Here is a 54,339-nt window from a genome sequence, read left to right as displayed (position 1 = left end):
GCACGCGCACGCAGCGGCGGGTCCGCGCACGCTTCCGGGGTGTGCGGCCCGGTAGTGGACTGGGACCGGCCCCTCGCAAAGGCCGCGCAACCGGCCGCCGGCCCCGTTCCTCCCGCCCTCGGCCGGCGGCCCGCCCCGCCCGACCTGCCCCGGCCGGCGGCCCCGGCGGCTTCCCCCGCCGGCCGGGGCGGGACGGGCCCGCGCGGGCCTGCTCAGATCTGCCAGGACCGCAACCGGTCGGCCGCGCCGTACACGTCGGTCTTGCCGGAGATCAGATCGCGGGCGAGGTCGACGAGGGCGCCGTAGGGCGGGTCGATGCCGACGCCGCTGACGAACATGTAGGCCACGGCCGTCGCGCAGGCGAAGCGGGCGTTGGCCGCGGGCAGCGGCTTGAGCAGGGCGAGGGTGTGCAGCAGGGCGGCGGCCCGCCAGGCGGGGTCGGAGTCCACGCCGAGCCGGGGCGGATCCACGCGGTGCCGGGCGACGGCGGCGACCAGCGCGGAGAAGTCGTCGACCGCGGGCTGGTCGGGCAGGACCTCCTCGTGGCGCTGGAGCAGCCAGGGGACGTCGATGTGGATGACGGAGGGCATGCGTCAGGCGGCCTCGTCCTTCGCGGGGGACTCGTCGTCGGGGAAGGCCGCGGCGAACTCGTCGGCGTGCGCGGCGAAGAACGAGCGGAAGGCCTCGGCGCCCTCCTGCAGGGCCCGGTGCCGGGCGATGTCGGCGGCGGCGGCCTCGCGCACCAGGGCCTTCATCGACGTACCGCGCTCCTTGGCGATCTGCCGCAGGTCCTCGAGTTCCCGATCGCTGAACTCCACATTGAGAGCTGGCATGCCCCTCACGGTACCGCGCGGGTACTTACCCGTAAATATCACCAGGTCAGATGCCCTTCCCGCCGGTACCCGCGGGGTCCGAGGGCCATGTCCGGTTCCCGCCGGTCACACGGCGCGCGACGCAGCAGACTCGACAGCGCGGAAGAAGCCGGCAGCACGACCACAGGAGCCCTGCCATGAGCACAAGCACCGTTCACACCGTCCACCCGAGCCCGCTGGGCGACCTGCTGCTGACCGGCACGGTCTCGCCGGCCGGCCTGAGGCTCGGCTCGCTCGGCATGCCGGGGCAGCGCGGCGCACCCGCCGTGCGCGCCGAGGACCGCGACGACGGGCCTTTCGCCGGGGTGCACCGGCAGCTGGACGCCTACTTCGAGGGCCGCCGGAACCGCTTCGAGCTTCCGCTCGCCGCCACCGGCACCCCGTTCCAGCAGGCCGTGTGGCAGGCCCTCGAGGACATCCCCTACGGCACGACGACAACGTACGGCGAGCTGGCCGCCCGGCTGGGCGTGCCGCGGGCCGACCTGCGCGCGGTGGGCCGGGCGCTCGGCGCCAACCCCCTCCTGCTCGTCCGCCCCTGTCACCGGGTGATCGGCGCGGACGGCTCGATGCGCGGATACGCGGCGGGAGTCGAGCGCAAGCTGTGGCTGCTCACGCACGAGGGCGCGCTGCAGCCGGCCCTGCTGTGAGGGAGGTCGTCATGACGTTGACCCCGACCGAGGCCCGCCGCCGGGTGGCCCGCACGGACTGGGCCGCGCTCGCGGCCGAGCTGGACGAGCACGGCAGCGCGCCCACGGGCCCGTTGCTCTTCCCGGCCGAGTGCGCCGACCTGGCCGCGCTCTACGACAAGCCGGAACTGTTCCGGACGACGGTCGATCTGGCCCGGCACCGGTTCGGCTCCGGCGAGTACCGCTACTTCACCCACGGCCTGCCCGCCCCGGTGGCCTCGCTGCGCGCCGCGCTCTGGTCCCGGCTGCTGCCGGTGGCCCGGGACTGGGCGGCCCGCCTGGGACGGCCGGCGCCCTGGCCCGACTCCCTCGAGGAGTGGCTGGAGCGCTGTCATGCCGCGGGCCAGGACCGCTCGGCGCAGATCCTGCTCAGCTACGGTCCGGGCGACTGGAACGCCCTGCACCGGGACGTGTTCGGCGAGCTGGTCTTCCCGCTCCAGGTGGTGGTCGCGCTGGACACGTACGGCACCGACTACACCGGCGGCGAGTTCCTCATGGTCGAACAGCGCCCACGCGCCCAGTCCCGGGGCACGACGAGCATCCTGCGCCTGGGCCACGGCCTGGTCTTCACCACCCGGGACCGCCCCGTCCGCACCCGCCGAGGCTGGTCGGCCGGGGCGATGCGGCACGGGGTGAGCACCGTACGGTCGGGCCGACGGCGGACGCTCGGGCTGGTGTTCCACGACGCGGCGTGAGGGCACCGCGGCTTCGTCGGCGGACGGGCCGGTCACTCCGGATGAGCCACGGCGTCTTTCTGCAGTTGCACCGACGCCACCAGGCTGAGCTGTGGCTCCGCCTGGCGCAGCGCCTTCAGCGCCGCCACCGAGGCGATGTCCCCGGCGAAGCCGACGGCGGCCAGCCGGGAGCGGACCCAACGAGCCCGCAGCTCTCCCTCGGTGGCGGCGGCGGTGGACTCGACGAGTGCGGCGGCGCGCTCCAGGCCCGGGCGCTCCTCGGGCGGTGCCTCGGCCAGCGCCCGCCGCAACGCCGCCGCAACCATGTCCGCGTCCCGGATGACGAGCACGACGTTGTGTTTCCTGTTCAGTCCCGCGAGAGCTGCCATGGTGTCACCGTGGCCGTCACCCTGCTTGTCCGGCAAGACAATTGAGGATTCTCAGAGGATCACCGGGCTTTGCCCGCCGTCACACGTCCAGGCTGCTGATCCGCACCGCCCCCTTCCCCTCCCCCGGGTAGGCGCTCGTGAGCGTCAGGCGCAGCCGGGAACCCCGTACCGCGTCGAAGGTGATCACCGTCGGGCCGTCCGACGCGGTGGCCCACTCCGTCTTCGCGTCGGTGACCGGGACGTAGGCACGCCCGTTCCACACCGCCACGTCGGCCTTCGCGGGCAGCGCATGAGTGGCATCCACCGTGAAGGAGACCGCCACCCGGTCGAAGGTCCGGGTGCGCCCGAACTCGACCGAGACCCAGTCCCCGGCGCGAGCGCCGTTGAACGCGGGCAGCAGCGCGGTGGCCGACTTGGCGAAGGCGTTGGACCAGCCGGTGGCGGGGTCGCCGTCGAGCATCGCGGCGGGCAGGGTGTCCGGGCGGCCGGAGTAACTGGCGTCCGCACAGGGGTAGTCCGGGGGCGACGGGTGGTCGGGCTGGAAGCCGGCCGTCGGGGTGCCCGCGGTGTCGCGCGCCGGGGTGGTGGGCACGCTCGCCGTGCCGGTGCGCAGGCCGTCCGCCCGCGCGGTGACCGTCAGCGGGCCGGGCTGCGTGCCGGAGCGGACGATGGCGAGGGCCTTGCCGTGGAACGCGGTGCGGGTGCTCGCCTGGTAGCGCTCGGCGCTCTCCTCGCGGCCGTTGTCGACCCCGGCCAGGGAGCCGCCGGTGACGTCGAAGGTGATGAGGTGCCCGGCGTCGGGCACCACCACGCCGTGCGCGTCGACGATCTCGGCGGTGACGAAGGACAGCGAACGGCCGTCGGCGGCGAGCGACGAGCGGTCGGCGGTGAGGCGTACGGCGTGCGCGGCACCGGCCGTGCGGAGTACGTCGGTGGCGACCACTTTCCCGTCCCGCCGGGCCACGGCCTTCAACTCGCCCGGCCGGTAGGGCACCTTCCAGGTCAGGTGCAGCTTCCCCGCGCTGCCGTTGGGGCTGGTGTAACTGCCCGGGTAGGGGCCGTCGGTGAAGGTCTTGTCGTCGCCTGTCACCTCGGTGGTCTCCAGGTAGCCGCGGCCGTCGGTGGTCCGCTTGACGTCGAACTTCCGTACCCCGAGGGACTTTCCGTTGAGGAAGAGCTCGACCGACGGCACGTTCGCGTACGCCCAGACCTCGACCGTGTCGCCCTCCTCGTGGTTCCAGGTCATCGGCAGCAGATGGACCATCGGCTCGGTCGTCCACTGGCTCCTGAAGAGGTGGTACATGTCCTTCGGGAACCCGGCCGTGTCGACCGCGCCGAAGAAGGACGCCTTGACCGGGAAGACGTCGTACGGGGTGGGTTCGCCGATGTAGTCGATGCCGGACCACAGGAACTGGCCCGCGAACCACTTGCGGTCCCGGTCCTTCTTGTGGCCGTACTCGCCGCTCATCGTCCAGGAGGCGAGGTTGTTGTCGTAGGAGGAGGTCTCCCGCCTGCCCGGGGTGTGGTTCTCGCCGGTGTTGAGGTGTTCGGGCTCCTGGTACGTCCCCCTGGTCGAGGTCTCCGAGGACGACTCGGACTCGAAGAGGAACAGGTGCGGGTACCGGGCGTGCAGCGCGTCGACCGACTTGGCCGTGTTGTAGTTGAGGCCCAGGCCGTCGAGCTTGGCGAGCATCAGGTCGGCCGCCGAGCCCTGGGCGGGCACGCCGTGGTACTTGTTCGAGCCGATCACGACCGGGCGGGTGTCGTCGGCGGCCTTGATCGCGCCGATGATCCGGTCGGCCATCGCGAGCCCGGCGGTGGAGGTGGAGTCGGGGATCTCGTTGCCGATGGACCACAGGACGACGGCCGGTGAGTTCCGGGCGGCCAGCACCATCTCCGTGGCGTCCTTCTCGCACCACTCGTCGAAGAAGCGGCCGTAGTCGTACTTCGTCTTGCCGGTCTTCCAGCAGTCGAAGGCCTCCACCATCATCACGATGCCCAGCTCCTCGCAGACCTGGATCATCTGCGGTGAGGGCGGGTTGTGGGAGGTGCGGAAGGCGTTGACCCCCATCGACTTCATGATCCGCATCTGTCTGCGGACCGCGTCGATGCTGATCGCCGACCCCAGCGCGCCCTGGTCGTGGTGCAGGTCGACACCCTTGATCTTGGTGTGCGTGCCGTTGAGGGAGAAGCCCTCGTCGGGGTCGAAGCGGTAGGTGCGGATGCCGAAGGGTGTGCTGCAGGTGTCGGTGGTGCGGCCCGCGACGCGCAGCTCGGTGTGCAGGGTGTAGCGGTGCCGGGGGGTCGCGAAGTCCCACAACAGGGGCTTGTCGACGGTCAGTTCATGGGTTTCGGTGGTCCGGTCGGAGACGGCGGCCGTGGTGGACGCGCGGGCGACCGTGCGGCCGTCGGGGCCGGTGATCCGGGACAGGATCCGGACGTCCGTGCCGGTGCCGGACTCGTTCACCACCGCGGTGGCCACCCGGACCAGGGCGCTGCCCGCGGAGACCTCGGGGGTCGTGACGCAGGTGCCCCAGCGTGCCACGTGTACCGGTTCGGTGACGACGAGCCGGGCTTCGCGGTAGATGCCGCTGCCGGAGTACCAGCGGCTGCTCGGCAGCTGGTTCTGCACCTTCACCGCGAGCACGTTCGGCGTGCTGCCGTCGGTGTGCACGAGGCCGGTGAGGTCGAGGGCGAAGCCGGTGTAGCCGTAGGGGTGGCGGCCGGCTTCGGTGCCGTTGCAGTAGACGTACGAGTCCATGTAGACGCCGTCGAACTCCACCGAGATCCGCTTGCCGGCGCAGGCGGGCGGCAGGGTGAAGGCGAGCCGGTACCAGCCGAGGCCGCCCGGGAGGAAGCCGGTGCCGCTGGTGGTGCCGTGGTCGGTGGTGGGGGTCTGCTCGATGCTCCAGTCGTGCGGGACGGCGACCTCGCGCCAGGCCGAGTCGTCGTAACCGGGATCGGCGGCCCGCGCGTAGGCGCCGGCGGGATCGGTGATGCCGCCCGGATCGACCAGGGCGAAGCGCCAGCCGTCCCGCAGGGGCACGGTGTGGCGTCCGCCGGCATCGGCGGACGCCCCGGCGGCGGCCGGTGGCGCCGGGATGCTCAGCAGCGCACCGGCCGCGGGTGTCGCGGTGGCGGCGACCAGAACCGATCGGCGAGTGACCGTCATGGCGGCTCTCCCTCATCAGGGCCCAGAAGTACTCACAACTGCTCGTGAACAAACAGATTCTGACGGGTTGCCACACGCGACCGTCAAGGGTCCGGAGCACCGGGAGCGCCACCGCCGGCACATCGGCCGGATTTTCCCCTTGCCCGTGTTCGACCGACCGGCCAGGTGGAGGGCGGTTGCCGTTCACCGGAGTCCCCGAAGCACTACGCTGGAACGCGAGAGGTGCCACCTGTTCACTGTGAGTGTGCGCTTGGGAGCGGCGACGATGAGCCGGGTCTATCCGTTCGACGATGCGGCGACGGCCCGGGCTGTCATCGACGACGACGGCACGCTGGTCGAGTGGAACGAGGGCGCCAGGCGCCTGCTCGGCCACCCGGCGGAGTCCGTCCTGGGCCGCCCCGCCGCCCGGCTGCTGGCCGGGGAGGACGCCCCGGCCCCGCCCGCCGGCCCCCGCTGGGAGGGAACGCTCGGATTGCGCCACCGGGACGGCCGTACCGTCCCGGTCTGGCTGCTCGCCCACCGCCGGCCGGCGCGCGACGGACACGGCGGCAACTGGCTCGTGGTCACCCCGCTGGCCGGCCCGATACCGCCCGCCGAGGACGACCCGCTCGCCGCCGCGGGCCTGATCCAGTCGCCGTGCGCCGTCGCCGTGTACGACGCCGAACTGCGGCTGCGCCGGATGAACGACGCGATGGCCGATGTCGTCGGCCTGCCGGAGGAGCGCGTACGCGGGCTGCGGCTCACCGAGATCGGCGGCAAGCCGCAGAGCGAGGACCTGGAGCAGGGCATGCTCCAGGTGCTGACCACCGGCAGCCCCCTGGACCTGCAGACCTGTATGCGCACCGGCGGCGAGGACCGCGCCCACGCCTGGCTCGCCCGGATCGCCCCGGTCAGGGACGCTCAGGGCCGGGTGCGCGGGGTGTGTCTGGCCAAGCACGACGTCACCGACAACTACCGGGCCCGCCAGCGGCTGCAGCTGGTGAACGAGGCGAGCGTGCGGATCGGCAGCACGCTGGACGTCACCCGTACGGCACAGGAGCTGGCGGACGTGTGCGTGCCCGCGCTCGCCGACTTCGTCACCATCGACCTGCTGGATCCGCAGGACTACGGCGGCGAGCCCCCGGCCCGCCCCTCGGCGCCGCTCACCCTGCGCCGGGCCGCCCATCGGTCGGTCCTGGACGGCGTGCCGGAGGCGGTGGCGCAGGCCGGCTCGACCGAGGAGTACCCGGCCGGCTCTCCCCAGGCGGACTCGCTGACCGCGGGCCACACGATCATCGCCTCGGTGGCGGTGGGCGAGATGCGGTCGTGGCTGACCTGGAGCACCGCGCGGGGCGAACAGGTGCGCAGGTTCGGCATCCACTCCTCGATGTCGGTGCCCATCCAGGCCCGCGGGCTCACCCTGGGTGTCGCGGTGTTCGCACGGCACCGGCGGGCGGATTCGTTCACCGCGGACGACCGGCTGCTCGCCGAGGAGATCACCACAAGGGCCGCCGTCTGCATCGACAACGCCCGCCGCTACTCCCGTGAGCGGGAGACCGCGCTCGCGCTCCAGCGCAGCCTGCTGCCGCGCACACTGCCCCGCACGGCCGCGCTGGAGGCCTCCTCGCGCTATCTGCCGGCCGCGCGGGCCGGCGTGGGCGGCGACTGGTTCGACGTGATCCCGCTGTCCGGGATGCGGGTCGCGATGGTCGTCGGGGACGTCGTCGGGCACGGCGTCGAGGCCTCGGCCACCATGGGCCGGCTGCGGACCGCGGTGCGTACCCTCGCCGACATCGACCTCGCCCCCGACGAGCTGCTGACTCACCTGGACGACCTGGTGGTCCGGCTGTCGGACGAGTCCGGCGCCGGCGCCGACCCCGGGGAGGCCGGCAGCCCCGGCGAGGCCGGCGCGACGTGTGTGTACGCCGTCTACGACCCGGTTTCCAGGCGCTGCACGGTGGCCCGCGCCGGGCATCCGGCGCCGGTGGTCCTGCGGCCGGGCGGCGCGCCCCAGGCCCTGGAGGTGCCCGCCGGTCCCCCGCTGGGTCTGGGCGGGCTGCCCTTCGAGGCCACCGAGGTGGAACTGCCCGAGGGCACCGTCCTCGCGCTGTACACGGACGGTCTGGTGTGGTCACGGGAGCGGGACCCGGAGGCGAGCCGGGAGATGCTCTACGAAGCACTCGGCACGTACGCGGACTCCCTGGACGGGGCGTGCGACCGCGTCCTGCACACCCTCCTGCCGCCGGGGGGCTCCGCGGACGACGTGGCGCTGCTGCTCGCCCGCACCCAGGGCCTGCCCTCCACCCAGGTGGCGACCTGGGACATCCCGGCCGACCCGGCGCTGGTCGCGCCGATCCGCAAGCAGGTCGTGGAGCAGCTGGACGCCTGGGGGCTGAGCGAGGCCGCGTTCACGGCGGAGCTGGTGGTGAGCGAGCTGGTCACCAACGCCATCCGGTACGGCTCGCACCCCATCCGCCTGCGGCTGATCCACGACGCGACCACGCTGATCTGCGAGGTGTCCGACACCAGCCACACCGCCCCGCACCTGCGCCGGGCCAAGGTCTTCGACGAGGGCGGCCGCGGCCTGCTGCTGGTCGCCCAGCTCACCCAGCGCTGGGGCAGCCGGCACACCCCGGAGGGCAAGACGATCTGGGCGGAACTGCCACTGTTCGAGCAGGACCAGCAGGGCTTCTAGACGAGCCGGGCTTCCAGCGGGACCGGCGGCGCTCAGGAACCCGCCAGCCACGGACGTACCTGTTTGCGGGCCTCGTGCAGACGGGACTTCAGGGTGCCGAGGGGGATGCCCACGCGCTCCGCGACCTCCGCGTAGTCCAGCTGGCAGATGTCCCGGTAGACCAGCGGCGCGACCAGGTGCGGATGCGTCCGCTCCAGCCGCTCCAGCGCCTCCAGCAGGTCCACCCGGGAGCCGGCGATCACGCTGGTGGTGCGCGGGTCGACGGCGTGCGAGGGCTCGATGGCGGCCGGCTGCTCGGCGGCCCGCCGCTTCAGCTCGCGGTACTTCTGCCGGCAGCAGTTGGCGACCACCGTGTACAGCCAGGTGCCGAAGCGGCTGCGGCCCTCGAAGGCCGAGATGTGCCGGGCCACCTGGAGCAGCACGTCCTGGGCGGCCTCCTCGGCATCCTCCCGGCACGGCAGGAAGCGCCCACAGCGGCGCAGGACCTCCGGCCGGATCTCGGTGAGCAGCCGGTCCAGGGCCGCTCTGTCGCCGGCGGCAGCCCACCGGGCGAGGTCTTCCATCGGCGCCTGGTCCTGCACCGGGGTCCCCCTTCAAGTCGATCTCAGGCCAGGCATGATAGTCGTATGCAATCCCCAGGGCGGATCGGCCGCTACCGCCTCGCACGGCCGCTGGGCACCGGCGCCTTCGCCACGGTCTGGCTCGCCCACGACGACGAGCTCCAGGCCCCGGTCGCGGTGAAGGTCCTCGCCGAGAACTGGTCGCACCGGCTCGACATCAGGGACCGCTTCCTGTCCGAGGCACGGCTGCTGCGCCGGGCCGGCTCCAGCCGGGTGGTGCAGGTCTACGACATCGGTGAACTCCCCGACGGCAGGCCGTACTTCGTGATGGAGTACGCCGACGGCGGCACCCTCGCCGACCTGCTGGCGGGCGGGCCGCTGCCGGTGGGGCACGCGCTCGCGCTGACGGCGCAGGCCGCGCGGGCCGCCGCCGCGCTGCACGAGGCGGGGATCGTGCACCGGGACATCAAGCCGACCAACGTGCTGCTGCACACCGCCCCGGACGGCACCCGGCGGGTGCTGCTGGCCGATCTGGGGCTCGCCAAGAGCCTCGCGCAGGCCTCGGTGCTCACGCTGGCGGCGGGCTCGGCGGGCTATCAGCCGCCCGAGCAGGCCGAGCCCGGCGAGGGCATCGACGAGCGGGCCGACGTCTACAGCCTGGGCGCGGTCGGCTACGAGCTGGTCACCGGGACCGTGCCGGGCCCGCCGGGCCGGGTCGTACCGCCCCGGCGGCTGCGGCCGGACCTCGGCGAGGACGTGGAGCGGGCGCTGCTGCGCGCGCTGGAGCCGGACCGGGCACGCCGCTGGCCCGGCGCGCAGGCGTTCGCGGACGAGCTCGACCGGCTGGCGGCGGGGCCGCCCGCGCTCCGGCCCGCCCGGCGGCTGGACGGTGTGCGCGGCCGGCTGAACACGGTCACCCTGTCCCTGGCCGCGGTCCTCACCGCGGCGGCGGCCGCGGCCGCGGTGACCCTGGCGATCCACCACGGCGGCTCCTCGGACCAGGTGCAGGTCGCGGACGCGACCGGGCGGGTGGCCGTCAAGGTGCCGGCGGGCTTCGGCCGCGAACTGCGCGACTCCGGCTGGGACCCGGGCGCGCTGCGCCTCGGCAAGGGCCACGAACCGGGGCTGGTGGTGGCCGACGACCTGTCCCGGTGGCCCGATCTGGGCAGGGCGGTGGACGGCGTGTTCGTCGGGCTGAGCGAGCACGGCGACGTCACCGCGAAGGTTAAGGCCCTCGCGCACACGGGCTGCAGCTACTCCGGCAGCCGCACCTTCGCCGACGCCGACTGGCGCGGTCTGGTGCGGGCCTGGAGCGGCTGCCCGGACGGCGGCTCGGTCACGGAGACCGCGCTGATCCCGGCCCACGGTGCCGCGCAGCCCCAGGTGTACGTGCAGGTGCGTCAGCGGGGCACCGGGGACGCGACCGAAGGGATACTCCGTTCGCTGAGTGTGACCTGAGGCCTGCCGAAGGCCACAGCGGGGAAAAGATTCCTGCGTGTGCCGAACTTTTCCGGCGTTGCGCGCATCGGAACGTGAGGACGGCGCACCCGCGCCTCGAGGCACGCGTTCCGACGCGTGCCCTGACCCTCCAGGAGTGTTGAGCGACATGGTGTACACACCCCGGTCCGCGCGGCACGGGGCCCTGCTCGTGGGCACGGTCGCCGTGCTGGGCCTCCTGTCCGCCTGCGGCAACGGCAAGGACGTCCACAGCAACCCGCCCATCACGGCCTCCGGTACGGCCGCGCCGGCGACGGGCACCACGAAGAGCCCGGCGTCCGCCACGTCCGCCCCGTCCGGCACATCGACCGGCACCGGCCCGTCCTCCCCGTCGAAGGCGGCCCCGTCCGCGAGCGGCGGCGACACGGCCACGCCCGCGGCGAGCACCCGCTGCCACACCTCCGAGCTGCGCGCCTCGGTGGGCCGCAACGACCCGGGCGCCGGCCAGGAGAACTTCCCGGTCGTCCTCACCAACAGGTCCGGCCGGACCTGCACCGTGCACGGCTATCCGGGCGCGGCGTTCATGAGCGCCTCCGGCAGCCAGCTCGGATCGGACCCCAAGCGCGAGTCGGGCACCCCGACGACGATCGCCCTCAGGCCCGGGCAGAGCGCCTGGGCGGGGCTGACCTTCTCCAACCCCGGTATCAGCGGTGCCAAGACGGCCACCCCGGCCGCGCTGCTGGTGACACCGCCGGACGAACGTGACTCGCTGAAGGTCGCGTGGACGGGCGGAGCGGTGCCCGTCTCCGGGAACTCCTCGTCCGTCTTCCTGTCGGTGTTCAGCCCCGGCACGGCCCCCTGACCGGCCCCGGCGCCCCGAGAACCCCGCTGTCCCACTGCCTGGGCAGCGGGGTTCGTCATGCTCGCGCCACAACTGTCACAGGACGGCAACAGGCGCCGTAGGCCGCGATCTTCTCCACGACTCCCGTCATCGAACCCGTCGACCCACACCGGCGAGCAGGCCCCGCGAGGGGCCGTGACAAGGAAATCGGGGACAAGATGAGCGGGATCTCACGCAGGCGGGTGCTGACGGCGGGCGCGGCGGCGGGTGCCCTGGGCACGCTGGCCGCGTGCTCCTCCGGCACCGGCCTCCGGGTCGGCGGCCCGGGGGACGACAAGGGCACGGCCCAGGCCCGGCCGGTCAAGCCGATCGGCGACGGCTCCACCGCCGACACCGGGGCGCAGCCGCACCAGCCGACGCCCGAACGGCTGAAGCCGGGCCAGAAGCCCCCGCAGTTCGTGGTGTTCTCCTGGGACGGCGCGGGCGAGCTGAGCAACCAGCTGTTCTCCCGCTTCCGCAAGGTAGCCGCCGACCACGGCGCCAAGATGACGTTCTTCCTCAGCGGCATCTACACGCTGCCCGAGTCCAAGAAGAACCTGTACCGCCCGCCGCAGCACCCGGTCGGCGCCTCCGACATCGGTTACCTCGCCGACCGGCACATCCACGCCACCCTCCAGCAGGTCCGCGCGGCCTGGCTGGAGGGCCACGAGATCGGCACCCACTTCAACGGGCACTTCTGCGGCGCGACCGGCGTGCGCAACTGGTCCCCCGCCGAGTGGCGCAGCGAGATAGACCAGGCGGTCGACTTCGTGACCAAGTGGAAGACCAACACCGGCTTCACCGACCTGGAGCCGCTCCCCTTCGACTACCGCAAGGAGCTGACCGGCGGCCGCACCCCGTGTCTGGAGGGCCAGTCCAACCTGCTGCCCACGGCGGCCGCGCTCGGCTGGAAGTACGACGCCAGCTCCCCCGGCGGGCTGCAGATCTGGCCGGGCAAGGTGCAGGGCGGGAAGATCTGGGACTTCCCGCTGCAGTCCATACCCTTCCCCGGACACTCCTTCCAGGTACTGTCGATGGACTACAACATGATGTTCAACCAGTCCGGCGGCAACCCGAACGGCGACCGCGCCCAGTACGACGCCTGGCGCACCCAGGCCCGGGACGCCTATGTCGCCGGCTTCCAGCGGGCGTACACCTCCAATCGGGCGCCCTTCTTCATCGGCAACCACTTCGAGCGCTGGAACGGCGGCATCTACATGGACGCCGTCGAGGAGGCCATCGGGAAGATGGCCGCGTACGGCGACGACGTGCGGTTCGTGTCGTTCAAGCAGCTCGTGCACTGGCTGGAGGCGCAGGACCCGGCGGTGCTGCGGAAGCTGCGCACGCTGGTGCCGGGGCAGGCCCCGGCGGGCGGCTGGGCGGAGTTCCTGGGCGCGGCGGGCAGCCACAGCTCGTAACCCGCAACACGCGTCTGGTTTCAGTACGAGCACGAGGCGGGCCTCGGGGAGTTCACCCGGCTGGGCCTCATCGCCGTGCCGTCCTCGCTCGCCGTCGCGGTATGGCGCTGTGGGGGTCGCTCCAACTCCTCCGACAGGGGGTAGGTGCGCCGAGGGAGACCGACCGGAGGCGTGTGATCGCGTGGCTCGTCGAGGGCGCCTGGCCCGCCTGCGCGGACGCGGCGGCCATGCGCCGGACCCCGCCGAGGTGGTACTGCTGCACTTCGCCGAGGTGGTACTGCTGCACTTCAGCGGGCCCGAGGTGCCGGGTCAGGCGCACGGCGCGTTCGCGTTGCCGCTCGGCCGGGGCATCCGGAGAGGGATCGGGCGACCGGATGGCGCCGTTCGGCGGGAGTTCGGCGGCCGAACTGCTGGACGCGGTCGCCGAGCGGCTGGGTCGGCCCTGTGCGCGCGAGGAGCGGTCGGGCCGGGTCGAGCGGGAGGTGGTGACCGCCACCGAGGGCGCCGGTCTGCCGGTGCCGGCCCGGGACGGCGACCGGTCCCGGCTCGGGCCGAAGAGCCTCGGCCCGGCGGTCCGGTTCGCCGTCGGCCACGCGCCCGGTGCTGCTGGTGCGGCCGGAACCGGCCACCCCGGGGCTGGGCACGATCGCGCCGCCACCGCCGCACCGGCCCTGAGTCAGCGGCGGTGACGCCCGCCGCCGTAGCCCCCGCCGTCCCCGTATCCCCCGCTGCCCCAGCCGCAGTAGTACGGGTACGCGGAGCAGGGGTCGACCGTGGCGGACGGCGTGGCCGCCGGGCCCGATCCGCCCGCCGTCGGGGACGGCGTACGGGGGGCGGAGGTGGTCCTGGAGGCCTTGGGGGCGGGCATCGCGTCGGTCCTCGGGTGGGGAGTGGCGACCGGCGACGGGGTGGCGTCGCTGTCCCAGTCGACGTTCTGCATCTGCAGGTCCGGCTTGGCGGTGTCGAGGGTCCACCGCTGGGCGGCGCCGGGGGCACGGTTCTTGAGGACGAGGGCGCCGGAGCCGTCGGTTGCGGCCGGGGTGAGGGCCAGGTCCTGGTTCCAGCGGGGTATCAGGGCGCCCTGGAGGGTGAAGTCGTAGCGGATGTTCCTGGCGGCCTCGCCCGTGGCCGAGCAGGGGGCGAGGCGGACCGAGTAGCCGAGGTGGGAGTCCAGGCACAGGCCGGGCGCGGCGGAGTTGCGCAGCAGCCCGTCGGGCTCGTACGCCCACTGCTGGCTCAACGTCGCGGAGCAGGGGGCGAGTTCGGTCTCGGCGCCCTCGACGGCCTTCTTGCCGACGACGCCGACGCACAGTCCGGAGGCGAGGTTGTGCAGCCGGCCGTGCAGGGTGCCCTGTCCCGCCCTGTTCGTACCGGCCCAGGAGGCGCCGGGGCTCTGGGCGCCCTTGCCCGGTGCCGGGGAGGACGCGCCCTTGCCGGCCGGGGCCGGTCCGTCGCCGGACCCCAGCACCGACCAGAGCACCAGGGGCAGCACGACCAGCCCGCTGACGGTGACGACCGCCAGCGCCACATTCCGCCGCCGCGCCCTGCGCGCACGGGCGGCACGATGCGCCGACCGGCCGGAGGGGGTGGCGTCCCCGGGGCCACCGGACGCACGGGCGACGGCCGAGTGGCGGGAGGGGCGGGAGCCCACGGCGCCGGCGGGGAAGGCGAAGTCGGCGGAGGGGGAACCGGAGGCGAACGCGTCGGCGCCTGCGGACGCGAAGGGGAACTCGGCGGCGTCGGACGGGTGGACGGAGGCGTCGGCGGACGAGGAACGGGACGCAAACGCGTCGGCGGACGAGGAACGGGACGTGAACGCGAACGCGTCGGCGGACGAGGGGAGAGGGGCAAACGCGTCGGCATCCGCGGACGCGGCGGCGTCAAAGGAGCGGGCAGCGGAGGCAGAGCCGGCGGTGTCGGAGGCAAACGCGTCGGCCTCGGCAGAACCGGAGCCGAACAGGTCGCCGTCGGCAGCGGGGCCGGGACCACGGCGGGGCGGGGCTGCCGCAGTGCCGCTCCCGGTCGTCGCCCCGGGGAAACGACCCCGGCGCCTGCCCCCGGCGGAACCACCCGGAGGCGTGGGCTCGGCGGAGCCGTCGGAGCCCGTGGACCCGACTGAGCCGCTCCTACCCATGGACTCGGCGGAACCACCCCGACCCGCAGACTCGTCCGAACCACCCCGACCCGGTGGATCGGAGGGCAGGAAGGCCTCGCCGGACCGGGGCACGATGGTTTCGGGATGTGGGGCCGGTTCGGCCGGATCCTCGGGGCGGCTCGCCCGGGAGTCCACGTAGGCGTGGGCGCCCCAGCCGAGGACCGCTTCGGCGAGGGCGAGGCCGAGCCCCGTGTTGAACGCGGCCAGTTGGTCGGCGGTGCGACTGCAGTGGCCGCACCGGCCCAGGTGCTCACGCAGATCCGGGTCGACGTCGACGCCGCCGCGCCGGAACGTCACGTCCAGCATGCGCAGATAGCGCCGGCACTCGTTCTCGGGGGCGAGTTCGCGGTGGACCTGCAGACACTCCTCACGCAGCCGTTCCCGGCCCCGGCGCAGCTCGACGCCGGCGTCCTCCTGGTCCAGGCCGAGCAGGCCCGCCGGTACGGCGAGCGGTTCGGCCTCGACCTCCGTGTGCCACAGCACCGCACGGGAGATCTGCGGCACCCGCTGGAAAGCCCGGGACAGCAGTCGTCGGCCGGGCGGCGGCAGCAGCCGGGCGGCGGCACGCTCACCGGTGGCGCCGGACCGCAGCGCCGGGTGGAGGAGTTCCTGGCGGCCGTCGGAGTCCCACTCGGCCGCGATCCGCCGGACGGCGACCAGCACATGGGGCCGCCAGGCGGCGGTCGGTCCGGCCTGCCGCAGCGATTCCCCGAAGAGCCGGGTGAAGGCGGCGGTGGTGAGCATGCCCGCGGCCCGCGGCCCGTCCGTGCACAACCGCGCGTAGGCGAAGGCCGCTTCCCAGTGCCGGTCGAGCAGTTCACCGACGGGATGGAGCGCGGGCGTCCCGCCCGTCCACTTCTTCAGCTCGGCACTCAGTTGTTCGTCCGACCGGCCTGCCTCATTCACGACTGCATTCCTCCAGACGTGATACGGAAATTGGTCCATACCAAGCAGTATGGAAAGGTGGTGGGGCTGCTCGAACGTCCACCTGAGGAGGCTCTTTTGAAGCGTGGGGGGTGTACGGGGAGCGGCCTGGCGCAGACAGCGGGAAATGCGATGAGCCTGCGCGCCGACAGCGCACACTTTTGCACAGCCGCGCAGGTGCGAACAAGGGATCTCTCGATTATCGACAATAAACTGCGGCGGGCTCGCTTATTGACACATGTTCAGGCGATTCCCTTTCTGCCCATTACCGCCGTTCGCCCGCCCGGTAGACACCGGGCGGTACTCCGTACCGTTCCCGGAAAACCCGGCTGAAGTGGAAGGGGCTGCTGAATCCGCAGGCCGTCGCCACCCGTTCCACCGTGAGGTCGGTGGCCTCCAGCAGCCGGGCCGCGTGCCGCAGCCGCGCCTCGCGCAGCGCCCGCATCGGGGACCGCCCGGTGCGCAGGGTGAACAGATGGGCGAAACGGGACGGGGACAGCGCGACGCTCCCGGCGAGCGAGCGGACGGTGTGCGGGGCACCGGGGTCGGCGGCGATCAGCTCCTCGGCCCGGCGCACCCGGGCGTCGGCGTCCGGTGCGGGTGGCGGCGTCCGGGCTCCGCCGGCGGCGAGCAGGACCACCTCCTCCAGCGCGCACAGGGCCAGTTCCCGCGCCAGGCTGCCGTGGGCCACGGCCACCGGGTCCGGCTCGCGCGGGGCGTCCTCGCGCGGCACGTCCTCGGCCGGTCCGCGGGCGTCGGCGAGCATCCGGGCGAACGCCGCCTCGATCCGGCCGTGCGGGGCGCCGGGCACGGACGCCACGGCGTACAGACCGTCGGACACGGCGTACGGGGCGAGCCAGGTCGTCCAGGACGGGCGGGCCTGGCAGTGCGCCCACCAGAACCGCCAGCTCCCGGCGCCGGGTGCGACGGCGTAGCGGTGGCCGGTGCCCGGAGCGAGCACCACGAGATCCCCGGCGCCGGCGCGGGCCCGCGCCGCGCCCTGGCGGAGCAGTCCGCAGCCGCCCAGGGTGAAGGTGAACAGCCAACTGTCCGAGCCCCTGGGCCGGTTGACGCCGTAGCCCGGCCGCTGGTCGTAGCGGCCGGTGACCACGAGTCCCGGCGGCGGGGACGGGTCGGCGGCGGCAGCCGTCACAGGCAGGTCCTCAGCATGCACGGGCATCCTCCCGAGGGGCGCACCGGCCTAGCGTGGCCGGTGGGTGACCATCTGACCACCGGACTCGCAGGAGCGGGCACATGACAGCCACGGACGACGACGTCATCCTGCCGGAGGCGCAGCGGCAGCGGTTCGACGAGGACGGGTTCACCGTCGTACGAGGGCTGTTCGGCCCGGACGAGACCGAGCGGCTGTGCGCCGCGTTCACCGCGCTGCACGCGGCGGGTCCGGTGCCGGGCCGCTTCGAGCCCCGCCCGGCGGACGCCGACCCGCTGCGCCGGTATCCCCGGGTGATGCAGCCGCACGAATTCAGCGCGGTGGCACGGGAGTTCCTGCTGGACGCCCGGTTGCGGTCCGTGCTGGAGGTGTTGTTCGGCGAGGAGGTGCTGGCCGCGCAGAGCATGTTCTACTTCAAGCCGCCGGGTGCGCGCGGGCAGGCGCTGCACCAGGACAACTTCTATCTGCGGGTCGAGCCGGGGACGTGTGTGGCGGCCTGGGTGGCCTGCGAGCCGATCGACCGGGACAACGGCGGTCTCGAGGTCGTCCCGGGCACCCACCGGATGGACCTGTTCTGTCCCGAACTCGCCGACGAGGAGCTGTCGTTCGCCCGTGAGTACGTTCCGCCTCCGGCCGGGCTGACCCCGGTTCCCGTGGACCTGGCACCGGGTGACGTGCTGTTCTTCAACGGCAGCCTGGTGCACGGCTCCGGGCCCAACCGCACGGCCGGCCGGTTCCGGCGCTCGTTCATCGGGCACTACGTGGGCCGCTCGGCGGAACGGATCGGGGCGTACTACCGGACGCTCACGATGTCCGGCGAGCGGGTGCCGCTGCCGGAGAGCGAGGGCGCGGGTCCGTGCGGCACGGAGTTCACACCACACGGACCTCACTGATCCGTCAGAACCTCAGTGGCCGCTGATCGCCCGCGGCGTGTAGGGCTGCTGGAGCTCTTCGAGTTCCTTCTCGGTCAGCTCCAGCTCCACAGCGGCCACCGCGTCCTCGATGTGGTGCGACTTGGCGGCGCCGACGATCGGTGCCGCCACCGTGTCCTGGTGCAGGAGCCAGGCGAGGGCCACCCGGGCGCGGGGCACGCCGCGGTCGTCGGCGATCCGGGTGACGGCCTCGACGATCGAGCGGTCGCTCTCCAGGTACAGACGGCTGCCGAAGTTGTCGTTCGCGCTGCGCTCGGTGACCGTGCCCCAGTCACGGGTGAGCCGGCCGCGGGCGAGCGGGCTCCACGGCAGCACGCCGACGCCCTGGTCGGCGCAGAGCGGCAGCATCTCCCGCTCCTCCTCGCGGTAGAGCAGGTTGTAGTGGTTCTGCATGGAGACGAACTTCGTCCAGCCGTGCCGTTCCGCGGTGTACTGCAGTTTGGAGAACTCCCAGGCGTACATCGAACTCGCCCCGATGTAGCGGACCTTGCCCGCCTTGACCAGGTCGTGCAGCGCCTCCATCGTCTCCTCGACGGGGGTCGCGTGGTCGTAGCGGTGGATCTGGTACAGGTCGACGTAGTCGGTGCCGAGGCGGCGCAGGCTGTGGTCGATCTCGGCCATGATGTTCTTGCGGGACAGCCCGGCGCCGTTGGGGCCCGGCCGCATCCGGCCGTGCACCTTGGTGGCCAGCACGATCTCGTCGCGGTTCGCGAGGTCGCGCAGGGCCTTGCCGACGATCTCCTCGCTGGTGCCGTCGGAGTAGACGTTCGCGGTGTCGAAGAAGTTGACGCCCGCCTCCAGCGCCTGCCGGACGAGCGGGCGGGACGCCTCCTCGTCGAGGGTCCACTCGTGGACGCCGCGGTCGGGCAGGCCGTAGGTCATGCAGCCCAGACAGATCCGCGAGACGTCCAGGCCCGTCGAACCGAGCTTCACGTACTGCATCGTTGCTGCTCCTGCCTTCGGGACGATGGTCGCCCCCGAGCCTACGGCGTGGCCCGGCACCGGCTTGACGAGCACGGTGCGCGGGCGATTTGATCCTGCCACGTGCCGCGCCACCCGGCGTGGGCAGGACGGAGCGGACGTGCCCCCGGACTTGACCCCTGAGGGGGCTTGCCGCTCATCGCGCGCGCGTGCGGGTTCCCCGGGTTCCCGAAGAACCGCGGGAGCCTTGGCAGCGGCCCTGCTCGTCACCCTCGCGGCGCTGCCCGGCTGCGATGCCGGCACCTCCGACGACTCCGGCGGCAACAAGCGGCCGAGCTCGCCGAAGCCCGCCGCGTTACGGCTGCCCCCGCGCCACGCCGGGTTCGACTACCAGATCGGCGGCGCCTATCCCCCGCCGACGGGCGTGCGGATCGTCAGCCGCGACCGCTCCGACTCCCCCGCGCCCGGCCTGTACAACATCTGCTACGTCAACGCCTTCCAGGCCCAGCCCGAAGAGCGTTCCTCCTGGCCCGCCGACCTGCTGCTGCGCGACGCGCACGGCGAGGCCGTCATCGACGAGGACTGGAACGAGGCCCTGCTCGACATCCGCACCCCCGCCAAGCGGGAGCGGGTGGCCGAGCGGGTGAACGGGTGGATCGACGGCTGCGCGAGGAAGGGCTTCGACGCCGTCGAGCCGGACAACTACGACAGCTACACCCGTTCCCGCCGCCTGCTCACCGCGGCCGACGCGACCGCCTTCATGACCCTGCTGTCCCGGCACGCGCACGCCCGGCACCTGGCCATCGCGCAGAAGAACACCGCCGGGCTGGCCGGTGTGCGGGAGCGGGCCGGGCTGGACTTCGCGGTGACGGAGGAGTGCGGGCAGTACGACGAGTGCGGGGTGTTCGCCAAGGCGTTCGACGACCGGGTGGTGGACATCGAGTACACCGACGCCGGGCTGCGCTCGGCGCTCGCCCACTGGGGCGACCGGCTGAGCATCGTCCGGCGGGACCGGGACGTGTCCACTCCGGGGAGCAGGGGGTACGTACGGAAAGCGCAGTAGCCGGGCGCCGCATTGGTACCCCCAGGTGACCGTCCGGCGTGGGAGCGGCCGATCGTCGTACTGTCGGCTCATCCTCGGCGCAGACGACCGGCATCCGGCCGGTCTCGGCCGCCCCGGAGGAAACGCGGTGCCGACTCGTGCCACCACCCTGAGGATCCTTGCCGGAACAGCACTGCTGCCACTGGCCCTCGTCACCCCCGCCTGCGCACAATCCGTCGCCGCACCGGCGCCGGAGACCCCTGCCACGCTGTGCTCGCTCGCCGGCACGCTGCGCGGTGCGCACGGTGAGCAGGCCGATGTGAGCCTGTGCGCGGACACCGGCTCCCCGAGATTCAACATCACGGCCCCGGCCACCTGCCGGATCGGCCGCACCCGGGTCCGCTACGCCTGCCGTACCGAGGGCACCTGGAAGGTCGCCCGGTCCGGCAACACGCTGGGCACCGGAACACTGCCCGGTTCGGGCTTGTACCCGGGTCCGGGCACCTACGACGTCAGCGCCACCGTCCGCGTGCGCTCGACGCCGGCGGGTGTCGATCTGAAGGGCACGGTGCAGGCCACCGTGGCACTGACCGCGCCCAAGGCGAAGGCGACGCACACCGTCACCGTCGACAAGAGCGTGCTGCGCCGCAACGCCACGACCACCGTGACGTACACGATCCAGCGGGACAGTGCCGAGGGCGACGGCAACGCGCGGCTGGGGATGATCGGCCAGGAGGGGACCGGTCTGCGGATCAGCACGGCCGACCAGCGTTGCGTCAACCCGCTGGTGGGACGGTACCCGGGCAAGTCCCGGCTGGCGCACTCCCTGGACTGTACGGTGACCGAGCTGCAGCCCGGCCACCCGGAGACGCTGAAGGTCCGCTTCACGGTCGGGGCGAAGTGCTCCACGGTGGTGTCGAAGCTCGGCTACTGGGTGCCGAAGGGCCAGGACATGTTCACCGGGAACATGCTGGCCGGGCCGACGCTGACCTGCCGCTAGAGCAGATCCAGCGCCCGTTCCCAGGCGAAGTCCGGCCGTACGCCGTCCGGCCGGGCTTCGCCGGTGTACGGGTCGCCGAAACGGACGCCCATCGCGCGCAGCCGTGCCAGGCTGTCCCGGTAGGCGGGATGGGCGGCGAGTGCGTCGGCGACGCAGGGCAGGACGGCGATCGGTATGCCCAGGCCCGCGGCCTCGCACAGGGTGCCGAGCGCGAGGGTGTCGGCGATGCCGGCGGCCCACTTGTTGACGGTGTTGAAGGTCGCGGGTGCCACCACGACGGCGTCCGGCGGCGGGAAGGGGCGGGGGTCGGCCGGCGTGCGCCAGGCCGATCTGACGGGTCGCCCCGTCTGTGCCGCCACGGCCGCGCTGTCGAAGAAGCCGCCCATGGCGACCGGTGTGGCGATGACGCCGACCTCCCAGTCGCGCTCCTGGGCGGCGCCGATCAGTTTGCTGACGCCCGCGGCGATCCCGGCCGCGCAGACGACGACGTAGAGGAAGCGTTTCCCGGCCTGTTCGGTCATCCGGGAACCCTACTGAAGCGGGAACGACACCCCTCGCTCGGCCTCGGGGCGCGGGCCGTGGATACGGCGGTCCTTCTCCTCGATGCGTACGTCGTTGATGCTGGCCTCGCGCCGGGTCATCAGGCCGTGCTCGTCGAACTCCCACAGTTCGTTGCCGTAGGAGCGCCACCACTGGCCGCCGGTGTTCCGGGACTCGTACTGGAAGCGGACGGCGATGCGGTTGCCGTCGAAGGCCCACAGGTCCTTGCGCAGCGCGTAGTCCAGCTCGCGCTCCCACTTGGCGGTCAGGAACGCGACGATCCCGGCGCGGCCGGTGACGAAGGTGTCGCGGTTGCGCCAGACGGAGTCCTCGGAGTAGGCGAGCGCCACCTTGTGCGGGTCGCGGGTGTTCCAGGCGTCCTCGGCGGCCTGGACCTTCTGCGCGGCGGTCTCGCGGGTGAACGGCGGCAGGGGCGGGCGGTCCGTCATGGTCTCCTCCTGAGCTCGGACAGCACCGGAGAACGTGCGTTCTCCGGGTGCTGCTACCGTATGAGAACGTCCGTTCTCCCGTCAAGGAACGCGGCAGGCCAAGGGCATGGAGGAGTGATGGTGTCGCCGATGGACAGCGCGGCCGCCCGGGACAGGGCGCTCGACGCCGCCGAGGAGCTGTTCTACGCTCGCGGTGTGCAGTCCGTGGGGATGGACGAGCTGCGCGGCGCGTCGGGTCTCTCGCTCAAGCGCCTCTACCAGCTCTTCCCCGCCAAGGAGCAGCTCGTCGCCGCCTACTTGGCCCGGCGGGACGAGCGCTGGCGCGCACGCCTGGCCGAGTACGTGGCCCGGCAGCGGGACCCGTGGCAGCGGATCCCGGCCGTGTTCGACTGGCTCGAGGGGTGGTTCGGCGAGGACGGATTCCGCGGCTGCGCCTGGATCAACGCCTACGGCGAGCTGGGCGCCACCTCCGCCCTGGTGGCCGAGCAGGTGCGCGCCCACAAGGAGGCGTTCCGGGACTACCTCGCCTCGCTCGTGGCGGACGCCGGAGTGCCCGCCCCGCTCACCGGACCCCTGTTCCTGCTCGCCGAGGGAGCGATGGTGACCGCCGGCATCACCGGGACCACCCAGCCGGCGGCCGAAGCCCGCGAGGCGGCGCGGACCCTCCTGGCAGCCACCGCCCCGGACGGACCCGGCCGGCCGTCCCAGGACAGCCTGACCGCGCCCGCAAGGAGGCGTTCCGGGAGCACCTCTAGGACAGCTTGATCGCGCCCACCGGGCAGGCGCGGGCCGCCTCCCGGACCATCGGGTCGCCCGCGCCGTCCTCACGTCCGGGCAGCAGGGTGCTGTAGCCGTCGTCGTCCTGGGTGAAGACGTTCGGTGCCGCCAGCGCGCACTGACCCGCGCCGATGCAGACGTCCTTGTCGATTTCGATGTGCATGAGCAGAGCCTCTTACCAGGTCACGGGGAGTTCCAGCATCCCCTGGATCGTGTCGCCGCGCTTGAAGGGAATCTCCTCGGCCGGGACGGCCAGGCGCAGCCCCGGCAGCCGGGCCAGCAGGCTTTCCAGGGCGATCTCCAGCTCCGCGCGGGCCAGGTTCTGCCCCAGACACTGGTGGATCCCGAAGCCGAACGCCACGTGGTGGCGGACGGGGCGGTGGAAGTCCAGGGTGTCGGGGGTGTCGTAGAGGGCCGGATCGCGGTTGATCACCGACGTCGAGAAGAGCACGCCCTCGCCGGCCCGGATGGTGGTGCCGGCGATCTCGATGTCCTCCAGCGCCACCCGCGCCAGTCCCTCCGCGATGGACAGCATCCGCATCAGCTCCTCCACGGCGGCGGGCAGCAGCGCCGGGTCGGCGCGCAACTCGGCCAGCCGGTCGGGGTGCTGGAGCAGGGTGAAGGTGCCGAGGGAGATCATGTTGGCGGTCGTCTCATGCCCTGCGACCAGCATGATGACGGCCAGCGACACGAGTTCGGCGCGGTCCAGCGTGCCGTCGCGCAGCTGCTGGTGGACGAGGTCGTCGAGGATGCCGTCGCCGGGCTCCGCCTGCTTCGCCTTGTCGTCGATCAGGGCGCCGAGGTACTCCTCCAGACGCGTGCGGGCCGCCATGGAGTCGGCCGCCCGCGGGCCGCGCAGCAGCCTGCGGGACTGCTCCTCGAAGAACTCGTGGTCGGCGTACGGCACCCCGAGCAGGCCGCAGATCACCATCGACGGCACGGGCAGGGCGAAGGCGGTGACCAGATCGGCGGGCGGCCCCTGCGCGATCACCGCGTCCAGCAGCCCGTCCACGGTCCGCTGGATCCACGGCCGCAGCTCGGTCGCGCGTTTGACGGTGAACGACGGGATCATCATCCGCCGCTGGCGCTGGTGTTCGGGATCGTCCATCCCGAGCAGGGCCACCCGGCGGTCACGGACACCCACGAAGCGCTCCGCGGGGATGGGGAAGCCGGGACGGCGGCGGTCACTGGACAGGCGGGGGTCGGCGAGCAGGGCGCGGGCGGTGGCGTGGGCGGTGACCAACCAGACCTCGCGGCCGTCGAAGAGGGTGACGCGGGACAGGGCTCGCCCGTCGCGCAGCGGCTCGTATCCGGTGGGCGGATGGTAGGGGCAGGTGCGGTCCTGCGGGAAGGCGACGGGGGCGGCCGGAGTCGCCGGGCCGGTGGGGTCCGTCAGTTCCGTCATGGAAGACCTCGCAGACGAAGAGGTGCGTCGTGCCGATCTTCATTAGATGCCCGGGGCATCTATGGGTCGACTGGAAGTTCGGCCAGTTCGGCGATGTGGGTGATCTGGCCGAAGACGAGCGGTCGGAGGGATGGATTCCGGCCGGGGTGCGGCACGTGTCCACCGGCCACGGAACGCCGGTGGCTCTCGCCGGACGGGGCGAGGGCACGCGCGACGGCGAGACCGTCCTCGTACCCCATGGTTCCGCAGGCCGGACCGCCCCGCACGGTCAGGTGCAGGGCGCGGGCACGGCCGTCCGGTCGGGCCGGCCGCCGGACGGCACCTCGCACCGGCCGATCCCGCGCAGCAGTCGGCGGTCGTCACCTCGTCGGCCCAAGCGGACCGCGGTACGGATGATTCGCGGGGCCACGGGTGTTGAATGCCGGTGGCAGACAGCTGTTGGACCGACGAAGGGGACGGATCCCATGCCTCTTGAGGGCGAGTACGAACCCAGCCCGACGCAGTGGGTGCGCGAGCAGGTCGAGCTGTACGAGAGCTCCGGCGGGACGAAGGGCACCACGCTGATGGACACCGGGCTGCCGGTCATCGTGCTGACCAGCCGGGGTGCGAAGAGCGGGAAGATCCGCAAGACACCGTTGATGCGGGTGGAGCACGAGGGGCGGTACGCGGTGGTCGCCTCGCAGGGCGGCGCGCCCAAGCATCCGGTGTGGTACTTCAACATCACCTCCGATCCGCACGTCGAGCTGCAGGACGGGCCGGTCAAGCGGGACATGAGGGCCCGTGAGGTCACCGGTGAGGAGAAGACCCGGTGGTGGGAGCGGGCCGTCGCCGCGTACCCGCCGTACGCCGACTACCAGAAGAAGACGCCGCGGGAGATCCCCGTCTTCGTGCTGGAGCCCTTCGACGAGAGCTGATTCGCGCCGGGTACCGTCGGATTCGGGAAAATCCGCGCCGCAAAAGTGTGAAGCCGTCTCGGTGCGGGCACTCGTGCGTCAGGCCCCGCCGCGTTCCCCCGTCGCGGCGGGGCTCTCTCGTGCTTCGCCCGCCGGCCGGTCGGTCACGTCCAGGAAGATCTGGTCGGCCTCGGGACACATCCGGGCCAGGGACCGCTTGATGCGTACGGCGACCTCCTCCACCCGCTCGCTGTCCAGGCCCGGCACCAGGTCGATGCGGGCGGCCACCAAGGTGGAGTCGAGGCCCATCTTCATCGTGAACAGCGCCTCGACGCTGTCGATCTCCGGCTGGGCCCGCAACAGCGAGCGGATCCGGCCGCTCAGCTCCGGGCCGGCGGCCTCGCCGATGAGCCGGTCGCGGGCCTCGCGGCCGAGCCGGTAGGCGACGTACACCAGCAGGACGCCGATCGCCAGCGAGGCTGAGGCCTCCCAGGCCACCTGCCCGGTCACCATGTGCAGGCCCATCCCGGCGAGGGCGAGCGTCACGCCGAGCACCGCCGTGCCGTCCTCGGCGACCACCGTGCGCAGCGCCGGGTCGCTCAGCCCGCCCGGCCCGCCGCCCTGCCGGCGCACCTGGTGCAGGGCCCGCAGCAGCGAGGCGCCCTCGGCGACCAGGGCCACGCCCAGCACGACCAGGCCCGCCACATAGCCGCTGAACTTCTCCTCGGTGCCCTGACGCAGCGCCTCGGCGCCCTGGAGGAAGGAGAAGCAGCCGCCCATGACGAAGATGCCGACCGCGGCGAGCAGGGACCAGAAGAAGCGTTCCTTGCCGTAGCCGAAGGGGTGCTGCTGGTCCGCAGGACGGCGGCTGCGGCGCAGCGCGGCCAGCAGGAACACCTCGTTGAAGCTGTCGGCGACGGAGTGCGCGGCCTCGGACAACAGCGCGGGCGAGCCGGCGAGGACACCGCCGACGGCCTTGGCCACGGCGATGACCAGGTTGGCGGCGAGCGCCACCAGCACGGTGACCTTGGTGTGCCGGTCGGCCCCGGCGTCCGTGCCGGGCGTCCCACGGCTCTGCTCACCGCTGCGCTCGCCCTCGGATGATGTCCCGCTCACTCAACGCCGACTGCCCCCGAGGGGGCCGGTCACACCGTGCGGGCGGCGGAAAACGGGGAACGCGTGTGCCGGTGAGCACCGGGCGGCGAGGAGAAGACATGGACGGCGACGACGGCAACCGCGCCTGCGGCCGCCAGACGTTCACCCGGTCCCGGAGCCGCTTCACGGACCGGATCGCCACCGACGGCCGGGACGGCCCGCCGGTGCAGGAGGGCCGTCCCGGGCTGGTGGTCTCGCGCGCCTGTCCGTGGGCGAGCCGGGCGGTGATCTCACGTCGGCCGCTGGGGCTGGAGGGCGCGCTGTCGACGGCGGTCGCGGATCCGGTCCAGGACGACCGCAGCCGACGGTTCACCCTGGACCCGGGCGGCCGGGACCCGGTGCCCGGCATCCGGTTCCTGAGTGAGGCCTACGACCGGCGCGAGAAAGGCCACCCCGGCGGGGTCGGCGTGACCGCGGTCGTGGACGTGCCCAGCGGACGGCTGGTCGCCAACGACCGCCAGCGGCTCACCCTCGACCTGGCGACCGAGTGGACGGCCCCGCACGGCCCCGGCGCGCCCGGCCTGTACCCGGCCGGCCGGCGCGCGGAGATCGACCGTGTGATGGCCGAGGCGTACGAGGACGTGAACAACGGCGTGTACCGGGCGGGGTTCGCCACGCGCCGGAAGGAGTACGAGGAGGCGTGCGCGGGCGTCTTCCGGCGGCTGGAACTGATCGGCGGCCGGCCGGCCGGGCAGCGGTATCCGGTCGGCGACACCGTCACGGAAGCAGACATCCGGCTGTTCACGACGCTGGTCCGGTTCGGCGCCGTCCACCACGGCCACGTCAAGTGCAACCGCTGGAAGCCGACGGACAACCCCGTGCTGTGGGCGTAGGCCCGGGATCTCACCGGGTCCGGTGCCCCCTGGCGAACGGGTGGCCCCCGAGGGACGGCCCGCATGAGGGCCGTCCGACGAGGAAGAGGTGACACATGGGCAAGACAAAGAAGAAGAAGCTCCCCTTCGTCTACCAGCCGATCGGTTTCGCGCTCAGCTGGGCGAGTGGCGCGCTGGCCGGTATCGCCTTCCGGAAGGCCTGGATGGCGCTCCGGCACGAGGAGGACGCGCCGGACGCGTTGGACCAGGACCGGGGGTGGGGGGAGATCCTGTTGGCCGCGGCGGTGCAGGGGGCGATCTTCGCTGTGGTGCGCAGTGCGGTGAACCGTACGGGCGCGAAGGCCATTGCCCGGTCCACTGGAGTGTGGCCGGTGGCTGACAAGCCGGCGCCCTAGGGACGCGGGCCGTACCCGGCCACGGATGCGTCGTGCCCCTTCGGGGCGCCTCAGCCGGTGGCGACGGGAAGCCACTCCCCGTCGCGCATCAGCTCTCGGCCCCGTAGCTCGTTCTCCTCGCGCCACGCCTGCACGCGGTGCGGGAGGACCCTGAAGTACAGGTAGCGGTTGGAGAGTTGGCGGGGGTCGAAGCCCGTCTTGCCGGCGAAGACCTCGGCGTCCTCCTCGGGGAGGTCCTCCGGGGTGACCGACTGGACGGTGCCCTCGATCACGACGACGTCCCGGGTCGGGCCCAGGCCGAGGCGGGCCCGGCCGGTGGACACGAGGTTGCGGCCGGTGGGGCTCTCGGCCGGGGTGGCGATCAGCAGAGTGGCGCCGTCCCACACGAAGGACAGCGGCACGAGATAGGGGGCGGCGCCGTCGGGGCCGGCGGTGGCGACCCACACGTCGACGTCGTTCTCCAGCCGGTGGAGGGTGTCCTTCTTGCGCTCTGCGGCGGTGCGGGCGGGCGGTGGGGTCATGGCGTACGGCCTCCTCGGGATCCGGATCCCGTCCAGTGTGGCCGTCGGCCCCCGGTCCCCGCACGAATGTGATCAAGGCGTGTCCGGGCGGCCGCCAGGAGAAGCTCCAGGGCGGCCGGGTAGGAGCTGGAGCGCATGGTGGCGACGAGATGGGGGGCCGTGGCCGCGATGTGCGGGTGGGTCTCGGCGGGCAGCCGGCCGTAGGTGCTCCGCCACACCTCCGCCTCGGCCTCGCGCGCGGCCCGGGGCAGGGCGGTGCCAGCGGAGTCCAGGGCGCCGAAGGCGAGGGCCTGGTCGACGAACGCGTGGTAGATCCGCACCGCCTCCTGGTCCGGGAACCCGGCCGACCGCAGCACGCCGAGGATGCTCTCCACGGCCTGGACCTCATGGGCGCGCCCGGTGACACGGTGGGAGCTGAGCATCGCCGCCCGGGGGTGCGCGAGCGCCCCGGCGTGCATGCGCAGGCCCAGGTCGCGCAGGTCGGCGGCCCAGTCGCCGGTCGGCCGCCAGGTCCGCAGGGTACGGCCGATCAGCTCGTCGGCGATGGCCAGCATCAGGTCATCGGTGTGCCGGAAGTACCGGTAGAGGGAGCTGGGGTCGGCGCCGAGGGCCCGGCCGAGGCGGCGCACGGAGAGCGCGTCGGCGCCGTGCTCCTCGATCAGCCGGAGGGCGGTCTCCACGATCAGTTCCTCGGACAGCATCACGCCCTGTTTGGTGGGGCGGCGGCGCTGCCGGGCGGCGGCCGGGACGACTCGGTCGGTCATGGGGCCTCCCTCGGGGTGTGCCCGGACCTTATGACAACACCGTTGACCTGTGAAGTGCCCCGGCAGTTTCATGTCCGGTCACCGGGGCCGTCCGGGGCCCCGCGGTGCGAGCGGAGAACCGGCCATGAGTGAGACACCCTTGGGAGTGGATCCCCCCGCGCGGCCCGAGCTGCGCAGGTCCCTGAGCGTGGTGGACGGCGTCGCCGTCGCCGCCTCCAGTACGGCCGCCACGACCAGCATCGGCATCGGGCTGGGGGTGACCGCGGGCGTGGTCGGCCCGCATCTGCCGGCCATCATGCTGCTGGCGTTCCTGCCCGTCCTCGGCATCGCCGGGGCCTACTCGCGGCTGAACCGGGTGGAGCCGAACGCCGGCAACGGCTATGTGTGGGTGGGCCGTTCGCTCAGCCCCTGGCTCGGCTTCATGGTGGGGTGGGTGAACTTCGTGGCGAGCGTGGCCTTCCTCGCCTACACCACGGCCGTCACGGGTTCGGCGCTGCTGCAGCTGGCCGGGGAGGCCGGCCTGCACCGGATCGGCTCGCTCGGTCTCGATCCCGGCTCGACCGCGCAGACGACGGCGGTGGGGATCGTCGCCCTGGTGGCCGTCACCCTGACCGCCGTGACCGGTGTCCGCACGGCGGCCCGGCTGCAGACCGGGCTGCTGGTCTTCGAGTACGTGGTCCTGCTCGGGTTCTGCGGCTACGGCATCGTCACCGGGCCGCACTCCTTCAGCCTGTCCTGGTTCGACCCGTTCGCCATCCCCTCGGCGACCGCGCTGGCGCAGGGTCTGCTGCTGTCGGTGTTCTGCTACTGGGGGTTCGAGGCGGCGTTCACCGTGAACGAGGAGGTGCGGGACCCGGCGGACGCCTCCCGGGCCGGGACCATCACCCTGGTGACGATGCTCGGGCTGTTCCTGCTCGGCTCGGTCGCCTTCCAACGGGTCCTGTCCCAGGGCGAGTTGGCCGGTCACGGCGCACAAGGACTCGCGTACTTCGGGGACCGGCTGGCCGACCGGCCGCTGGCCGCGCTGCCGCTCGTCGCGCTGATGTTCTCGGCGGTGGCCTCGCTGCAGGCCGGGGTCATCCCGACGGCGCGCGGGATGTTCGCGATGAGCCGGGACCGTACCCTCGGACCGGTGTGGTCCAGGGTCAGTGCCCGGTACGGGACCCCGGCGGCCGGGACGCTGCTGATCGGGGCGCTGGCCGTCGTCGTGGCGGCGGGCGCGCTGGTGATCCCGCGCCTCGCCGACATGATCGACGCGATCGTGAACGCCGTCGGCATCGTCGTCGCCCTGTCCTACGCGCTCACCGCGCTCGCGGCCGCCGTACGTTTCCGCTCCCTGCTGCGGGAGGACTGGCGGCAGGGCGTCCGGGCGGTGCTGCTGCCCACGCTCAGCGCGCTGGCCCTGCTGGGCCTCGGCGGCTATCTCGGCTGGTCCTTCTACACCTCCGCCGACCATCTCGAACTCCGGGCGGACAACGGCTGGTTCCTGCTGCTGATGCCGGTCGCGATGATCGTGTCCGGGTTCGCGGTGGCCGCGTGGGCCAAGTGGGGGCGCAGGTCGCCGTACTTCCGCACCGGGGCGGGCACCGACGCCGACTCCCCCGCGCTGCTCACCACCTCCAACTGACCGACCAGGAAAGGCATCATGCACCCTGACCTCCTCTTCACCGGCGGCCCCGTCCTCACTGCGGACGGCCGTACGGCGACCGCCGTGGCCGTCACCGGGGACCGGATCACCGCCGTCGGGCACGACGAGCTGCGCGGCCTCGCCGGACCGCGCACGGACGTGGTCGACCTGGCCGGACGGCTGCTGCTGCCCGGCTTCCAGGACGCGCACGTCCATCCGGTGCCGGCGGGCCTGGAACTGGGCCAGTGCGATCTGTCGGGCACGACGACGGCCGAGGAGACCGTGGCCACCGTACGGGCGTACGCCGAGGCCCATCCGGAGCGGGAGTGGATCCTGGGCGGCGGCTGGTCGATGGAGGCGTTCGCGGGCGGCACGCCGACGAAGGAGCTGCTGGACGCGGTGGTACCGGACCGGCCCGTGTATCTGCCCAACCGGGACCACCACGGTGCCTGGGTCAACAGCCGGGCGCTCCAGCTGGCGGGCATCGGCCGGGACACGCCCGACCCGGCCGACGGGCGGATCGAGCGGGACGCCGCCGGAGAGCCGGGCGGCACGCTCCAGGAGGGCGCGATGCAGCTGGTCGGCCGGCTCACCCCGCCCGCCACACCGGCCGACCGGCTGGCCGCGCTGCTGCACGCCCAGCGGCATCTGCACGCGCTCGGCATCACGGCCTGGCAGGACGCGCTGGTCGGTGACTTCCTCGGCATGGACGACCCGGCCGAGGCGTATCGCGCGGCGGCGCGGGACGGCTCGCTCACCGCGCGGGTGCGGGGCGCGCTGTGGTGGGACCGGGAACGCGGGGCCGAGCAGATCCCCGAACTGGTGGAAAAGCGAGCCGCGTTGAGCCACGGGCGGTTCCGGGCGGGCACGGTGAAGCTGATGCTGGACGGGGTCGCCGAGAACGGTACGGCCGCGTTGCTCGACCCCTATCTGGACCGGTGCGGGTGCGCGACCGCCAACCGCGGCAAGAGCTTCGTCGACCCGGAACAACTGCCCGAGTATGTCACCGAGTTGGACGCCCTCGGCTTCCAGTGCCACTTCCACGCCCTGGGCGACCGGGCGGTACGCGACGCGCTGGACGCCGTCGAGACGGCCCGCGCCGCGAACGGGCCGGGCGACACCCGGCCGCATCTCGCGCACCTCCAGGTCGTGCACCCCGACGACGTGCCCCGCTTCGCCCGGCTCGGCGCCACCGCGAACATCCAGCCGCTGTGGGCCGCGCACGAGCCGCAGATGGACGAGCTGACGATCCCCTTCCTCGGCGCGGAGAGGGCCGCGTGGCAGTATCCGTTCGGGGCGCTGCTGCGGTCCGGGGCGCGGCTCGCGGCGGGCAGCGACTGGCCGGTGAGCAGCCCCGATCCGCTCCAGGGCGTCCATGTCGCGGTCAACCGGGTCGAGCCGGGAGGCAGCGGCCCGGTGTTCCTGCCGCACGAGCGGCTCGGCCTCGCGGACGCGCTGACGGCGTACACGGCCGGGTCCGCGTACGTGAACCATCTGGACGACACCGGCCGGGTGGCCGTCGGCGCGCTCGCCGATCTGGTCGTGCTGGACCGCGATCCGTTCGCCGGGCCGCCGGAGGCGATCGCGGAGACGGCGGTGGCGCTCACCTACGTGGGGGGTGAGCGGGTGTACGCCGCCGAGTGAGTGCCGTTCGCGGCCGATCCGGGTCCGCCGCAGTCGGCCGGCACGGGTCAGCGGGTCTGCTGGAACGTCCGCCGGTACGCCTGCGGGGACACCCCGATCGCGGCGTGCAGGTGCTGGCGCAGCGAGGCGCCGGTGGCGAAGCCGACCTCGGCGGCGATCCGGTCCACCGGCAGGTCGCTGGACTCCAGCAGATGCCGGGCGCGGGCGACGCGCTGCTGGATCAGCCAGCGGCCGGGGCTGAGGCCGACCTCGTCGTTGAAGCGGCGGGCGAAGGTGCGCAGGCTCATCCGGGCGTGGCCGGCGAGGTCGGACAGGGTCAGCGGCTCGTCCAGGCGCTCCAGGGCCCAGGCGCGGGTCGCGGCCGTGCTCGCCGCGCCGCTGACGGGGACCGGCTGCTCGATGTACTGGGCCTGGCCGCCGTCCCGGAACGGCGGGACGACGCAGCGGCGGGCGACGGAGTTGGCCAGCTCGCTGCCGTGGTCGGTGCGGACGATGTGCAGGCAGATGTCCACGCCGGAGGCGGCTCCGGCGGAGGTGAGGATGCGGCCGTCGGCGACGAAGAGGACGTCCGGGTCGAGGTCCACCCTCGGGAAGCGGCGGCGGAACACGTCGGCCACCTGCCAGTGGGTGGTGGCCCGGCGGCCGTCGAGCAGGCCGGCCTCGGCGAGCACGAACGCGGCCGTGCAGATCGAGACGATCCTGGCGTCCGGGCGGATGCGGGCGAGGGCCGCGGCGACCTCGTCCGGCAGCCCGGCGGGGATGTGGGCGGGCGGCATCGAGGTGACCACCACGGTGTCCGCCGTCCGGAGGATCTCCGGGCCGTGCTCGACACCGATCGTGAAGTCGGCGTTGGTGCGCACCGGGCGGCCGTCGACCGTGCAGGTCAGCACCTCGTAGCGGCCGTCGGCGGCCCCGAAGATGCGGCTGGGGATGCCCAGCTCGAAGGGGTAGACGCCGTCGAGGGCGAGGACGACCACCCGCTCGGGACTCGGTTTGCCATGCATGGCACGATCTTATCGAAGGTTGGCATTCATGCCATTTTCCGGAAGGGCTGCTCCGGGCAGGCTGGGTGACCATGAGCGATGTGAACACGATGCGAGCCATCGGCCAGGACGTCCTCGGCGGTCCCGAGGTTTTGAAGGAAGTACGGGTGCAGCGGCCGAAGCCGGGCCCCAACCAGGTGCTGGTCCGGGTCCGGGCGGCCGGGGTCAACCCCACCGACTGGAAGCACCGGGCCACCGGCGGCTTCCTCGGCGAGCCGCCGTTCGTCCTCGGCTGGGACCTCTCCGGCGAGGTCGTCGAGACCGGGATCGGCGTGGCCGCCTTCGAGCCCGGCGACGAGGTCTTCGGCATGCTGCCCTACCCGTACGGCCACGGCTCGCACGCCGAGTATGTGATCGCCCCGGTGCGCGCCCTGACGCACAAGCCGGCCTCGATCGACCACACCCAGGCGGGCGCGCTGCCGCTGGTGTCCCTGACCGCCTGGCAGGCGCTGACCGAGCACGCGGACGTACGGCCCGGGCAGCGGGTGCTGATCCACGCGGCGGCCGGCGGGGTCGGGCATGTGGCGGTGCAGATCGCCAAGGCGCGCGGGGCGTACGTGATCGGCACGGCCAGCGCGGGCAAACACGACTTCCTGCGGGAGATCGGCGTGGACGAGCCCGTCGACTACCGGACGACCGACGTCACCGAGGCGGTGCGGGACGTCGACGTGGTCCTGGACACGCTCGGCGGGGACACCTCCGTGGAGTCGCTGAAGGTGCTGCGGCCGGGCGGTGTCGTGGTGTCGATCCTGCCGGTGGGCTCGGCGGACTTCCACGACGAGGCCGAGCGGCGCGGTGTGCGGGCCGTGCGCATGCTGGTGGACGCCGACCGGGCCGGGATGCAGAAGGTCGCGGAGCTGGCGGGGTCCGGGAAGCTGAGGGCGACGATCGCCGGGACGTTCCCGCTGGCCGAGGCGGCGAAGGCGCACGAAGTGGGCGACACCGGACGGACCGCGGGGAAGCTGGTCCTTCTGGTCGACTGAGCGGCAACACCCGGCCGTCTGAGCAGGGTTACCGGGCGACACGCTTCAAACTCGAAGACATATGTCAACCGAACATGCTCAAATTCCTTCCATCGAGGGTAACTTGACGATCGGGAGACCGACGTCCGGGAGCGGGTGGGAGGTGATGCCGTCGTGCGAGACGAGCCTGCACCACTCACCCGTCACCTCCGTGTGTACGAGCACAGGACGCACACGGTGCTGGAGTTGCGGGGCGAGATCGACCTGGTCTCGGCGGCGGAGCTCGGCCCGTCGCTGGACCGGGTCACCGGCCGGTCCGGGGCACGGGTCGTCATCGACCTGCGGTCGGTGGAGTTCTTCGACTGCTCGGGGCTGCGGCTGCTGTACCGGGCCCGCGCAAGGGTGCTGGACGGCGGCGGGCAGCTGCACCTGGTGTGCACGCACCCGCTGACCCTGCGCGTCTTCCGGGTCACCGGTCTGTCCCGGCTGCTGCCACCGCACCCGACGCTGGACGCGGCTCTGGCTACGACTGCTCGAACAGGGCGCTGACCGATTCACCGTTGTGGATGCGCCGTACCGCCTCGGCGAGGGCCGGGGCGATGGTGAGCACCCGCAGCTTGTCGGTGTGCTCCTCCTCCATGGGGAGCGGCACGGTGTTGGTGCAGACGATCTCCAGCACGTCCGGCTGCTCGCTCAGCCGCTTCAGCGCACCCGCCGCGAACAGCCCGTGCGTGCACGCCACCCGGACCGTCCGCGCGTCCAACTCCCGTAGCCGGGCCAGCAGTTCCAGCACCGTGCTGCCCTTGGCGATCTCGTCGTCCAGCACGATGACGTCCCGGCCGGTGACATCCCCGATGACGGAGCTGATACTCACCCGGTCGTCCGCGAACCGCTGTTTGGCGCCGGCCGCCACCGGCGTCCCGATCAACCGGGCGAAGGCGGCGGCCTCCTTGGCGTTGCCCAGGTCCGGCGACACGACCGTGGTCCGGGCCAGGTCGTACCGCCTGAAGTGCGCGGCGAGTTCGCGCAGCGCGTTCAGATGGTCCACCGGCACCGAGAAGAAGCCGTGCACCTGCGGGGAGTGCAGGGTCATGGCGAGCACCCGGCTCGCGCCCGCCGCCACGAGCAGATCGGCGACCAGCCGGCCGCCGATGGAGATGCGCGGCGCGTCCTTCTTGTCGGAGCGGGCGTAGGAGTAGTGCGGCATGACGACGGTGATCCGGCCCGCGGAGGCGCCCCGGGCGGCGTCGCACATCAGCAGCAGCTCCACCAGGTGCTCCTGCACCGGCCGGACCAGCGGCTGGATCAGGAAGACGTCCCGCTCCCGGCAGTTGGCCTGGAGCTGCACTCCCAGACAGTCGTTGGCGAACCGGCTCGTCCGGGTGGGGCTGAGCGGCACGCCGAGGTGGGCGCAGACCTCGCGGGCCAGATCGGGGTGGGCGTTGCCGCTGAAGACGGCGATGTCTCGCATGATCCGCTCCTCGCCTGATCACCGCAGGACCGGGATCATGCTACCGACTGGGGCCGCATCGGTAGAGGGTCTGCGCGGTGGCCGTGCGCGCGTCGCCGAACGAAGTCGTCCCGCCGTAGGCCGAGGCCGGGACCTCGGTGCAGGCGGACCGCACCCAGGCGGTGATCTGCGCGGCGGCCGTCTTCCCGGTGCCTGCGAGAGCCGGGCGCGTGCCGCGGCCGCCGCCCAGCAGCACGTACCGCAGCTTTCCGTCGTCGACCAGCCGCCGGAACCGCGCCCGGGTGGGAAACGGCACACGGCCGCTGAATCCGCCGAGCGGCAGCACGTGGGCACCGGTCGCCAGGATGTACGGCGACGCTGCGCTCCAGCCGGCTGCCGCGAACACGTAGGTGGCGGAGCCCTGGTGCGCGCGGGCGTAGTCGAGCAACCGGCGCTGGTCCGCGGTCAGTGAGCCGCTGCCGTCCGCGCCGACGGAACCGCCCCGGCCCGAGCCGCGCACGCCGGGGGCCGCCCGCCCGGGCATCCGGCCGCCGGCCCAGGCCGCCCGGCCGAACCGACCGGGTCCCGAGCGGGCCGCCCCGGGGCCGCGGTTCATGGCGGACGGGCCGACCGCGCCCATGACGGAGGTGCGGTAGACCGGGTTGAAGACCTGTACCGCCCACGCGCTCGGCGCGAGGAGCAGGGCGGCCAGGGCGGCGGCCGGCCCGGCGAGCGCGAGGTGGCCCGCGGCGCGCGGCCGACCGGGCCGGGCGAGGAGGAGCAGCACCACCGCGGCGATGCCGAGCACGGCCACCGCGGGGGCCAGCCAGGGCAGGAACGACGGGAACCGGCCCGCGAGATACGCACTCCAGGCGGCCGTCGCCGCGACCGCGCCCGGCAGGGCCCAGGCGCGGCGCCCGCCGGCCCGGTGGGCGCGCCACATCTGCACGCTTCCGGCGCCGGTGAGCGCGGCGAGCGGTACCGCGATCACGCCCATGTAGTACGTGTGGCCGCCGACGCTGCCGGCGCTGAAGACCAGGAAGTACACAGCGAGCCAGGCGGTCCACAGGACGTATCCGGCGCGCAGCCGGTCGGTGCGCGGCCGTCCCCGGCACCACAGCAGTCCGCAGACCGCGGCCACCGCGGCGACGGGGTAGAACCAGCCGGTCTGCGAGGCGAGCGCCGTGCCGAACATCTTCGACCAGCCGTTCTGGCCCCCGGCGAACCCGCCGGCGCCCAGTGGGCCCGCACCCGGCCCGGCGGTGGCCGGGGTGAGTGCGGGTCCACGAGGGTCCCGGACGAGGCCGGCACCCGTGCCACCCGTGCCACCCGCGCCGCCGAAGGCCTGTCCGGCGCGGGTATGGCCGCCTCCGCCGCCCTGGGTCGCGCTCACGCTGCCCGTGGCGGCCGCGCTGATGCCGAGCGAGGAGAAACGGTTCAGGAAGTTGTAGCCGACCACCATGCTGAACGCGGAGTTGTTGGTGGTGCCGTCCACGTACGGCCGGTCCTTGGCCGGGGCGAGGGTGACGGCGAGGATCCAGGACGCCGACACGGCGGTCATCACCAGGGCGGACACGCCGAGGTGCAGCAGACGCCGGCGCAGCGTGAGGGGTGCGGACAGCAGGTGGACCAGCGCGAGCGCCGGCAGTACGGCCCACGCCTCCAGCATCTTGGCCTGGAAGCCGAGCCCGACCCAGAAACCGGCCGCCAGCAGCGGGCGCAGCCGGCCGTCGCGGGCGGCGCGTCCGGTGGCCTCGGCCGCCAGCAGCAGGCACAGCGTGAACGCGGGGTCCTCGACCGCGGTGCGGAACAACCCGACCGCCACGGGGGTCACCAGGAAGGCCGTGCAGGCGATCAGCGCCGCGTTCACACCCGCCCAGCGGCGCACCAGGCGGTGGAGGACGAGCAGACTCGCCACTCCCTCCAGGACCTGCGGCAGTACCAGCGCCCAGGGATGGAATCCGAAAAGCCGTGCGGAGAGCGCCTGCGGCCACAGGAATCCCGGCAACTTGTCGAGCGTGATGGAATTCCCGGGGTCGAAAGAGCCGTAGAAGAACGCCTTCCAGCTCTCCGTCATGCTGCGGGCGGCGCTCGCGTAGAACGTGTGGTACTGGCTGTGGTCGATGCCCCAGCCGTAGAGAACGGCGGCGAGCACGGTGAGGAGCAGCAGCGCAGGGCGCGCGTACACGGGCTCGTCCGCCGGTGATCGCCAGAGTGCGCGACGGGCGGCACCGGTGGACGCGGTTGCGTCGAGGACGTTCGTGGCCATGCGCAGCAGTCTTCGTCAACCGCGCGCCTCGACCACGCCGTAGCGGCTCCCTTCAAGGAAACTCTCACCACACCCAGAGAATCTCTTTAGTCACACTACTTTGAATTTGCATCAGAAAAGCACGTTCATTGCCTGCGGCTGGATTCCGCCGTACACAGGAATCCGACAGCCGTCGCACAGGTGCCGGTCAGCCGCCGAGCACCGCCGGCAGGGCCAGCACTCCCAGCACCGTGGCGCCCATCAGCAGCCAGGCCACGTAGTCGCCGACATGGCCGGACTGCAGCCGGCGCAGGGGCCGGGACCAGTCGGGGGCGGCGGTCCAGTGCGGTCGGGTCACCGCGAGGCCGGCGAGGGCGACGGCCAGTGCGGTGGAGGCCAGGCCGAGCAGGACGCCGTGCACCGTCCACTGCGCCGAGGACTGGGCGCCGCCCGACCCGGCCTCGTTGACGGAACGGGCCACCAGGTCGCCGAATCCGGGGACCGCTCCGACGGCGAGGGCGGCGGCGAGCAGCACGGCGGGGACCGTCCTCATGGTGTCCGGGATCCGCCTCAGCGGGCCGGTCGTCTCGGGCTCCTCCTCGGATCCGCTGGTCTCCAGGTCGGCGTCGGCCTCCTCGGGTCGCGGCCCGAGGCCGCGGAACACGCGTGCGGTGACCCGCAGGACGGCGCCGGCGGTGACCGCGGAGGCGGCCACGTACACCACGGTGAGCGGGCCGCCGACCGCCTCCTCGGTGACCGCCTTGCCCAGGCCCGTACCGAACGGGGGCAGGCCCGCGAGGCCGAGGCCGCCGACGGCGAACATCACCGCGGTCGCGCGCATTTCGCGGGCCCGGCCGTGCAGCGTGTGCTCGTCGAGGCAGCCGTAGCGGTCGAGCAGGACGCCCGCGCAGGCGAACAGCGCGGCCTTCACTCCGGCGTGCCCGAGGATGTAGAGGGCGACCCCGTCGTCGCCCTGGGGGGTGAGGACGCCGATGCCCACGAGGAACAGGCCCGTGTGGGCGACGGTGGAATAGGCCAGGAGGCGCTTGATGTGCCGTTGGTACCAGCACATGACGGCGCCGGCCGCGGCCGTGAGCGCGCCGAGCGTCACCAGGGCCCGGGTCAGATCGGCGGCGGGGATGCCGCCGGGGCCGGCGAAGACGGTGCCGTACACCCGCCAGACGCCGTAGACGCCGAGTTCGACCATCACCCCGGACAGCAGCATGCACACCGGGGTGGGGGCGACCGCGTGGGCGTCCGGGAGCCAGAAGTGGAAGGGCACGGCGGCCGCCTTCACCAGCAGCCCTGTCAGCACGAGGACGAAGGAGGCGAGGACCAGCCCGTCCGCTCCGCCGTGTCCGGCCGCCGCGTCGAGACCGCGCCCGATCTTCGCCATGGCCAGCTCGCCGGTACGGGCGTACAGCAGGCCGATGCCCATCAACATGGCGTAGGCGCCGAGGGAGTTGACGACGCCGAAGGTCAGCGCGCCCTGTACGGCCTTCGGGTCGTCGATGCGGTAGCCGGTGAGCGCGTACGCGGTGACGCTCATCAGCTCGAAGAAGACGAACGCGTTGAACAGGTCGCCGGCGATGACGAACCCGCACATGGCGCCCTGGAACAGCAGCATCAGCGCGGTGAAGGCGCCGGGGTGACCGCGCGGCGGTTCGTCGAAGTAGCGCCAGGAGTAGGCGAGGGCGGCCAGTGTCAGCAGGGAGACGAGCGCGGCCATGCCGAGCGAGGGGCCGTCGCCGACCACGACGATGCCGACGCTCTCGCCGCCGACGGGCAGCCAGCCGCCGACCCACTCGACCATCGGCGGCGAGGAGTTCAGCAGCAGCACCAGCGCGAGGGCGGCCGTACCGCCGGAGACCACGAAGCCGGTGATCTCGGCGGCGGTCCGGGGCAGATGGCGGCCGACGACCACCAGCAGGGCGGCGCCGAGCAGGGGGAGCGCGACGAGCAGTGGGAGCAGATGGTGCATCAGCCGCGCAGCTCCCGCAGTTCGTCGGGGTCGACCGTGCCGTGCCGTTTGGCGATCTGCAGGACGAGGGCGAGCAGCAGCGCGGTGACGGTGGCGCCGACGACGATGTCGGTGAGGGTGAGCGCCTGGACGACCGGGTCGACCACCGGCCGGGAGCCGGGCTCGATGTCGGAGAAGACGGGTGCGGTGGCGCCGTCCCGGTAGCCGACCGCCAACAGCAGGACGTAGGTGGAGGACTGGCAGACCGCGAGACAGCCGACGGCGTGGATGAGGTTGCGGCTGGTGGCGAGGCCGTAGCAGCCGGTCAGGAAGACGTAGGCGGCGACCAGGTAGGGAAGGACGTGCATCACGGTGGTCAACTCCCTTGCTCCTCCTCGATCTCGACGGCCTGGTCGAGGAAGTTTGCGAGCAGCACGACGACCGCGCTCGCCACCTCGATGCCGATGGCCGCGTTCAGCAGGGGGACGGTGCCGCCGGAGGACAGGGTGTTGAAGGTGCCGTACGGCAGCAGCGTGTTGGCCAGGAAGGCGGTGCCGGCCAGGACCCCGGCGAGGCCCAGCACGAGGTAGGAGGAGACGGCGAGGGCGTCGGAGGTCTCGTAGACGGCGAGCGGGCGGATGCGCTCCAGCGCGCGGTAGTCGGCGCCGAGGTACAGCAGGTGCAGGGCGGTCGCGGCGACGACTCCGCCCTGGAAGCCGCCGCCGGGGCTGAGCTGGCCGTGGGCGATGACGTAGAGGCCGGTGACCAGGGCGACGGGCAGCACGATCAGGGCGTAGCGGCGGACCGGCCGGGCCACCTCGGCGGGTTGCGGCTGGGCCCGGTGCTCGTCACGGGCCTGGCGCAGCAGCACGACGCAGCCGAGCACGGCCGCGAACAGGATGCTCATCTCGCCGAGGGTGTCGTAGGCGCGCTGGTCGAAGTTGACGGAGGCGATGGTGTTGGCGGTGTGCCGGGTGAGGGAGGCGTGCACGGCCCGGGTGCCGTACGGATGGCTCCGGCCGCCGAAGCCCGGCAGGTCGAGGCAGGCGGCGACGAACAGAGCGGCCAGGCCGGCGCCGCCGAGGGCCAGCAGGGCGAGCCGCAGCCGCTTCACTTCGCACCACCGTCCTCCGGGCGACCGCGGCGTCTGACCTTGCGCACGCTCAGCATGATCAGCAGCGGGGTGAGCGCGGAGCCGACGGCCAGCTGGGACAGGCCGACGTCCGGGGCCTGGAGCACGGTGAACAGGACGGCCAGCACGGACCCGAGCACGGACAGCACCAGTGCCTGCCGTGCGGGGTCGCGCTGGACCACGGCGGCGGTGGCGGAGCCGGCCATCAGCAGCAGGGCCACGACGATCACGGCATCGTCCACGCCACACCTCCGCTCGCGCCTGCCGACGGTTCGTCAGCCACCGCGTAAGCCTTCGTCCGGAGCGGTGACACCGGGCCCGCCCCGCGCTCCGGCGACCGCCCGGCGAGCAGATGAACCGCCACGCGTCTGTGCGACCGTCCCACCAGCGCTACGGCCGGCCCGCACGCCTGCCGCGCGTCGGCCCGCACAGCCGTCGCCGTGCAAGGCCGCGCGAACGCACCCGCCCTCGCCCGCTCCTGGGCTTCGCCCCAGTGGATGTCAGCCACCCCGTACCCCCCGGAACCCACCGGACAGGGCGCGTGAGGCGATGACGTTGCCGCTGATCAGGAGGGCACCGATGACCAGGAGCTTCACCATGGCGCGGCCGGGGCCGGTGGCGGCGCAGACGGCGGCCACGACCACCGCGCCCAGTGCGGCGGCGGTCCAGGTCAGCGCCCAGGCGCTCGGCCGTTCCCCTTCCAGGTCGTCGGAGAGGAGCCGGGCGAAGACGAGCGTGCCGACCGGGCCGAGCAGGGCCAGCAGCAGGGCGAGGTCGACGTAGGCCGGGCGACCGTAGCCCTGGGAGAGCAGCAGCAGGGCCGGGCACAGGGCCGAGGTGGTCATGTTCTGGGCGACGACCCGGCGGGCCGGCCCCCCGGTGGTGACACCCCACAGGGCGGCCGCCCCTCCCCCGCCCAGTTCGACGGTCGCCGCGAGGATCCAGCCGTTCACCGCCAGGTCACCGCCCGTCGGCCGGCCCGTGCCAGCAGCGCCCCGAGGGCCGCCGAGCTCCCGCCGACGACCCACTCCAGGAGGTAGACCGGTGTGATGAGCACCAGCCACAGCAGTATCAGCGCCCCCCACCAGGCGAGGAGTTCACCGAGGGCGAGGAGGGCCGTGCGGGGGGCCGTACGCCGGGTCATCGACCACCTCCTCGGTCCGCTCTGCTCACATGCACTGCGAATTGTCCGGTGTGCCGCTCGGGGCATCCAAGCACCGCCGGGCCCCTGAGGGGCGGCGGCACGCGGATCCGCAGCCGGAGTGCCCCGGGAGCGTGAACGGAAACCCGTTGTGCGCCCGAAGCCGCCCGGGCGACGGCATCCCGGGCCGGTTGCCGGGTAACCGGTCCACGACCCAGGGGAGTTCACCACTGGAGGACCGCATGGCCCGAACCGTCCCGCGGCTGCCCGCGCTGCTGAGCGCACCCGGGAAGCGGGCGCCGACCGCAAAGACCCGTCGGCCCGCCGAGCGGCACGCGCTGCCCCTCGCCCTGCGGCTCTCGGCGATGCTGGTGGCCTTCGTGTTCATGGTGGCGTTCGCGGTCGCGCTGGCCCGGATCACGCTGGAGCCGTCACCCGCCTCGGCGCATCTGACGCACAGCAATCTGCACCCCGGCCGCTCTCTGCGGGCCTACCTGGAGCGGGCGCGGACGGTGGACGCGGTGCGGCAGATCGGCGGGAACCTGCTCCTCGGAACCCCGTTCGGGGTGCTGGTGCCGGTCCTCGCGCCGCGTGCCCGAGGGACGCTGCGGGTACTGGCGTTCACGGCGCTGGTGATGCTGACGGTGGAGCTGGCACAGGGCGCGCTGGTCACCGGGCGGGCCTTCGACATCGACGACGTCCTGCTCAACACCGCCGGGGCGCTGCTCGGCCGGCTGCTGCTGGGACGGCGGCTCGGGCGGGCGGTGCACCGGCGCGTGCGCGAGCCGAAGCCCAAGTGATCGGCTGATGGATCGTCAAGGACTGGTCTGAACCAGGGTATTGACGACCTCTTTTCTCACTCCTTAAATCAAGAGGCGTCCCACCCCCCACGCAGAACGGAGAGCCATGGCCTCCTCACGCTTGCTCCGCAGATGTCTCCTCGCCGCCCTGTCCGCGGCGCTGGTCGGTTCCGCCGCCGTCGGTCCGGCGCGGGCCCAGGCCGCCGCGCCGGCCGCGGCGACCGTCACCACCTTCTCCGACACCTTCGACGGGCCCGCCGGCTCCGCGGTCGACTCCTCGAAGTGGAATCTGGAGACCGGCGACAACGTCAACAACCACGAACGGGAGTACTACACCTCCGGGACGAACAACGCGGCCCTGGACGGCCAGGGCCACCTGGTGATCACGGCCCGCAAGGAGAACCCGGCCGGTTACCAGTGCTGGTACGGCAGCTGCCAGTACACCTCGGCCCGGCTGAACACGGCCGGGAAGTTCAACGCCCAGTACGGGCACGTCGAGGCGCGGATGAAGATCCCGCGCGGGCAGGGCATGTGGCCGGCGTTCTGGATGCTCGGCACGCCCGTGAACTGGCCCGACTCGGGCGAGATCGACGTGATGGAGAACGTCGGCTTCGAACCCTCGACCGTGCACGGCACCATCCACGGCCCCGGCTACTCCGGCTCCGGCGGCATCGGCGCGGCCTACAGCCTGCCGAACGGACAGGCCTTCGCGGACGGCTTCCACACCTTCGCCGTCGACTGGGCACCCGGCTCGATCACCTGGTCCGTGGACGGCACCGTCTACGAGCGGCGCACGCCCGCCGACCTGGGCGGAAAGACCTGGGTGTTCGACAACAAGCCGTTCTTCCTGATCCTGAACCTGGCCGTCGGCGGCTACTGGCCCGGCGACCCGGACGGCAGTACCCAGTTCCCGCAGCAGCTGGTGGTGGACTCGGTGTCGGTGACGACGAGCGACAGCGCGGCCGGGGTGCCGATACGGGGCCTGGCCGGCAAGTGCGTGGACGTGGCCGGCGCGAACTCGGCGAACGGAACACCGGTGCAGCTCTACGACTGCAACGGCACGGCCGCGCAACAGTGGACGGTCGGCCCGGACGGCACGATCCGGGCGCTCGGCAAGTGCCTGGACGTCACCGGCAACGGCACCGCCGACGGCTCGACCGTCCAGCTGTGGGACTGCACCGGCGGCCCGAACCAGAAGTGGACCGTCACCGGGGCGCACGACATCGTCAACCCGCAGGCGAACAAGTGCCTCGACGTGACCGGGAACAACTCGGCCAACGGCACACGCCTGCAGATCTGGACGTGCACGGGCGGCGCCAACCAGAAGTGGACGGTCGGCTGAGCCGCGCGCCGCTCAGTGCAGCGTCCAGGTGTACTTGCCACCACCGACCCAGCGGACCATGTCGGGGTCGTCCAGGTCGTGGATGGTGATGCCGTACGAGGCGGCGGCCTCCAGTACGTCGGTGACGGTCCTGGCCTCACCGATGACCTGACCGTCGATCTCCATGATCCTGAAGGGCGGCTCGCCGGGCTTGCCCGGGCACACCCCGTGCACCAGGACCCGTGGATGGGAGATGTAGGGAGCTCCTTGTTCGGTCATGCAATAGAGCGTAGAACGCATCGCGTCCCGATGAGTCATCCACCGAAGCCGTCCAGGAGATCAAGAACCGCCGCCTCGACCGCCCCCTGGGTTCGAACAGCTCGAAGACGGCCGGGGCGGTGCAGGAGGACCGGCACACCGCCGGTGTGTTGCCCGGACAGTGCCAGCGGCCCCGCGCGTGGTGGGCGAGGAAGCGGTCGCCGCCGCGCGGGCGCCGCAGCAGCGCCCGGGCGACGGTGCGGAGCTGTTGGTCGACGAGGGCGCGGACCGTCTCCACGCCGCCCTCGGCCGGATAGCTGAAGGTGATCTCGCCCCGGCCGCGGCCGACGTGCTCGCGGAGCATGGTCGTCAGGCCGTGCGTCTCCCTGAAGCGGGTGTGCCGGTCGCTGCCGATGCGGAAGAAGCCGAGGTCCAGCAGGCGGACCGCGCAGGCGGTGATCCTGATCGGGGTGGGCCCGCGCCCCGCGAGGTCGACGGCGACCTCGGCCCGCAGCTCGGGCGGGGCCCGCGCGACCTGCCGTACGTGCTCGTGCTTGGCCTCCTCCTGTGCGGCCAGAACCGCTCGTGGTACAGGTACTGGCGCCGCCCGGCGTCGTCCGTGCCGACGGCCTGGAGGCGGCCGCCCGGCCAGGGACAGATCCACACCTCACGCCATGCGGGCGGGATGGCCGGGGCCCGGATCCGGGCGAGCTCCCCGGCGTCGGTGAGGGGCCGGCCGGCGGTGTCGGTGCAGCAAAAGCGCTGGCCGCAGCGGATGCGGCGGTAGCCGGGCCCGTCGCAGGAACTCGTCCGCAGCCGCATGGTCCCAGGGCCGGCGCCAGTCGTCGGCGGCCGGGTGGGAACCGGCCTGGGGGCCCATCCGCAGCATGCCGCCGTCGACGCTCCAGGAGGCGCCGGTGACGTACGAGGCGTCCGGGCTCGCCAGGAAGGCGACATTGCGCCGTGCAGGGCGCGGTGCGTGCGGGGCTGCGGGTGCGTTGCGGTTGCTCGCGCCCACGCGGCGGAGCCGCTCATCGATACGGCCCCGCGCGCCGTCGGGGCGTCTGAGGGAACCTTGGTTGCATGGATCCCGTTGCTGCGCTCGACCGGATCGCCTTTCTGCTGGAGCGGTCGCTCGCGCCCACCTACCGGGTGAAGGCCTTTCGGACCGCCTCGCGGACGTTGGCCGTCCTGCCCGCGGACGAGGTGTCCGAGCGGGCGGCGGCCGGGACGCTCGAGGCACTCAAAGGGGTGGGGCCCAAGACCGCGCAGGTGGTGCGGGAGGCGTTGGCCGGGGAGGTGCCCGGTTATCTGCGGAAGCTGGAGGAGGAGGCCGGGGCGTCGGTCGGGGCGGAGGGCGCCGGGGCGGAGTTGCGGGCGCTGGTCCGGGGGGACTGTCACACCCATTCGGACTGGTCCGACGGAGGGAGCCCGATCGAGGAGATGGGCCGGGCGGCGGCCGAGCTCGGACACGAGTGGACCGCCCTGACCGACCACTCCCCCCGGCTGACCGTGGCCCGCGGCCTGTCGCCGGAGCGACTGCGGGAGCAGCTGGCGGTGGTGGCGGAGCTGAACGCGCGGTGGGCGCCGTTCCGGCTGCTCACCGGCATCGAGTGCGACATCCTCGAGGACGGCTCGCTGGACCAGGAGCCGGAGTTGCTGCAGCGGCTGGACGTGGTCGTGGTGTCGGTGCACTCCAAGCTGCGGATGGACGCCCGCTCGATGACCCGCCGGATGGTGGCCGCCGTACGCGATCCGCACGCCGATGTGCTCGGGCACTGCACGGGGCGGCTGGTGACGGGCCGCGGGCGGCCGGAGTCGGAGTTCGACGCGGACGCGGTGTTCGCGGCCTGCGCCGAGTCCGGTACGGCCGTGGAGATCAACAGCCGTCCCGAGCGGCTGGACCCGCCCCGCCGGCTGCTGCGCCGGGCCGTGGAGGCGGGGGTGCTGTTCTCCGTCGACACCGACGCGCACGCGCCCGGCCAGCTCGACTGGCAGATCCTCGGCTGCGCCCGCGCCGAGGAGTGCGGGGTGCCCGCCGAGCGGGTGGTGACGACCTGGTCCGCCGACGAGCTGCTGGACTGGACCCGGGAGGGCCGGGTCCCGGCACGCGTGGCGGGTTCCTGACCCGCCCGGCGTGGTACCCGGCGCGCAGCGAGAGCCAGGAAGGGACCCCGGAGGGACCGCGCCGCCGTCTTCGATGTCGACGGGACCCTCGTCAACACCAGCCATCTGCACGTCGTCACCTGGTGGGAGGCGTTCCGGCAGGCCGGGCACGACGTGCCCATGCACGCGGTGCACCGGGCCGTCGGCCTCGGCTCCGCGGACCTGATCGCCCACCTGCTCGGTGACGGCCGCGACAAGGACCGGGACGGGGAGCTGAGAACCGCGCACAAGACGCTGTACGGCCAGTACTTCGACCGGCCGCCCGCCCTGCCGAAGGCCGGGGGACTGCTGCGCCGGCTGCACCGGGACGGCTGGACGGTCGCCCTCGCCACCTCGGCGGGCGGCGCCGAGCTGGGCGCGCTGCGCCAGGCCGTCGACGCCGACGACGCGATCGCGGACACCGCGAGCGCGGAGGACGTGCAGGAGGGCAAACCCGCCCCGGAGCCCGTGGAGCACGCGCTGGGACCGGCCGGGGTGCCGGCCTCGCGGGCGGTGTTCGCCGGGGACACCGTGTGGGACATGCGGGCGGGCAGCGAGGCCGGGGTGCGCTGTGTGGGCGTGCTGTGCGGCGGGATTCCCCGGGCCGACCTGGGGGGCCGGGGCGGCGGCCGTCTACGCGGACCCCGCCGAACTGCTCGAACGGCTCGACGAAAGCCCGCCGGGGCGAGCATCATAGGGAGTGGCACAGGTCACATGACCGACCGGAACACCATGGAGTGGTTGCCCGTTGAACCAACCGTGGGTACGGATGGGACAGTGTCCCCGGGCCTCACCTTCTGCCCACAGGGACGATCGTTCGGCTGAAGCCCTGTGGAGCCTTTCGCCGAGAGGCGACCGCCATCCGTGCCCGCCACCTGACCGCCCCGGTCGTGAATCCCCCGTCACGGCCGGGGCTCTTTCGTGTTCACCGGCGGGCTGCTCCGGCACCGACGAGTTCGCGGGTGTCCAGGGTCCCGGCCCCGATGAACTCCCGCAGGTCGGCCGTGAGCCGGGCGGCGTGCGTGGCGAACAGGCCGTGGCCGCCGTTCTCGTACATCTTCAGGACGGCGCCCGGCAGCAGCCGGGCCACGCGTTCACCGGTGAGTGCCGACGGCGCCGAGGTGTCGTGGGTGCCGTGCACGACCAGCACCGGGAGGTCCAGCGCGGGCAGCTCGGCGGCGATGTCCAGTGCGGCGACGACGGCCCGGACCGCGGTCGCGGCACGGGGCGTGGCGACCATGCAGCGGCCGATCAGATGGCGGACGTAGGCCGGGGAGACGTCGTTGCCGGGCTGCTGGACAGCGAAGAAGTCGTCCGCGAAGTGCGTGAACCAGGCGGCCCGGTCACGCCGGAAGGACTCCTCGTCGGCGCGTACGGCCGCCGGGTCGATGCCCTCCGGGAGGTTCGGCGAGCGGACCAGGCCGGGGCTGACCCCGGCGACGAGGGCGGCACGGGCCACGCGTGCGGTGCCGTGCCGGGTGAGGCAGCGGATCACCTCGGCGGTGCCGACGGAGTGCCCGACGAGGGTGACCTCGCATACGTCCAGGTGGTCGAGCAGGCCGTGGAGGTCGTCGGCGAGGGTGTCGAGGTCGTACCCGCTCCAGGTGTCCTCGGAGCGTCCGTGTCCCCGCCGGTCCAGCGCGACGCAGCGGAATCCGGCCTCCGCGAGCGGCAGCGTCTGGTACTCCCACATCTCCTGGCCGAGGTAGGCGCTGGCCACGAAGACGGCGACCGGGCCGGTGGCCGGACCGTGGTCGGTGTAGTGCAGACGCGTGCCGTCGACGGGGCTATCGAAATACGGCATGGGGTGCCTCCTCGGCGGTGGGACCTGGTGCGACGCTCTGGGTCGCACCGACGTCCTCGATGCTCCCCGGATCGCCCGCACCGGTCGATTACCTGCCATGTCATGGCCCGGGTGTGCGCGCGCCCGGGCCCGGGTACCCGGCCCATTCCCCGGAGCGTGTGCCGAGAGGAGCCGAAGGTGAGCAGCGCAGCGGGCATCAGGGTCGTCGTCACGGGTGCCACCGGCAATGTCGGCACGAGTGTGGTGCGGTTGCTCTCCGAGGACCCGCAGATCAAGTCGGTGCGCGGACTGGCCCGGCGTACGCCGGCCTGGTCGCCGCCGAAGACCGAGTGGTCCGCGGTCGACATCGCCTCCGAACAGGCGAACCTCGCCGAGCGCTTCGAGGGCGCCGACGCCGTCGTCCATCTGGCCTGGGCGTTCCAGCCGACGCACGATCCGGCGGTCACCTGGCGGACCAATGTCCTCGGCGGCATCCGGGTGTTCGAGGCGGTCGCCGCGGCGCGGGTGCCGGTGCTGGTGCACGCCTCGTCCGTGGGTGCGTACTCGCCCGGCCCGAAGGACCGCGCGGTGGACGAGTCCTGGCCGACGCACGGCTGGCCGGACGCCGCCTACTGCCGGGAGAAGGCCTATCTGGAGCGCACGCTGGACGTGTTCGAGCGGGACCACCCCGAGGTGCGGGTGGTGCGGATGCGCCCGGCGTTCCTGTTCAAGTGGCAGTCGGCGAGCGAGCAGCGGAGGATCTTCGGCGGGCGGTTCCTGCCGGGTCCGCTGGTCCGGCCGGAGCTGCTGCCGTTCCTGCCGGACGTCCCGGGGCTCACCGTGCAGGCGTTGCACACGGACGACGCCGCCGAGGCCTACCGGCTCGCCGTGCACCCGGACGGCGCGCGGGGCGCCTTCAACCTCGCCGCGGACCCGCCGCTCGACGCCGGCGTGCTCGCCGAGCTGCTGGGCAGCCGCCCGGTACGGCTGCCGCGTTCGGCGGCCCGGTCGGCGATCGCCGCGGCCTGGGGGCTGCATCTGCTTCCGGCCTCACCGCACCTGTTCGACGCCGTGCTGCGGCTGCCGCTGATGGATTGCGGCCGGGCGCGGACCGAGCTGGAATGGCAGCCGCGGCGTACGGCGACCGAAGTGCTGCAGGAGTTCCTCGACGGCCTGCAGAAGGGCGCGGGGATGGACACCGAGCCGATGCGCGGGCGCAAGGTCGGCTGACCCGCCCCCGCCCGGGCCGAGGGGAGTACGCCATGGCCGCACAACGAGAGCCGGAGCCGGGCCACGACACGGGCCCGGTCCCCAGGGACATGCCCGACCAGCAGGCGGGCGCGGGCGAGGACCCGTGGGAGGTCAAGCCGGACAAGCCGCGCGAGCAGGACGCGATCCCGGCGGACGACGCACCCGACGCGGACGAACCGTCGGCCTGAGCAGCGGGCTGCGCGGTGCCGGGGAAGGCAGTCGGTCGTGTGCGGCGCCGTCGTGGCTGGTCGCCCCCGTGGTCCCGCCCACGTGGCGGCAGCCGCGTGTCGGACACGGCCCCGCGCCTCCTCGGGGCGCTCGGGGCACCGGTCGTTCAGCGCGGCACCCTCTCCCGAAGTGCCGCTCGCCACGCCGGCAGGCGACCCTCGGTGACCGGTTCCGGGCGGCGGCCGCCGCTGGCGAAGAAGTCGGCCAGAGGCAGGATGGCCGCGCCGACGGTGACCGCGTCCGAGCCGAGCCGCCCGAGGTCGATGGTGACCTTGTCGCCCGGATGACGCAGGGCGTACGTCGCCGCGTGCCGGCGTACGGCCGGCAGGAAGCGGGCGCCCAGCTGGAGGCCGGCCCAGCCGCCGATGAGGATCCGCTCGGGCCGGAAGAGGTTGATCAGGTCGGACAGGCCGGCGCCGACGTACTCGGCTGTCTCCTCCAGGACGGCCAGCGCGACGGGGTCGTGCTCGGCTCCCTCGGCCGGATATGCGGCGGCGAGCATCGCGGTGAGCGCCGTCTCCTCGTCGGTGCCCTCGGGCGGCCGTCCACCCTCCTCCCGCCAGCGGTCGAGCAGCGACTCGGCGCCCGCATAGGCCTCCAGGCAGCCCGGCGCGCCGCAGCGGCAGCGGCGCCCGCGCACCCGCACGGTCAGGTGCCCCCACTCCACCGCCCGCCCGTTCTCCACCTCGGGGGTGACCACGCAGGCGCCGACGCCGGAGCCGAACAGTACGACCACGGCGTTGCGGGCACCGCGTCCCGCGCCGAACCACATCTCGGCCTGGCCCAGCGTCCTGGCGCCGTTGTCGATGAAGTACGGGACCTCGTCCGGGAGCCGGGAGGCGGAGCGGAGCAGCTGCTCCAGCGGGACGGCGTCCCAGCCGATGGTCTGCCCGTGGACGACGGCGCCCTGCTCCGGGGTGTGCTCGACGATGCCGGGGACGCCGACTCCGACGCCGAGCAGCCGCTCGGGCACGGCCTGTTCGGCGCCGAGCACCTCGGCGATGCCGTCGCGGATGTGTCCGGCGATCACCTCGGCGTCGTAGCCATGCGGGACCAACCGGCGTTCGGTGCGGGCGAGTTCGGTCAGGGCCAGGTCGAACAGCTCGACCCGGACGCGGGTTTCGCCGACGTCGACGCCGATCATCTGTCCGCTGTCCGGGGCGACGCGCAGCAGGGTGCGGGGCCGGCCGCCGTCGGAGTCGACACTGCCGGCCTCCTCGACCAGACCGTCCGCGACCAGGTCGGCGACCACGTTGCTGACCGAGCCGGAGCTCAGGCCGGTGGCCGGGCCCAGCTCGAAGCGGCTGAGGGGGCCGTCGAAGTACAGCTTCTGCAGCACCGCCGTGCGGTTGCCCCGCCTGAGGTCGCGTACCGTGCGCCCGTTACGCCCCGCCATGCCGCTCCCTTCACGAACCCTGCCCGACCTGCAACATACCCCTTCAGACAGGCGGAAGGCGAGATTCCACCAACCCTTAGTTCACGATCTGAGCAAAGCGGCTCACCCCGCCGCGTACACGTCCTCCACGTAACGCCCCTCGGCCACCAGCGAGTCGAGCCAACGCCCGGCCGCCGCCTCGTCGCCACCCGGCGTCCGTTCCCGGTACAGCGTGCGGAAGGCCTCGCGGACGCCGGGGGCCATCCGGGCGCCGTCGCCGCAGACGTACACCCGGGCGCCGGCGTCCAGCAGGGCCCAGACCTCGTCGGCCTCGCCGGCGATGCGGTGCTGCACGAAGGCGGCCCCGTTCTCGGGCGCGGCACTGAAGGCCGGGCGCAGCGAGACCGCGCCGGCCTCCTCGGCGCCCCGCAGCTCTCCGGCGTGCAGGAAGTCGGCGTCGGGGGCGTCGCAGCCGAAGTACAGCAGCGCGGGCGGGAGTTCGGTGCCTGCGGCGCGGGCCACGACGCGGTCGGCGACGGCGCCGCGGAACGGGGCGAGCCCGGTGCCGGCGGCGACCATCACGACCGGTGCCGAGCCGTCGATCCGGAAGGCCTCACGGCAGGGCTGGACGCGGGCGTACACGGTGTCGCCGGGACCGAGGGTCGCCAGGTGGCCGGAGCCGGTGCCCCGGTAGCGGCCCTTCCCGGAGCGGGCGGGGACGTCCAGCACGGAGACCATGAGGTCCACGTGGCCCGCGTCGACGGCCGGCGAGGAGGACACCGAGTAGGTGCGCGGCCGCAGCGGGGTCAGCAGGTCGAGCAGGAGCGGCCAGCCCAGGGCGCCGCGCAGGGCGGGGTGGTCCTCGGCGAGTTCGAGCAGGGTGCGCGGATCGTCGCCGGGCAGGGCGGCGAGGGCGGCGCGCTCGGGCGGGCAGGGGTTGGCCTCGGCGAGCAGGGCCAGCTGCCGGGGCGTCGGCCGCTGCTGCAACTCGACGTGGTGCGTGAGGAGTTGCCGTACGGTGAGCGGGCGGTCCACGGCGAGGCCGGCGCGGCTCGGGCGGGTGGCCCGGACGTCCAGGACGGCGTCGGGGTCGAGGCCGTACGCGGCAACGGCGCGGTCGACCAGGTCCGGGGCGTTGGCGGGCAGCACGGTCAGGTGGTCGGCGGTGCGGTGGGTGACGCCCTCGGGCAGCGCGATGCGCAGGAACCGCTTGGTGCGCGGGTGTGCGGGCGCGGTGAGGTCGTACGCCTCGGTGACGGTCATCGGGACCAGCTCGTGCCGGGCGGCGAGGGCGTCCAGCGGGCCGCCGGTCAGCGTGCGGACCTCGTACGCCGTCGCGGGCTCCGCCTCCCCGGTACCGGCGTCGGGGTCGCCGTACTCCGTCAGCAGCGCGGTGCGCAGCCGGGCCGTGAACTCCCGGACCCTACCGGTGAGATCGCCGGAGGCGTCGGCGGCGGTCCGGTCGGTCAGGCGGGTGGCGCCGAGCTCGGCCAGGCGGGCGTCGATGCGGGTGGGGACCTGCTGGTAGGTGGCGGACCAGTTGCGGTCGCCGACGCCGAGGACGGCGTAGGTCACGCCGGTCAGGTCGGGGGTGTCGTCGAGCCAGGCGGTGAACGCGCGGGCGTCGTCGGTGGGGTGGCCGTTGTAGGACGCGGCGGTGATGACGACCGCCCGGTCCGTGGGCAGCCCGTCCGCGTACGCGTCCAGGGCGGCGACGTCGGTGGCACAGCCGACGGCGGCGGCCTCGTCGGCGAGCTGGGCGGCGAAGGCACGGCAGGTGCCGTAGTTGCTGCCGTGCAGGAAGAGGGCGCCGGTGCCGGGACGGACCCGGGCGGGCAGCGTCTCCGGGGCGGGGCCCGCGTCGGTCCGCGCGGGGATGCCGCCCGGCAGCGGGGCGTGCACGCGGTCGGCGGGGGTGCGCGGGGTCAGTGTGAGGGTGAAGTCCTCGGGCTTGAGGGTGAGGGTCTCCTTCACGGTGAGCCGGTAGCCGGCGTGGTCGTGCAGCCGGTAGCGGTGGACCAGCATGGCGAGCAGCATGGTGGCCTCGTGCAGCGCGAACTGCCGCCCGATACAGGCGCGTTCACCGGTGCCGAAGGGTTTGAAGGCGTGCACCGGACGGGCCGCCTCCGCCTCGGCGGTGAACCGCTCGGGGTCGAACAGCTCCGGGTTGTCGCCCCACACGGGCTGCCGGTGCAGCATCGGAGTGAGCACGGTGACGGCCTGGCCGGCCGCGAGCGGGATCCGCCCGCCGAGGAGGGTGTCCTCCCGGGCGTGCCGGCCGAAGGCGGCGGCCGTCGGCCACAACCGCAGTGCCTCGTTCAGCACCTGACGGGTGTAGGTGAGCCGGCCGATGTCGTCGTACGACGGTTCGGGGTCGGCCGCGCCGCCCCACAGTGCATCGGTCTCGCGCTGCACCAGCCGCAGCACGGCGGGGTGCTTGGCCAGGTAGTACAGGGCGAAGGACATCGCGCCGGAGGTCGTCTCGTGGCCGGCGATGAGGAAGGTGATCACCTGGTTGCGGATGTTGGCGGCGTCCAGGGTGGTGCCGTCGGCCGGGTGCGGAGCGCTGAGCATCAGCCCGAGCAGGTCCTCGGCGCCGCTCTGGTCGGTGCCCGCGCGGGAGGCGATGACGTCGTCGACGACCTGGGCGAGGTAGTCGGCATCGGCCCGGAAGGCCGCGTCGGCGGCGGAGTGGTCCTGGCCCGGGGTGCGGGCGAGCCGGTGCATGCTCCACTCCAGGCAGCGGACCATCGACTCCACGAAGGGGTGCGGCTCGCCGCGCTCGAAGGAGCCGAAGTCGTAGCCGAACCCGGCCAGGCCGATGGTGTCGAGGGTCATGCGGGTCATGTCGTCCGGCACGTTCACGGCCCGCCCGTCCCGGGCCGCGCGGTCCCAGGAGTCGATGAGCCGGCGGGCCACCTTGAGCATCACCGGGTGGTAGGTGCGCATCGAGCCGAGTGCGAAGGCGGGCATCAGGATGTCGTGCGCCTTGGCCCAGTTGGGCTCGTCGTTGTACGCCGTGAACAGGCCGTCGGCGGCGAAGGAGCGCACGTTCTCCAGCGCGGGCCCGACGTGCTTGGCGAACCGCTGTTCGTCGGCGAGGTCCGCGACCAGGCCGGCGTCGGCGACGAACAGCACGTCCCGGCCGTGCAGCCGGCGCACGAGCACCGGGCCGTGGCTGCGCATCAGGTCCATGACCTGCTGGAGGGGGGTGCGGCCGGGACCGGTGGCGGTGATGTCGACGACGGGGACGCCGGGCAGGGTCCCGGCGGGGTCGGGGTGCAGTGCGGTGGGGGACATGGCGCGACAACTGCCTTTCGCGGTATCGGAGT

52 protein-coding genes and 4 pseudogenes are annotated in these 54,339 nt (G+C 73.1%); 24 read left to right on the top strand and 32 right to left on the bottom strand.

The genetic code is table 11. The features are described 5' to 3' along the window. Positions 1-212 precede the first annotated feature (212 nt). Positions 213-590, bottom strand: coding sequence for a toxin Doc (locus ACWGJ5_RS01580; RefSeq protein WP_142219268.1), 378 nt, complete (start codon positions 588-590; stop codon positions 213-215). 3 nt (positions 591-593) lie between these two features. Then, positions 594-833: a hypothetical protein gene (locus ACWGJ5_RS01575; RefSeq protein WP_453307776.1), complete on the bottom strand. Its 240-nt coding sequence runs from the start codon at positions 831-833 to the stop codon at positions 594-596. A 176-nt stretch (positions 834-1,009) separates the two neighbouring features. On the opposite strand from ACWGJ5_RS01575, the gene ACWGJ5_RS01570 reads away from it, so the two are divergent. Both ACWGJ5_RS01570 and ACWGJ5_RS01565 read left to right on the top strand, forming a co-directional pair. Further along, the gene (locus ACWGJ5_RS01570) at positions 1,010-1,519 is read left to right on the top strand and encodes a methylated-DNA--[protein]-cysteine S-methyltransferase (RefSeq protein WP_453307775.1); all 510 of its coding nucleotides are present in this window, start codon (positions 1,010-1,012) and stop codon (positions 1,517-1,519) included. Positions 1,520-1,530: 11 nt separating this feature from the next. After that, on the top strand, positions 1,531-2,253 hold the full coding sequence (locus ACWGJ5_RS01565) for a 2OG-Fe(II) oxygenase (RefSeq protein ID WP_453307774.1): 723 nt from the start codon (positions 1,531-1,533) through the stop codon (positions 2,251-2,253). 32 nt (positions 2,254-2,285) lie between these two features. Here ACWGJ5_RS01565 and ACWGJ5_RS01560 read toward each other — a convergent pair whose 3' ends face one another. Together ACWGJ5_RS01560 and ACWGJ5_RS01555 are read right to left on the bottom strand one after the other, a co-directional pair. Continuing rightward, on the bottom strand, positions 2,286-2,621 hold the full coding sequence (locus ACWGJ5_RS01560; RefSeq protein ID WP_453307773.1) for a hypothetical protein: 336 nt from the start codon (positions 2,619-2,621) through the stop codon (positions 2,286-2,288). A gap of 79 nt (positions 2,622-2,700) precedes the next feature. After that, positions 2,701-5,793 (bottom strand): glycoside hydrolase family 2 TIM barrel-domain containing protein, encoded by a 3,093-nt coding sequence (locus ACWGJ5_RS01555; RefSeq protein WP_453307772.1) that lies wholly within the window; start codon positions 5,791-5,793, stop codon positions 2,701-2,703. 265 nt (positions 5,794-6,058) lie between these two features. On the opposite strand from ACWGJ5_RS01555, the gene ACWGJ5_RS01550 reads away from it, so the two are divergent. Continuing rightward, positions 6,059-8,467: a SpoIIE family protein phosphatase gene (locus ACWGJ5_RS01550; protein WP_453307771.1), complete on the top strand. Its 2,409-nt coding sequence runs from the start codon at positions 6,059-6,061 to the stop codon at positions 8,465-8,467. Between the two features lie 32 nt (positions 8,468-8,499). On the opposite strand, the gene ACWGJ5_RS01545 is transcribed toward ACWGJ5_RS01550, so the two are convergent. After that, positions 8,500-9,048: an RNA polymerase sigma factor gene (locus tag ACWGJ5_RS01545; protein ID WP_453307770.1), complete on the bottom strand. Its 549-nt coding sequence runs from the start codon at positions 9,046-9,048 to the stop codon at positions 8,500-8,502. Between the two features lie 45 nt (positions 9,049-9,093). Between ACWGJ5_RS01545 and ACWGJ5_RS01540 the strand changes: the two genes are divergently transcribed. From ACWGJ5_RS01540 to ACWGJ5_RS01525, 4 genes are all read left to right on the top strand, one after another. Then, positions 9,094-10,485, top strand: coding sequence for a serine/threonine-protein kinase (locus ACWGJ5_RS01540; RefSeq protein ID WP_453307769.1), 1,392 nt, complete (start codon positions 9,094-9,096; stop codon positions 10,483-10,485). A 148-nt stretch (positions 10,486-10,633) separates the two neighbouring features. After that, the gene (locus tag ACWGJ5_RS01535; RefSeq protein ID WP_453307768.1) at positions 10,634-11,326 is read left to right on the top strand and encodes a DUF4232 domain-containing protein; all 693 of its coding nucleotides are present in this window, start codon (positions 10,634-10,636) and stop codon (positions 11,324-11,326) included. Between the two features lie 197 nt (positions 11,327-11,523). Continuing rightward, the gene (locus ACWGJ5_RS01530; RefSeq protein WP_453307767.1) at positions 11,524-12,762 is read left to right on the top strand and encodes a hypothetical protein; all 1,239 of its coding nucleotides are present in this window, start codon (positions 11,524-11,526) and stop codon (positions 12,760-12,762) included. 374 nt (positions 12,763-13,136) lie between these two features. Next, on the top strand, positions 13,137-13,451 hold the full coding sequence (locus tag ACWGJ5_RS01525; RefSeq protein ID WP_453307766.1) for a hypothetical protein: 315 nt from the start codon (positions 13,137-13,139) through the stop codon (positions 13,449-13,451). Here the strand turns inward: ACWGJ5_RS01525 and ACWGJ5_RS01520 are convergent. Both ACWGJ5_RS01520 and ACWGJ5_RS01515 read right to left on the bottom strand, forming a co-directional pair. Continuing rightward, complete coding sequence (locus ACWGJ5_RS01520; protein WP_453307765.1) at positions 13,439-15,862, bottom strand: ricin-type beta-trefoil lectin domain protein; 2,424 nt, start codon at positions 15,860-15,862, stop codon at positions 13,439-13,441. The genes ACWGJ5_RS01525 and ACWGJ5_RS01520 overlap by 13 nt on opposite strands. A gap of 244 nt (positions 15,863-16,106) precedes the next feature. After that, positions 16,107-17,021 (bottom strand): helix-turn-helix domain-containing protein, encoded by a 915-nt coding sequence (locus ACWGJ5_RS01515; protein ID WP_453307764.1) that lies wholly within the window; start codon positions 17,019-17,021, stop codon positions 16,107-16,109. Between the two features lie 74 nt (positions 17,022-17,095). Between ACWGJ5_RS01515 and ACWGJ5_RS01510 the strand changes: the two genes are divergently transcribed. Next, on the top strand, positions 17,096-17,905 hold the full coding sequence (locus tag ACWGJ5_RS01510) for a phytanoyl-CoA dioxygenase family protein (RefSeq protein WP_453307763.1): 810 nt from the start codon (positions 17,096-17,098) through the stop codon (positions 17,903-17,905). Between the two features lie 12 nt (positions 17,906-17,917). Here the strand turns inward: ACWGJ5_RS01510 and ACWGJ5_RS01505 are convergent, their stop codons facing one another. Further along, positions 17,918-18,886: an aldo/keto reductase gene (locus ACWGJ5_RS01505; RefSeq protein ID WP_453307762.1), complete on the bottom strand. Its 969-nt coding sequence runs from the start codon at positions 18,884-18,886 to the stop codon at positions 17,918-17,920. Between the two features lie 226 nt (positions 18,887-19,112). On the opposite strand from ACWGJ5_RS01505, the gene ACWGJ5_RS01500 reads away from it, so the two are divergent. Both ACWGJ5_RS01500 and ACWGJ5_RS01495 read left to right on the top strand, forming a co-directional pair. Beyond that, positions 19,113-19,928, top strand: coding sequence for an endo alpha-1,4 polygalactosaminidase (locus tag ACWGJ5_RS01500; protein WP_453307761.1), 816 nt, complete (start codon positions 19,113-19,115; stop codon positions 19,926-19,928). A 127-nt stretch (positions 19,929-20,055) separates the two neighbouring features. Further along, positions 20,056-20,907 (top strand): hypothetical protein, encoded by an 852-nt coding sequence (locus ACWGJ5_RS01495; protein ID WP_453307760.1) that lies wholly within the window; start codon positions 20,056-20,058, stop codon positions 20,905-20,907. Here ACWGJ5_RS01495 and ACWGJ5_RS01490 read toward each other — a convergent pair. Continuing rightward, entirely contained in the window at positions 20,904-21,428 is a 525-nt protein-coding gene (locus ACWGJ5_RS01490) for a flavoprotein (protein WP_453307759.1), read from the bottom strand. The genes ACWGJ5_RS01495 and ACWGJ5_RS01490 overlap by 4 nt on opposite strands. 9 nt (positions 21,429-21,437) lie before the next feature. After that, the gene (locus tag ACWGJ5_RS01485) at positions 21,438-21,896 is read right to left on the bottom strand and encodes a nuclear transport factor 2 family protein (protein WP_453307758.1); all 459 of its coding nucleotides are present in this window, start codon (positions 21,894-21,896) and stop codon (positions 21,438-21,440) included. Positions 21,897-22,025: 129 nt separating this feature from the next. Here ACWGJ5_RS01485 and ACWGJ5_RS01480 point away from each other — a divergent pair, with 129 nt between their 5' ends. Then, entirely contained in the window at positions 22,026-22,661 is a 636-nt protein-coding gene (locus ACWGJ5_RS01480; RefSeq protein ID WP_453308250.1) for a TetR/AcrR family transcriptional regulator, read from the top strand. Here ACWGJ5_RS01480 and ACWGJ5_RS01475 read toward each other — a convergent pair. Genes ACWGJ5_RS01475 through ACWGJ5_RS01465 form a run of 3 tightly spaced genes read right to left on the bottom strand, consistent with a single transcriptional unit; the run spans position 22,648 to position 24,407 of the window. Then, positions 22,648-22,836: a ferredoxin gene (locus tag ACWGJ5_RS01475; RefSeq protein ID WP_228623742.1), complete on the bottom strand. Its 189-nt coding sequence runs from the start codon at positions 22,834-22,836 to the stop codon at positions 22,648-22,650. The two genes, ACWGJ5_RS01480 and ACWGJ5_RS01475, sit on opposite strands and share 14 nt — an antisense overlap. 12 nt (positions 22,837-22,848) lie before the next feature. After that, the gene (locus tag ACWGJ5_RS01470) at positions 22,849-24,078 is read right to left on the bottom strand and encodes a cytochrome P450 (RefSeq protein WP_453307757.1); all 1,230 of its coding nucleotides are present in this window, start codon (positions 24,076-24,078) and stop codon (positions 22,849-22,851) included. 59 nt (positions 24,079-24,137) lie between these two features. Next, positions 24,138-24,407 (bottom strand): hypothetical protein, encoded by a 270-nt coding sequence (locus ACWGJ5_RS01465; RefSeq protein ID WP_453307756.1) that lies wholly within the window; start codon positions 24,405-24,407, stop codon positions 24,138-24,140. A gap of 135 nt (positions 24,408-24,542) precedes the next feature. Here ACWGJ5_RS01465 and ACWGJ5_RS01460 point away from each other — a divergent pair, with 135 nt between their 5' ends. Further along, positions 24,543-24,992 (top strand): nitroreductase family deazaflavin-dependent oxidoreductase, encoded by a 450-nt coding sequence (locus ACWGJ5_RS01460; protein WP_453307755.1) that lies wholly within the window; start codon positions 24,543-24,545, stop codon positions 24,990-24,992. A gap of 78 nt (positions 24,993-25,070) precedes the next feature. Here ACWGJ5_RS01460 and ACWGJ5_RS01455 read toward each other — a convergent pair whose 3' ends face one another. Then, complete coding sequence (locus ACWGJ5_RS01455) at positions 25,071-26,087, bottom strand: cation diffusion facilitator family transporter (protein ID WP_453307754.1); 1,017 nt, start codon at positions 26,085-26,087, stop codon at positions 25,071-25,073. Positions 26,088-26,185: 98 nt separating this feature from the next. Between ACWGJ5_RS01455 and ACWGJ5_RS01450 the strand changes: the two are divergent. Both ACWGJ5_RS01450 and ACWGJ5_RS01445 read left to right on the top strand, forming a co-directional pair. After that, positions 26,186-26,956, top strand: a pseudogene (locus ACWGJ5_RS01450) (glutathione S-transferase C-terminal domain-containing protein); the annotation flags it as partial. A gap of 98 nt (positions 26,957-27,054) precedes the next feature. Then, on the top strand, positions 27,055-27,354 hold the full coding sequence (locus ACWGJ5_RS01445) for a DUF4235 domain-containing protein (protein ID WP_453307753.1): 300 nt from the start codon (positions 27,055-27,057) through the stop codon (positions 27,352-27,354). Positions 27,355-27,404: 50 nt separating this feature from the next. Here ACWGJ5_RS01445 and ACWGJ5_RS01440 read toward each other — a convergent pair whose 3' ends face one another. Together ACWGJ5_RS01440 and ACWGJ5_RS01435 are read right to left on the bottom strand one after the other, a co-directional pair. After that, positions 27,405-27,875, bottom strand: coding sequence for a pyridoxamine 5'-phosphate oxidase family protein (locus tag ACWGJ5_RS01440; RefSeq protein WP_453307752.1), 471 nt, complete (start codon positions 27,873-27,875; stop codon positions 27,405-27,407). Further along, positions 27,872-28,639, bottom strand: coding sequence for a TetR/AcrR family transcriptional regulator (locus ACWGJ5_RS01435; RefSeq protein ID WP_453307751.1), 768 nt, complete (start codon positions 28,637-28,639; stop codon positions 27,872-27,874). Before ACWGJ5_RS01435 ends, ACWGJ5_RS01440 begins: the two co-directional genes overlap by 4 nt. 124 nt (positions 28,640-28,763) lie before the next feature. On the opposite strand from ACWGJ5_RS01435, the gene ACWGJ5_RS01430 reads away from it, so the two are divergent. Beyond that, positions 28,764-30,266 (top strand): APC family permease, encoded by a 1,503-nt coding sequence (locus tag ACWGJ5_RS01430; protein ID WP_453307750.1) that lies wholly within the window; start codon positions 28,764-28,766, stop codon positions 30,264-30,266. 18 nt (positions 30,267-30,284) lie between these two features. Next, positions 30,285-31,910 (top strand): amidohydrolase, encoded by a 1,626-nt coding sequence (locus tag ACWGJ5_RS01425; protein WP_453307749.1) that lies wholly within the window; start codon positions 30,285-30,287, stop codon positions 31,908-31,910. A 47-nt stretch (positions 31,911-31,957) separates the two neighbouring features. On the opposite strand, the gene ACWGJ5_RS01420 is transcribed toward ACWGJ5_RS01425, so the two are convergent. Next, on the bottom strand, positions 31,958-32,914 hold the full coding sequence (locus ACWGJ5_RS01420) for a GlxA family transcriptional regulator (protein WP_453307748.1): 957 nt from the start codon (positions 32,912-32,914) through the stop codon (positions 31,958-31,960). Between the two features lie 71 nt (positions 32,915-32,985). Here ACWGJ5_RS01420 and ACWGJ5_RS01415 point away from each other — a divergent pair, with 71 nt between their 5' ends. Next, the gene (locus ACWGJ5_RS01415; RefSeq protein WP_453307747.1) at positions 32,986-33,936 is read left to right on the top strand and encodes an NADP-dependent oxidoreductase; all 951 of its coding nucleotides are present in this window, start codon (positions 32,986-32,988) and stop codon (positions 33,934-33,936) included. Between the two features lie 153 nt (positions 33,937-34,089). Then, a complete protein-coding gene (locus ACWGJ5_RS01410; protein WP_453307746.1) occupies positions 34,090-34,464 on the top strand; it encodes an anti-sigma factor antagonist in 375 nt (124 codons plus the stop codon). On the opposite strand, the gene ACWGJ5_RS01405 is transcribed toward ACWGJ5_RS01410, so the two are convergent. The 8 genes from ACWGJ5_RS01405 to ACWGJ5_RS01370 all read right to left on the bottom strand — a co-directional run bounded on the left by ACWGJ5_RS01405 (position 34,439) and on the right by ACWGJ5_RS01370 (position 41,849). Next, entirely contained in the window at positions 34,439-35,386 is a 948-nt protein-coding gene (locus ACWGJ5_RS01405; protein WP_453307745.1) for a ribose-phosphate diphosphokinase, read from the bottom strand. The two genes, ACWGJ5_RS01410 and ACWGJ5_RS01405, sit on opposite strands and share 26 nt — an antisense overlap. 40 nt (positions 35,387-35,426) lie before the next feature. Then, complete coding sequence (locus ACWGJ5_RS01400; protein ID WP_453307744.1) at positions 35,427-37,634, bottom strand: ArnT family glycosyltransferase; 2,208 nt, start codon at positions 37,632-37,634, stop codon at positions 35,427-35,429. Between the two features lie 187 nt (positions 37,635-37,821). Then, positions 37,822-39,594, bottom strand: coding sequence for a complex I subunit 5 family protein (locus ACWGJ5_RS01395; RefSeq protein WP_453307743.1), 1,773 nt, complete (start codon positions 39,592-39,594; stop codon positions 37,822-37,824). Next, positions 39,594-39,941, bottom strand: coding sequence for a sodium:proton antiporter (locus ACWGJ5_RS01390; RefSeq protein WP_453308249.1), 348 nt, complete (start codon positions 39,939-39,941; stop codon positions 39,594-39,596). The genes ACWGJ5_RS01395 and ACWGJ5_RS01390 overlap by 1 nt, the downstream gene beginning before the upstream one ends. Positions 39,942-39,949: 8 nt before the next feature. After that, a complete protein-coding gene (locus tag ACWGJ5_RS01385) occupies positions 39,950-40,687 on the bottom strand; it encodes an MnhB domain-containing protein (RefSeq protein WP_453307742.1) in 738 nt (245 codons plus the stop codon). Next, the gene (locus ACWGJ5_RS01380; RefSeq protein ID WP_228623726.1) at positions 40,684-40,947 is read right to left on the bottom strand and encodes a Na(+)/H(+) antiporter subunit B; all 264 of its coding nucleotides are present in this window, start codon (positions 40,945-40,947) and stop codon (positions 40,684-40,686) included. The genes ACWGJ5_RS01385 and ACWGJ5_RS01380 overlap by 4 nt, the downstream gene beginning before the upstream one ends. 258 nt (positions 40,948-41,205) lie before the next feature. Next, positions 41,206-41,658 (bottom strand): MrpF/PhaF family protein, encoded by a 453-nt coding sequence (locus ACWGJ5_RS01375; RefSeq protein WP_453307741.1) that lies wholly within the window; start codon positions 41,656-41,658, stop codon positions 41,206-41,208. After that, positions 41,655-41,849 (bottom strand): hypothetical protein, encoded by a 195-nt coding sequence (locus ACWGJ5_RS01370; protein WP_453307740.1) that lies wholly within the window; start codon positions 41,847-41,849, stop codon positions 41,655-41,657. Before ACWGJ5_RS01370 ends, ACWGJ5_RS01375 begins: the two co-directional genes overlap by 4 nt. A gap of 239 nt (positions 41,850-42,088) precedes the next feature. On the opposite strand from ACWGJ5_RS01370, the gene ACWGJ5_RS01365 reads away from it, so the two are divergent. Both ACWGJ5_RS01365 and ACWGJ5_RS01360 read left to right on the top strand, forming a co-directional pair. Then, positions 42,089-42,646 carry a VanZ family protein gene (locus tag ACWGJ5_RS01365; RefSeq protein ID WP_453307739.1) on the top strand — a complete coding sequence of 186 codons (558 nt, stop codon included), beginning with the start codon at positions 42,089-42,091 and terminating at the stop codon, positions 42,644-42,646. A 106-nt stretch (positions 42,647-42,752) separates the two neighbouring features. Further along, entirely contained in the window at positions 42,753-43,988 is a 1,236-nt protein-coding gene (locus ACWGJ5_RS01360) for a lectin (RefSeq protein ID WP_453307738.1), read from the top strand. Positions 43,989-44,000: 12 nt separating this feature from the next. On the opposite strand, the gene ACWGJ5_RS01355 is transcribed toward ACWGJ5_RS01360, so the two are convergent. The 4 genes and pseudogenes from ACWGJ5_RS01355 to ACWGJ5_RS01340 all read right to left on the bottom strand — a co-directional run. Continuing rightward, positions 44,001-44,222 (bottom strand): hypothetical protein, encoded by a 222-nt coding sequence (locus ACWGJ5_RS01355; protein WP_453308248.1) that lies wholly within the window; start codon positions 44,220-44,222, stop codon positions 44,001-44,003. Beyond that, entirely contained in the window at positions 44,125-44,889 is a 765-nt protein-coding gene (locus ACWGJ5_RS01350) for a hypothetical protein (protein ID WP_453307737.1), read from the bottom strand. The genes ACWGJ5_RS01355 and ACWGJ5_RS01350 overlap by 98 nt, the downstream gene beginning before the upstream one ends. 11 nt (positions 44,890-44,900) lie before the next feature. After that, positions 44,901-45,047: pseudogene (locus ACWGJ5_RS01345) on the bottom strand (DNA topoisomerase IB); the annotation flags it as partial. A gap of 7 nt (positions 45,048-45,054) precedes the next feature. Further along, positions 45,055-45,180, bottom strand: a pseudogene (locus tag ACWGJ5_RS01340) (SDR family oxidoreductase); the annotation flags it as partial. Positions 45,181-45,308: 128 nt separating this feature from the next. On the opposite strand from ACWGJ5_RS01340, the gene ACWGJ5_RS01335 reads away from it, so the two are divergent. Both ACWGJ5_RS01335 and ACWGJ5_RS01330 read left to right on the top strand, forming a co-directional pair. Beyond that, positions 45,309-46,352, top strand: coding sequence for a PHP domain-containing protein (locus ACWGJ5_RS01335; RefSeq protein ID WP_453307736.1), 1,044 nt, complete (start codon positions 45,309-45,311; stop codon positions 46,350-46,352). Between the two features lie 105 nt (positions 46,353-46,457). Continuing rightward, positions 46,458-47,067: pseudogene (locus ACWGJ5_RS01330) on the top strand (HAD family hydrolase). Between the two features lie 228 nt (positions 47,068-47,295). Here ACWGJ5_RS01330 and ACWGJ5_RS01325 read toward each other — a convergent pair. Beyond that, positions 47,296-48,174, bottom strand: a complete 879-nt coding sequence (locus ACWGJ5_RS01325) for an alpha/beta fold hydrolase (protein WP_453307735.1) — start codon at positions 48,172-48,174, stop codon at positions 47,296-47,298. A gap of 177 nt (positions 48,175-48,351) precedes the next feature. Between ACWGJ5_RS01325 and ACWGJ5_RS01320 the strand changes: the two genes are divergently transcribed. Together ACWGJ5_RS01320 and ACWGJ5_RS01315 are read left to right on the top strand one after the other, a co-directional pair. Next, on the top strand, positions 48,352-49,383 hold the full coding sequence (locus ACWGJ5_RS01320) for an SDR family oxidoreductase (protein ID WP_453307734.1): 1,032 nt from the start codon (positions 48,352-48,354) through the stop codon (positions 49,381-49,383). A 32-nt stretch (positions 49,384-49,415) separates the two neighbouring features. Further along, entirely contained in the window at positions 49,416-49,592 is a 177-nt protein-coding gene (locus ACWGJ5_RS01315) for a hypothetical protein (protein WP_453307733.1), read from the top strand. Between the two features lie 146 nt (positions 49,593-49,738). Here the strand turns inward: ACWGJ5_RS01315 and ACWGJ5_RS01310 are convergent, their stop codons facing one another. Both ACWGJ5_RS01310 and ACWGJ5_RS01305 read right to left on the bottom strand, forming a co-directional pair. Further along, entirely contained in the window at positions 49,739-51,028 is a 1,290-nt protein-coding gene (locus ACWGJ5_RS01310) for an ROK family protein (protein WP_453307732.1), read from the bottom strand. Positions 51,029-51,130: 102 nt separating this feature from the next. Then, positions 51,131-54,307, bottom strand: coding sequence for a bifunctional cytochrome P450/NADPH--P450 reductase (locus tag ACWGJ5_RS01305; RefSeq protein WP_453307731.1), 3,177 nt, complete (start codon positions 54,305-54,307; stop codon positions 51,131-51,133). Between the last annotated feature and the right edge of the window lie 32 nt (positions 54,308-54,339).

The organism is Streptomyces sp. NPDC054783, assembly GCF_053611725.1.
Note: the sequence above shows the minus strand (reverse complement) of the source record. Positions and strands in the feature narration are given on the sequence as shown.

Excerpts from the sequence above, each read along its gene's own strand:
- ACWGJ5_RS01310 (WP_453307732.1), bottom strand. The coding sequence starts at position 51,028 with ATGGCGGGGCGTAACGGGCGCACGGTACGCGACCTCAGGCGGGGCAAC.
- ACWGJ5_RS01570 (WP_453307775.1), top strand. The coding sequence starts at position 1,010 with ATGAGCACAAGCACCGTTCACACCGTCCACCCGAGCCCGCTGGGCGAC.
- ACWGJ5_RS01580 (WP_142219268.1), bottom strand. The coding sequence starts at position 590 with ATGCCCTCCGTCATCCACATCGACGTCCCCTGGCTGCTCCAGCGCCAC.
- ACWGJ5_RS01555 (WP_453307772.1), bottom strand. The coding sequence starts at position 5,793 with ATGACGGTCACTCGCCGATCGGTTCTGGTCGCCGCCACCGCGACACCC.
- ACWGJ5_RS01470 (WP_453307757.1), bottom strand. The coding sequence starts at position 24,078 with ATGACGGAACTGACGGACCCCACCGGCCCGGCGACTCCGGCCGCCCCC.
- ACWGJ5_RS01415 (WP_453307747.1), top strand. The coding sequence starts at position 32,986 with ATGAGCGATGTGAACACGATGCGAGCCATCGGCCAGGACGTCCTCGGC.
- ACWGJ5_RS01520 (WP_453307765.1), bottom strand. The coding sequence starts at position 15,862 with ATGGACCAATTTCCGTATCACGTCTGGAGGAATGCAGTCGTGAATGAG.
- ACWGJ5_RS01565 (WP_453307774.1), top strand. The coding sequence starts at position 1,531 with ATGACGTTGACCCCGACCGAGGCCCGCCGCCGGGTGGCCCGCACGGAC.
- ACWGJ5_RS01505 (WP_453307762.1), bottom strand. The coding sequence starts at position 18,886 with ATGCAGTACGTGAAGCTCGGTTCGACGGGCCTGGACGTCTCGCGGATC.
- ACWGJ5_RS01405 (WP_453307745.1), bottom strand. The coding sequence starts at position 35,386 with ATGCGAGACATCGCCGTCTTCAGCGGCAACGCCCACCCCGATCTGGCC.
- ACWGJ5_RS01480 (WP_453308250.1), top strand. The coding sequence starts at position 22,026 with ATGGACAGCGCGGCCGCCCGGGACAGGGCGCTCGACGCCGCCGAGGAG.
- ACWGJ5_RS01440 (WP_453307752.1), bottom strand. The coding sequence starts at position 27,875 with ATGACCCCACCGCCCGCCCGCACCGCCGCAGAGCGCAAGAAGGACACC.
- ACWGJ5_RS01550 (WP_453307771.1), top strand. The coding sequence starts at position 6,059 with ATGAGCCGGGTCTATCCGTTCGACGATGCGGCGACGGCCCGGGCTGTC.
- ACWGJ5_RS01325 (WP_453307735.1), bottom strand. The coding sequence starts at position 48,174 with ATGCCGTATTTCGATAGCCCCGTCGACGGCACGCGTCTGCACTACACC.
- ACWGJ5_RS01575 (WP_453307776.1), bottom strand. The coding sequence starts at position 833 with ATGCCAGCTCTCAATGTGGAGTTCAGCGATCGGGAACTCGAGGACCTG.
- ACWGJ5_RS01530 (WP_453307767.1), top strand. The coding sequence starts at position 11,524 with ATGAGCGGGATCTCACGCAGGCGGGTGCTGACGGCGGGCGCGGCGGCG.
- ACWGJ5_RS01445 (WP_453307753.1), top strand. The coding sequence starts at position 27,055 with ATGGGCAAGACAAAGAAGAAGAAGCTCCCCTTCGTCTACCAGCCGATC.
- ACWGJ5_RS01515 (WP_453307764.1), bottom strand. The coding sequence starts at position 17,021 with ATGCCCGTGCATGCTGAGGACCTGCCTGTGACGGCTGCCGCCGCCGAC.
- ACWGJ5_RS01420 (WP_453307748.1), bottom strand. The coding sequence starts at position 32,914 with ATGCATGGCAAACCGAGTCCCGAGCGGGTGGTCGTCCTCGCCCTCGAC.
- ACWGJ5_RS01560 (WP_453307773.1), bottom strand. The coding sequence starts at position 2,621 with ATGGCAGCTCTCGCGGGACTGAACAGGAAACACAACGTCGTGCTCGTC.
- ACWGJ5_RS01485 (WP_453307758.1), bottom strand. The coding sequence starts at position 21,896 with ATGACGGACCGCCCGCCCCTGCCGCCGTTCACCCGCGAGACCGCCGCG.
- ACWGJ5_RS01335 (WP_453307736.1), top strand. The coding sequence starts at position 45,309 with ATGGATCCCGTTGCTGCGCTCGACCGGATCGCCTTTCTGCTGGAGCGG.
- ACWGJ5_RS01540 (WP_453307769.1), top strand. The coding sequence starts at position 9,094 with ATGCAATCCCCAGGGCGGATCGGCCGCTACCGCCTCGCACGGCCGCTG.
- ACWGJ5_RS01365 (WP_453307739.1), top strand. The coding sequence starts at position 42,089 with ATGGCCCGAACCGTCCCGCGGCTGCCCGCGCTGCTGAGCGCACCCGGG.
- ACWGJ5_RS01395 (WP_453307743.1), bottom strand. The coding sequence starts at position 39,594 with ATGCACCATCTGCTCCCACTGCTCGTCGCGCTCCCCCTGCTCGGCGCC.
- ACWGJ5_RS01305 (WP_453307731.1), bottom strand. The coding sequence starts at position 54,307 with ATGTCCCCCACCGCACTGCACCCCGACCCCGCCGGGACCCTGCCCGGC.
- ACWGJ5_RS01475 (WP_228623742.1), bottom strand. The coding sequence starts at position 22,836 with ATGCACATCGAAATCGACAAGGACGTCTGCATCGGCGCGGGTCAGTGC.
- ACWGJ5_RS01425 (WP_453307749.1), top strand. The coding sequence starts at position 30,285 with ATGCACCCTGACCTCCTCTTCACCGGCGGCCCCGTCCTCACTGCGGAC.
- ACWGJ5_RS01510 (WP_453307763.1), top strand. The coding sequence starts at position 17,096 with ATGACAGCCACGGACGACGACGTCATCCTGCCGGAGGCGCAGCGGCAG.
- ACWGJ5_RS01435 (WP_453307751.1), bottom strand. The coding sequence starts at position 28,639 with ATGACCGACCGAGTCGTCCCGGCCGCCGCCCGGCAGCGCCGCCGCCCC.
- ACWGJ5_RS01390 (WP_453308249.1), bottom strand. The coding sequence starts at position 39,941 with ATGCACGTCCTTCCCTACCTGGTCGCCGCCTACGTCTTCCTGACCGGC.
- ACWGJ5_RS01360 (WP_453307738.1), top strand. The coding sequence starts at position 42,753 with ATGGCCTCCTCACGCTTGCTCCGCAGATGTCTCCTCGCCGCCCTGTCC.
- ACWGJ5_RS01430 (WP_453307750.1), top strand. The coding sequence starts at position 28,764 with ATGAGTGAGACACCCTTGGGAGTGGATCCCCCCGCGCGGCCCGAGCTG.
- ACWGJ5_RS01525 (WP_453307766.1), top strand. The coding sequence starts at position 13,137 with ATGGCGCCGTTCGGCGGGAGTTCGGCGGCCGAACTGCTGGACGCGGTC.
- ACWGJ5_RS01315 (WP_453307733.1), top strand. The coding sequence starts at position 49,416 with ATGGCCGCACAACGAGAGCCGGAGCCGGGCCACGACACGGGCCCGGTC.
- ACWGJ5_RS01535 (WP_453307768.1), top strand. The coding sequence starts at position 10,634 with ATGGTGTACACACCCCGGTCCGCGCGGCACGGGGCCCTGCTCGTGGGC.
- ACWGJ5_RS01490 (WP_453307759.1), bottom strand. The coding sequence starts at position 21,428 with ATGACCGAACAGGCCGGGAAACGCTTCCTCTACGTCGTCGTCTGCGCG.
- ACWGJ5_RS01400 (WP_453307744.1), bottom strand. The coding sequence starts at position 37,634 with ATGGCCACGAACGTCCTCGACGCAACCGCGTCCACCGGTGCCGCCCGT.
- ACWGJ5_RS01370 (WP_453307740.1), bottom strand. The coding sequence starts at position 41,849 with ATGACCCGGCGTACGGCCCCCCGCACGGCCCTCCTCGCCCTCGGTGAA.
- ACWGJ5_RS01460 (WP_453307755.1), top strand. The coding sequence starts at position 24,543 with ATGCCTCTTGAGGGCGAGTACGAACCCAGCCCGACGCAGTGGGTGCGC.